The sequence below is a fragment of the Pseudacidovorax sp. RU35E genome, assembly GCF_900156165.1.
Classification (GTDB): Bacteria; Pseudomonadota; Gammaproteobacteria; order Burkholderiales; family Burkholderiaceae_C; genus Xenophilus.
Genome location: NZ_FTMY01000015.1, coordinates 1 through 56614 on the forward strand (window position 1 = coordinate 1; position 56614 = coordinate 56614).

Below are 56614 nucleotides of genomic sequence, written 5' to 3' on the forward strand. Positions count from 1 at the left end.
TGCTGGCGCGACTGCTCGCCATCGCCCACGATGTCGAGGCCCGCGTCTTCCTGGGCCTTGATCCAGAGGAGCGTCGCGTCGGCCTTGGCCTGTCGTAGTGCCTCACCCTCAGAGCGCCACTCGGGCCAGAGCTTCTGAGTCTCGGCAAGCCAGGCGGGCTTCGGCAGGCTGCCGGCGATGGAGGTTTCGAACATAGAGGGCTTTCCTTCCGAGCAATGGGTGAGACGTGGCTGCAACCTGCAGCACACGAACAAAAAAAAGCCGCAACCTTGCGGTTTGCGGCTTTGCATTAAGTGGGACTTTTTGTGGGACAAGCTTCCCAGTTCTCACCTAAGTTATTGTTTTTAAATAGATACTGGCGGAGAGGGTGGGATTCGAACCCACGGTACGGGGAAACCGTACGCCTGATTTCGAGTCAGGTACATTCGACCACTCTGCCACCTCTCCACAAGCTGTGCGCTTCAGTCGAAGCCTCGCATTATATGCAGGCTTTCAGCCCGCTGGGAAGCGGGTGACCCACGAATCGTTCAAGCGCGCAGCACGGCCTGGTTGCCCAGGTAGGGGCGCAGCGCCTTCGGGATGGCGATGCTGCCGTCGGCCTGCTGGTGGTTCTCCAGCACCGCGACCAGTGCACGGCCCACGGCCAGGCCGGAGCCGTTCAAGGTGTGCAGCAGTTCGTTCTTGCCCTGCGCGTTCTTGAAGCGGGCCTGCAACCGGCGCGCCTGGAAGGACTCGCAATTGGAGACGGAGCTGATCTCGCGGTAGGTGTCCTGCGCCGGAATCCACACTTCCAGGTCGTAGGTCTTGGACGAGCCGAAGCCCATGTCGCCGGTGCACAGCAGCACCACGCGGTAGGGCAGCTCCAGCGCCTGCAGCACCGCCTCGGCATGGCGGGTCATTTCTTCCAGGGCCTCGTAGCTCTTCTCCGGGTGCACGATCTGCACCATCTCGACCTTGTCGAACTGGTGCTGGCGGATCATGCCGCGCGTGTCGCGGCCGGCGCTGCCCGCCTCGGAGCGGAAGCACGGCGTGTGGGCCGTCAGGCAGATGGGCAACTGCGATTCGGGCACGACGGTGTCGCGCACGAAGTTGGTCAGCGGCACTTCGCTGGTGGGAATGAGGTAGAGCGCCGACAGGTCGGGCACCGGCTCGCCGTCCTGGCCGCCCTTCTTGGCGGCGAACAGGTCGCCCTCGAACTTGGGCAACTGGCCCGTGCCGCGCAGCGTCTCGCCGTTGACGATGTAGGGCACGTAGCACTCGGTGTAGCCGTGCTGCTGCGTCTGCAGGTCGATCATGAACTGCGCCAGCGCGCGGTGCAGGCGGGCGATGGCGCCCTTCATGACGGTGAAGCGCGAGCCGGCGAGCTTGACGCCCATCTCGAAGTCCAGGCCCAGCGGTTCGCCCAGTGCCACATGGTCACGGGCCGCAAAGCCGAGCTGGGGGGCGTTGCCGCCCTCCCCGCCCACGGGACTCCAGCGGCGCACTTCGACGTTGCCCGCTTCGTCGGCACCCTGCGGCACGCTTTCGTGCGGCAGGTTGGGCACGGCCAGCAGCAGGGCCTGCAGCTCGGGCTGCAGCGCATCGAGGCGCACGGCGGACGATTCCTGCTCGGCCTTGAGCGCGTTGACCTCGGCCATCAGCGCATCGACCGACTCGCCCTTGGCCTTGAGCGGGCCGATCTGCTTGTTCAGCGCGTTGCGGCGGGCCTGGATCTCCTCGGTGCGCGTCTGCAGTTGCTTGCGCTCGGCTTCCAGGGCGGAAAAGCGCGCGACGTCGAGGTAGGGCTGGTTCTTCTTGCGGGATTCGAGGCGCGCGACGACCGAAGGCAGGTCCTTGCGCAGGAGAGTGATGTCGAGCATCGGCTCATTGTAGGAAACGGCCCTGCGTGGCCTGCGTGAGCGCATCGCGGTCGGCGTCACTGGCGAAGGCCGCGCTGGCGCGGTCGAAAGCCTGGCGGGCCATGGCGTCAATGACCTCGGCGTGGGCCGGCGCGGACTCGGCCAGCGCGGCCAGCGTCTTCTGCAGGCGGATCGACACCTCGATGGCGCCGGTGCCGTCGCGTGCCAGGGGACGGAAGGCGTCTTCCAGGAGGTCGGCCATGGTGGGCAGCGGCACGAAGACGCGGTCGCACTCGGTCGCGTCCGATGCATCGTCAAGGCGCTCGAGCACCGCGCGGAAGACGCGGTGCTGCGCGTCGATCACCTCGATGGCGGTGCCGGCGTCGTTGACGGCCGCCGACAGCGCGCGGCTGCCGATCTCGGCCAGCGTGACCAGGCCCAGGCGCGGATCGTGGTCGAAGCTGCGGTGGCGCTCGACCGTGAAGGCGCGGGCCAGCGCGGCGCGGCAGTCATCGTCGGCCAGGCCCTCAGCCCGCAGCAACGGCCGCTGCGGATGCACCAGCGTGCCGGGCAGCACGGCCACGTGCAGGCGCAGGTCGGCCTGCGCGGCGATGCGCTGCAGCGCGCCGACGTCCACATGCGTGACGTAACCGGTGCGCTCGCCGAAGACCGGCCAGGCGCCCGCCGGCACCGGCACGGCCGGCCGCCCGCCCAGGTGCGGCGCTTCGCGCCAGTCGCGGATGGCGTCGATGGCCGCGCGCTCCACCCGGTCGATCACGTCCGACATGCGGCCGAAGGCCGTGAGATGCGCGATCCAGCGCAGCAGCGTGAACACGATCAGCGCCACCACGGCCAGCGTGCCGACGAACAGGATCACCCGCCCCCGGTCGCCATAGAAGCCGGTCGACAGGGCAATGATGCCGACGATGGAGAACAGGAAGGCGCCCAGGAAGGTCGAGAGCGCGTTCTGCGAGGTCGGGTCCTGGATCAGCAGCTGCGTGGCGCGCGGCGTGGCCAGCGTGGTGGCCGACGAATAGGCCGACACCATGGCGGTGAGGGAGAAGGTGGTCACCGCCAGCATCGACGAGGCCAGGATCTGCAGGATGCCGCCCACCGAGTCCTGGCCGATGTTGCCCTCGAAGTGCTCGGGCAGCCAGGGCGCCAGGTAGCGTGCCGCCACTGCCAGCAGCACGGCCACCAGGCTGAAGACGACCGAGCGGAACCAGATGCGCCGCGCCGTGCGGCGCAGAAGCAGTCGCCAGGCGGGCATGCTCATGGTGCGCGTGCCGGGTTCAGACGACCGTCGCCGGATCGACGTTGGCGCCGCAGACGATCAGGCAGACGCGCTGGCCCGGCTGCAGGCGCACGGCGCCGCTGTGCAGCGCGGCCAGCGGCAGCGCGGCGGCGGCCTCGACGGCCAGCTTCATCTCCTTCCACAGCCACTGTTGGGCGTCGCGGATGGCGGACTCGGTCAGCAGCAGCGCCTCGGGCACGTGCTGTTGCGCGATCTGCCACGCGATGTCGCCGATGCGGCGCGCGCCCAGCGAATCGGCGGCCAGGCCGCCCACGGCCACATCGACCGGCTCGCCGGCCTCGCGGGCGCGGTAGAGCGTGGGCGAGCCCTCGGGCTCCAGCGCGATGACGCGCGTGCGGCTCTCGAACCAGCCGGCCAGGCCACCGATCAGGCCGCCGCCGCCCACGCTGACCAGCACCGCATCGGGCACGCCGCCGGCCTGGGCCTCGATCTCGCGGCCCAGCGTGCCGGCGCCGGCCACCACTTCGGGCTGGTCGTAGGCATGGGTCAGCAATGCGCCGGTGGCCTTCTGACGGGCCAGGCAGGCTTCGAGCGCATCCACATACAGCTCGCCGACCACGTTGACGGTGGCGCCCAGGTCGCGCAGCTTCTGGCGCTTGGCCTCGGGCGAGACGCCGGGCAGGAAGACCTCGCAGGGCACGCCCAGCGCCCGTGCAGCGCCTGCGGTCGCGATGCCGGCGTTGCCGCCGGAGGCGACCACGACGCCGGCCTCAGGAATGGGGTTGGCCAGCAGCCGGTTCATCATGCCGCGGGCCTTGAAGCTGCCACCCGACTGCAGATGCTCCAGCTTGAGCCAGACCTCGGCACCGGGCGCGTCCAGGCCCAGCGCCGAGGCGGGCAGGCGCCACAGCGGCGTCTCGCGCACGAAGCCGCGGCCGTCCTGCTGCAGGCGACGGGCGGCGGTTTCGATGTCGGGGCGCCAGCCCTGGGAATCGTGCGAACCGTGGGAAGAGAGAGTCAAAGACGTCATGGTGGCTCGAAAGTGGCGCCGGCCGCATCGTGCGGCCGGCTGACGGGAGGCATTGACCGGCGCGCCATGGCGCTCGTGCAGAAACGTCCCGGAAGGCTCAGGAGATGTGGTGCAACGGCGGCTGGTCGTCCAGCTTGAGGCCCTTGGGCAGCGGGAACTTGAGATGCTCCTCCACGCCCGGCAGGCTGCGCACCGACACCGCCCCCAGCGACTTGATGCGCTCGATGACCTCGGCCACGAGCACCTCAGGCGCCGAGGCGCCGGCCGTCAAGCCCACGCGCGCGCGGCCCTCGAACCATTCGGGTTGCAGCTCGGCGGCCGAGTCGACCATGTAGGCCGCCGTACCCAGCCGCTCGGCCAGCTCGCGCAGGCGGTTGCTGTTGGAGCTGGTGGGGCTGCCCACGACGATCACCACGTCGACCTGGGGCGACAGCAGCTTGACCGCGTCCTGCCGGTTCTGGGTGGCATAGCAGATGTCCTGCTGCTTGGGCTCGCGCACCTTGGGAAAGCGCGCCCGCACGGCCGCGGCGATCTCGGCGGCATCGTCCACACTCAGCGTGGTCTGCGTGACGACGGCCAGCTTGTCGGTCTGGCCCGGCTGCACATGGGCCACGTCTTCGACGTCCTCGACGAGGTGGATGCCGCTGGAGAGCTGGCCCATCGTGCCCTCGACTTCGGGATGCCCCTTGTGGCCGATCATGATGAACTCGTAGCCTTCTTTGGCCAGCTTGGCGACCTCGACATGCACCTTGGTCACGAGCGGGCAGGTGGCGTCGAAGATGGAGAAGCCCCGCGCACGCGCTTCGTTCTCCACCGCCTTGCTCACGCCATGGGCGCTGAAGACCAGCGTGGCGCCGGGCGGCACCTCGTCCAGCTCTTCGATGAAGATCGCGCCCTTGGCCTTGAGGTCGTTGACCACGTAGGTGTTGTGCACGATCTCGTGGCGTACGTAGATGGGCGCGCCGAACTTGGCCAGCGCCCGTTCCACGATCTCGATGGCCCGGTCCACGCCCGCGCAGAAGCCGCGTGGCTCGGCCAGGAGGATTTCGTTCAGCGCGGTGTCCGTGCTCATCACAGGACGCCGATCAGGCGCACCTCGAAGGTCACCGGCTGGCCCGCCAATGGATGATTGAAGTCGAACTGCACCGCGCTGTCCGACAGCGCGACGACGGCCCCGGCATAGCTGCCGGCGCCATCGGGCGTGGGGAACTGCACCACGTCGCCGACGGCGTACTGCTCGTCGGGGTCGCCCAGCTGCGCGAGCAGCGTGCGCGCCACCCACTGCTGCATCTCGGGGTTGCGCTCGCCGAAGGCCTCGCCGGCCGGCAGCGCGAACGTGGTGTGCGTGCCTTCCTCCAGGCCCAGCAGGCGCTGCTCGACGGCGGGCGAGAGTTCGCCAGCGCCCAGCGACAGCGTGGCGGGCTTGTCGTTGAAGGTGTTGATGATGTCGCCGGCCGGGCCGGCCAGGCGGTAGTGCAGCGTGAGGAAGGAGCCGGGCTGCACCACGGGGATTTGGGTGGACGAAGACAAGGGAGGCCCCCGATAAACTGGCTCGCGAGTTTAAAGGAGGGGGTTGGACCGCCGCGCCGTAGGGCCGTCGACGCCACAGCCCCCGGGGAGGATCCACATGGCATTCCACGACCTGCCGGCCGACGCGCGCCCGCGGGAGAAGCTGCTCGCGCGCGGCCCCGCCGCGCTGAGCGACACCGAACTGCTGGCGCTGCTGCTGCGCACCGGCCTCGCGGGCCGGCATGTGCTGCAGCTGGCGCAGGACGTGCTCGATGCCTGCGGCGGCATCGCCGGCCTGCTCCATGCCGACGGCGAGGCGCTGCGCCAGATCCGCGGCCTGGGCGGCACCGCCAAGCGGGCCGAGCTGCTAGCGGTGATGGAACTGGCCCGGCGCGCCATGGCCCAGCGCCTGGCCGAGCGCCCGGCCTTCGAGACGCCCGATGCCGTGGCCGAGTACCTGCAGCTGCACCTGGCCCACAAGCCGCACGAGGTGTTTGCGGTGCTCTTCCTCGACACGCGCCACCACCTGCTGGCCATGGAAGAGCTGTTCCGCGGCACGCTGTCGCAGACCAGCGTCTACCCGCGCGAGGTGGTGCAGCGCGCCCTGCACCATGGCGCCGCAGCCGTCGTGCTGGCCCACAACCATCCCAGCGGCGACGTGCAGCCCTCGCGGGCCGACCAGCAGCTCACCGACGCACTCAAGGCGGCGCTGGCCCTGCTCGACATCCGCGTGCTGGACCATGTGATCGTGGGGCCGGGGCGCTTCCATTCGATGGCCGCCCACGGCGAGCTGTGAGGGGCGGCGGCCCGGCCCTGAACCCGGGCTGACGGCCAACGCGCACCGGCGCGCCGGCTGCGGGTTTGTCCTGCCCCTCAGGTCCTGATTCGGCAAAGGACGTGGCCGTTCCAGGCAAGGCGTCGTCGCGGGCCGTTCCTAGACTGCCCCGGCACCCAGACGCCCCATGAACCGCAGTCCCTTCCACTTCGACGACCTGCCCGCCGTACCGCCCGCCGCGGCACCCGGCGACAGCTTCGCGCCCGGCCTGCTGGCCGGCCGCACGGCAGTGGTGACCGGGGCCGGCACCGGCATCGGCGGCGCGACCGCGCTGCTGCTCGCCCGGCTGGGCGCGCAGGTCACGGCCTTCGGCGACAGCCGCGGCGGCGGCGCGGTGCCGTGCCATGCGGGCATCGAGGTGCATGAAGTCGACCCGCGCGACGAAGACACCGTCGCCGCCCGGCTCGACGCCCTGCCCGCGCTGGACATGCTGGTGAACGCCGCCGGCCTGAGCCTGGAGCGCGACGAGTACGAGCGCGGCGCCTTCGGGCAGGTGATGGCGCACAACCTCGACAGCGCCATGTATGCCTGCACCCGCGCGCTGCCGGCGCTGGCCCAGCGCCACGGGGCCATCGTGAACGTGGCCTCGGTGCTGGGCCTGGCCGGCAGTGCCGACCGGCCCGCCTTCGCCGCCAGCCAGGGCGCGTTGATCCAGCTCACCCGCTCGCTGGCACAGAACTACGCCCGCGTCGGCGTGCGGGTCAACGCCGTGGCGCCGGGCTGGATCCGCACGGCGCAGGCCGACGCCATGCGCGGCGAGGACGCCGCCCGCCAGGCCATCGCGCAGCGCACGCCCCTGGGCCGCTGGGGCGAGGCCGGGGAGGTGGCCGCCGTCGCCGCCTTTCTCTGCAGCCCCGCCGCCCGCTACATGACCGGCGCCATCGTCCCCGTGGACGGCGGCTACCTGGCCGGCTGAGTCCGTCATTCCCTGTCACACAACAAGCCCCACAACCCCCGGAGACACGCCCCCATGACCACCATGCCCACTTCCCTTCGCCGCCGCCGCCTCGTGCAGGGCCTGGCCGCCAGCCCCGTGCTGGGCCTGCCGGCGCTCGCCCGCGCCCAACAGGGCAAGACCATCCGCATCGGCTACATCAGCCCGCTCACCGGCCCGCTGGCGCCCTTCGGCGAGACCGACAAGTACACGGTCGCGCGCATCCAGGCGCTGCTCAAGGACGGGCTGACCATCAACGGCACGCGCCATCCGGTGGAGATCCTGGTGCGCGACAGCCAGTCCAACCCCAACAAGGCGGCCGAGCTGGCGGGCAACCTGATCCTCAACGAGAAGGTGGCGCTGATGCTGCCGGCCTCCACCACCGATGCCATCAATCCGGTGGCCGACCAGTGCGAGCTCAACGGCGTGCCCTGCCTGTCCAGCCAGGCGCCGTGGCAGAGCTTCGTCTTCCCGCGTGGCGGCTCGGCCGACAAGCCCTTCAAGTGGACGTACCACTTCTTCTGGGGCCTGGAGGACGTGCTCGCCACCTTCACCAGCATGTGGGGCCAGGTGGAGACCAACCGCAAGGTGGGCATGCTGTTCCCGCGCAATGCCGACGGCGAGGCCTGGGGCAACAAGGAATGGGGCCTGCCCCCGGCGGTGAGCAAGGCCGGCTTCCAGACCGTCATTCCCAGCTCCTTCCAGCCGCTGACCAACGACTTCAGCGCGCAGATCGCCGAGTTCAAGAAGAACGGCGTGGAGATCGTCGGCGGCATCACCTACCCGGTGGACCTCAAGACCTTCATCACGCAGTCGCGCCAGCAGCAGTTCAAGCCCAAGGTGGTCACGGTGGCGGCGGCGCTGCTCTTCCCCTCGGGCGTGGAGTCGATGGGCGATCTGGGCAACGGCATGAGCACCGAGGTGTGGTGGACGCCGGCCTTCCCCTTCAAGTCCTCGCTCACCGGCGAGACCGGCCAGAAGCTGGCCGCCGACTGGGAGGCCGAGATGAAGAAGCAGTGGACGCAGCCGCTGGGCTATGCCCACGCGCTGTGGGAAGTGGCGCTGGACGCCCTCAAGCGCGCCAAGGACCCGACCAGCCGCGAGGCCATCCGCCAGGCCATCACCGAGACCGACCTGACCACCATGGCCGGCCCCATCAAGTTCAAGGGCGGCCCCACGCCCAACATCTGCAAGACGCCCATCGTGGGCGGCCAGTGGGTGCGCGGCCAGAAGTACCGCTACGACCTCAAGATCGTGGACAACGTCAGCGGCAAGCTGGTGCCGGTGCAGGGCAATCTGCAGCCCATCCAGGGTTGAGCAGGGCCATGCAAGACGGTGCGGTGCTCTTCCAGGCCCGGGGCCTGGCCAAGTCCTTCGGCGCGGTGCGCGTCGTGCAGGGGCTGGACTTCGACGTGCGGGCCGGCGAGGTGCTGGGCGTGCTCGGCCCCAACGGCGCGGGCAAGACCACGCTGTTCAACCTCATCAGCGGCGACATCGCGCCCGACGCCGGGCAGATGCGCTTCGACGGCCGGCCGCTGGGCAAGGAGCCGCCCTTCCAGCGTTGCCGCCTGGGCATCGGCCGCACCTACCAGGTGCCGCGCCCCTACGGCGGCATGACGGTGTTCGAGAACCTGCTGGTGGCCGCCCTCTTCGGCGGCCGCCAGCCCGAGGCCGCGGCGCAGGCGCGCTGCGCCCGCATCCTGGACGAATGCGGCCTGGCCGCGCGCGCCAACCAGCTGGCCGGCGGCCTGCCGCTGCTGGACCGCAAGCGCCTGGAGCTGGCCCGCGCCCTGGCCAGCGGCCCGCGCCTGCTGCTGCTCGACGAGATCGCCGGCGGCCTGACCGACGAGGAGTCGAAACAGCTGGTGGCGCTGGTGCGCCAGATCCGCGACAGCGGCGTCACCGTGGTCTGGATCGAGCACGTGCTCAACGCCCTGATGGCGGTGGCCGGCCGGCTGATGGTGCTGAACTTCGGTCAGAAGATCGCCGAGGGCGCGCCGGCCGAGGTGATGGCCAGCGCCGAGGTGCAGCGCGTGTACATGGGGCTGGAGGCGCATGCGTGACTGATTCACTGCTCTCCACCCACGGCCTGCAGGCCCGCTACGGCGACTTCCAGGCCCTGTTCGGCATCGACTTCGAGCTGGCGGCCGGCGAGGTGGTGGCCCTGATCGGCGCCAACGGCGCCGGAAAGTCCACCCTGCTACGCAGCCTGACCGGCCTGCTGCCCGTGGCCCGCCCCATGGTGCAGCTGGGCGGCGAGGCCATCGGCGGCCTGCCGGCCCACGAGATCGTGCGCCGCGGCCTGGCCATGGTGCCGGAAGGCCGGCGCCTGTTCACCGGCATGTCGGTGGAAGACAACCTGCGCGTGGCCATCGATCAGGCCCGGGCCCTCGCCCTGCGCGCCGCGGCCGATGCCTGGACGCTGGAGCGGCTGTACGCGCTCTTCCCCATCCTGCGCGACAAGCGCCGCACGCCGGTGGAGTCGCTCTCCGGCGGCCAGCAGCAGATGGTGGCCATCGGCCGCGCCCTGCTGCTGCAGCCGCGCGTGCTGCTGTGCGACGAACTGTCGCTGGGCCTGGCGCCGAAGGTGGTGCGCGAGATCCATGCCGCGCTGCCGCAGATCACCGCCGCCGGCACCGCCATCGTGCTGGTCGAGCAGGACGTGGGCCTGGCCCAGCACAGCTCGCAGCGCCTGTATTGCATGCTCGAAGGCCGCATCACGCTGCAGGGCGATTCGGCCGCCGTCACGCGCGAAGCCATCGCACAGGCCTATTTCGGAGGAAGCCACCATGCCATGGCTTGATGCACTGGTGCAGGGCCTGCTGCTGGGCGGCATGTATGCCCAATACGCCCTGGGAATGGCGCTGATGTTCGGCGTCATGCGCATCGTCAACACCGCCCATGGCGACCTGGTGGTGCTGCTGGCGCTGCTGGGCGTCAGCGCGGCCGGCGCGCTGGCCCTCGGCCCGTCGATGGTGCTCGCGCTGCTGGTGCCCATCGCCCTGGCGCTGGGCTGGCTGCTGCAGCGGCTGGTGCTCAACAAGGTGCTGGGCAACGACCCGCTGCCCTCGCTCATCGCCACCTATGGCCTGTCGATCGCGCTGCAGAACCTGATGCTGGCCGTGTGGTCCGCCGACAACCGCAGCCTGCCCGGCGGCGGGCTGGAGGCCGAGAGCCTGGCCATCGGCCCGCTCTACGTGGGCCTGCTGCCGGTGCTGATCTTCCTGGCCGCCCTGGCCATGAGCGCGGGGCTGGACCTGACGCTGCGTCGCACCGCCTTCGGCCGCGCGCTGCGCGCCGCCTCGGCCGACCCGGAAGCGGCCTCCATCAGCGGTGTGAACCCCCGGCGCGTCTATGCCCTGGCCACCGCGCTGGCGGTGGGCATGCTGGGCGTGGCGGCGTTGTGCCAGTCGCTGCGGGCCACGGTGTCGCCCACCGACGGGCCGGCGCAGCTGATCTATGCCTTCGAGGCCGTGATCATCGGCGGCATGGGCTCCATCTGGGGCGCCTTCGCCGGGGCCATGGTGCTGGGCATCGCCCAGGCCATCGGCTTTCGCATCGACGCCGGCTGGGGCGTGCTGGCCGGGCACCTGGTCTTCCTCGGCATGCTGGCCTTCCGGCCGCAGGGGCTGACTGCGCGGCGGGCCTGAGGCCGGCTTCGGAACGCCCCATGTCCTCGCACACCCCCACTGAAGTTGCCATGAGCGCCACCTTCCCGACCTCTCTCGCCGCAACTGCGGGCCGCCCGGCCGCCGCGCCGCCCCCCGTGACCGTGCAGCGCCACAGCCGCTCCAGTCGCATCGCCACGACGCTCGCGCTGGCGGCGGTGGTGGCGGTGTACGCCATGCCCTGGTGGGCCGACAGCGGCCTGATCCGCTCGGTGGTGGAGCTGGCCTGCTACATCGCCCTGGCCCAGATGTGGAACCTGCTGGCCGGCTACGCCGGGCTGGTGTCGGTGGGCCAGCAGGCCTTCGTCGGCGTGGCGGGCTATGCCATGTTCGTGCTGGCCAACAAGTTCGGCGTGGACCCCTTCCTGGCCGCCGGCCTGTGCGTGGTCGCGCCCATGCTGCTGGCCGTGCCCGCCTACGGCCTGCTGCACCGGCTGGACGGGCCCTACTTCGCCATCGGCACCTGGGTGGTAGCCGAGGCCTGCCGGCTCTTCGTCTCCACGCAGGACTACGTGGGCTCCGGCTCGGGCATGACCTTGCGCGCCATGGCGGCCTACAGCCCCGAGGCCCGCGAGCTGGGCGCCGCCTGGCTGGCCGCCACGCTGCTGCTGCTGACCGTGGGCGGCAGCGTGCTGCTGATGCGTTCGCGCTTCGGCCTGGCCCTCACCGCCATGCGCGACAACCCGGTGGCCGCGGCCAGCCAGGGCGTGAACGTGGTGCGGCTGCGCTTTCTGGTCTACGTGGCGGCGGCCGCCGGCACCGGGCTCGCGGGCGCCGTGTACTACCTGAGCGCGCTGCGCATCTCGCCGGCCGCGGGCTTCGACCCCAACTGGTCGTCGATCTGCATCTTCATCGTCATGGTGGGCGGCATCGGCACCATCGAAGGGCCGCTGGTCGGCGCCCTGCTGTACTTCGCGGCCGACCGGCTGTTCGGCCAGTACGGCACGCCCTACATGGTGGTGCTGGGCCTGCTCACGCTGCTGGTGGCGCTGTATGCCCGCCAGGGGCTGTGGGGCCTGTGGAGCCAGCGCGTGGACGCGCCCTGGTTCGCCCTGCGCCGCCGGCTGGCGGGGCCGCGCTGAGCCCCGCCCTTTTCTGTTCTTCCCTCGCCTTTCCGCACCCACGACACGGAGACATCCCATGAGCACCGTCATCACCCCCCGCCCCGGCCTCATCGCCCTGCCGCCCGAGCCGCACCAGCCCATCGTCGACGAGTTCGGCCTGGAGGGCGGCTTCGTCGGCCCGAGCGAGCAGGACTCGCCCTGGGTGCCCTTCGGCGAGAGCGCCGCCATCCGCCACCTGTCCTTCGACGTGCGCAGCGGCGCCGTGGCCAACATCCTGTGGGTCAAGGGCGGCGGGCGCATCGGCACCCACCGCCACCGCGGCGCGGTGTCGGCCATCACGCTGGAAGGCAGCTGGGGCTACTACGAATACGACTGGGTGGCCACGCCCGGCAGCTTCGTCTACGAGACGCCCGGCACCGCCCACACCCTCTACTCCGACGATCCCAAGGGCATGAAGGCCATGTTCTGGATCAACGGCGCCATCGAGTTCTTCGACGATGCCGGTCAGCTCACCGACACCTTCGACGTGTTCTGGTTCATCAACCACTACGTGTCGCACTGCCGGGCCCATGGCCTGCCGATCAACAAGAGCCTGTTCCTCTGACGCCATGGCCCGCAGCCTGCAAGAGATGTTCGACGTGCGCGGGCGTGCCTGCGTCGTCACCGGCGCCGCCAGCGGCATCGGCCTGGCCTATGCCGAGGCCATGGCCGAGCAGGGCGCGCGCGTCAGCCTGTTCGACCTGAACCGCGAGCGGCTGGACGCCGCCGTGGCGCGCCTGCGCGAGCAGGGCGCCGACGTGCGCGCCGAGGTGGTCGACGTGACCGACCGGCCCGCGATGTACGCCGCCTTCGACCGCAGCGCCCAGGCCCACGGCGGGCTGGACGTGCTGTTCGCCAACGCCGGCATCGACGCCGGCCCCGGCTTCCTCACGCCCGAGCACGAACGCAACCCCGAAGGCGCGCTGGAGGGCCTGGACGAGCGGCACTGGGACGCGGTGATCGCCACCAACCTGGGCTCGGTGTTCACCAGCCTGCGCGCCGCCGCCCGGCTGATGAAGCCGCGCGGCAAGGGCAGCATCGTCGTGACCACGTCCAATGTGGCCATCATCAACGAGGCCATCGTCGGCACGCCCTACATGCCGGCCAAGGCCGGCGCGGCCTCGCTGGTGCGACAGGCCGCGATGGAGCTGGCGCGCTACGGCATCCGCGTGAACGCCATCGCGCCCGGCCCCTTCGCCACCAACATCGCCGGCGGCCGGCTGCGCAACCCGGCCGACCGCGCCGCCTTCGAGTTGCGCGTGCCCATGCACCGCGTGGCCGACACCGAGGAGATCAAGCCGCTGGCGCTGTACCTGGCCTCGGACGCCTCGTCCTTCGTCACGGGTGCGCAGATCGTGATCGACGGCGGGCAGATGCTCGGCCGGACCGACTGACCATGAAGGCGGCGATCTTCGAGGCGCTGAACCGCCCGCTGCGCGTCACCGACGTGGACGACCCGGTGCCCGAGCGCAACCAGCTTGTGCTCAAGGTCTGCCGCTGCGGCATCTGCGGCAGCGACCTGCACATCACGCAGGACGCGGTGTTCGGCGCCCGCGCCGGCGACGTGCTGGGGCACGAGATCTCGGGCGAGGTGCTCGAGGTGGGCCCCGAGGTGCAGGGCCTGCGCGTGGGCGACCTGGTGAGCGTGGCGCCGCTGGCCGGCTGCGGCCGCTGCGAGTCCTGCCTGCGCGGCGAGCCGGCCTGGTGCAGCCAGTTCCGCCTGACCATGGGCGGCTATGCGCAATACGCCGCGCTGCTGCCGCAGCAATGCCGCAGGCTGCCGGCGGACGTGTCGCTGGCCGATGCGGCGCTGGCCGAGCCGCTGGCCGTGGCCCTGCACGGCGTCATGCGCGCCGGCCTGCAGCCGGGGCAGCGCGTGGCCGTGGTGGGCGCGGGGGCCATCGGCCTGGCGGTGGCCTACTGGGCACGGCGCCTGGGCGCCACGCATGTCGCGGTGCTGGACCTGCTGGCCCATCAGCAGGACCGCGCGCTGGCCCTGGACGCGACCGCCTTCCTGGCCACGGCCGACATGGACGCCGCCGAACAGTCCGCGCGCCTGGACGCGGCCCTCGGCGGCCCGCCCGACATCGTCTTCGAATGCGTGGGCCGGCCGGGGCTCATCGACCACTGCATCGGCCTGGTGCGCCCGCGCGGCACCGTGGCCGTGCTGGGCCTGTGCACGGCGACGGACCATTTCGATGCCTTCCGTGCCATCTCGAAGGAAGTGCAGATCGCCATGTCGGTCTTCTTCGGCATGCCCGAGTTCGAACGCACGCTGGACGCGCTGGACGCCGGCCAGGCCGCACCGCTGGCCCTGGTGTCCGGCACCGTGGGCCTGGACGCCATGCCCGAGGCCTTCGAGGCCCTGCGCGTGCGCAGCGGGCAGTGCAAGGTGCTGGTCGATCCCTTCGGCTGAGCGCCGGGCCGTCGGCGCCGCGCCCAGCCGCTCAGTGCGCGGCGCGGGCCGCCAGCTCGCTCGGCGTCAGGCCGTAGCGCTGCTTGAACACGCGCGAGAAATGCGCGTGGTTGCTGAAGCCGCAGCGGTAGGCCGTCTCAGCGATGGTGAGCCGCCGCGCCTGCCGCTCCTGCAGCAGGCGGTGGGCGCGCTCCAGCCGGCGCTGCAGGATGTGGTCGGCCACCGAGGTGTCCTGCGCGGCGAACAGCCGGCGCAGGTGGCGCTCGGAGATGCCCACGTGCGCCGCCACGTCGTGCGCCGCCAGGCCTTCCTCGTCCAGGTGGGCCTCGATGTATTCGCGCGCCGCCAGCAGGTGGCCCGCGCTCATGGCCGACAGCGGCAGCGGCCCCTGGGCCTGGCCCATCACCGCGCCCAGCAGTTCGCACACCGCCTCGTCGATGGCCACGGCGCCGTCGGCGCGGGCGGGCGCGTCGCCCATCGCATCGAGCAGCAGGCGCTGCAGGGCCTGGCGGTAGAGGCGGCTCGCGCCATCGGCCTCGTCCAGCTGCAGCGGGTGGCTCATGTCCTCGCGGCCGAAGCGGGCACGAAACAGCTCGGCCGGAATGTCGAGGTGGATGATGTCGAAGCCCGGCGCCCCGCCCAGCAGGTAGGGGTAGCGCGCGTCGTAGACCATCAGTCCGCCCGCCGTCAGCTTGGCCGCATGGCCGCGCTGGTAGGCGAACACGCCGCCGGCCAGCACCAGGTTCATGAAGATGGATTCGCGCGGAAAGGCGCGGATCGACTCCGGCGTGCGCTCGATCACATGCGCATTGGCGCGGGTGCGGCCGATGCGCAGCGAGCCGGCCTCCACACAGATCTGCTGGGCCAGCAGGCCCTCGTCGGCATGCGGCGAACAGCGGAAGCTGACCAGCTGCTCGCGGCAGCGCTCTTCCCAATAGCGCACGCGCTCCTCGGGCGGCACGGGCACGGTGTCGATGAAGCACCGATGTTCGGGGAAGGCATGCATCCGGGCGATTGAAGCAGATCACCCCTGGCGCGCGGTCGGGACTTCCCCCGAGGCCGGCGCCACGGCCAGACCCCATGCGACACTGCCCCGATGCCCCCCAAGCCCCCGGCCCTCAAGAGCCTTGCCGACCTCAAGCAGGTGCAGCGCCAGCTGGCCGAGGACCGCGCGCGCGAGGCGGCCGAGGCCCTGCGCCAGCAGCAGCTGGAAGAGCAGAGCCAGGCGCGCCAGAACCTCTTTGCCCGCGCCATCGGCGCGGACACGGGCGCCACCAAGCCGCTCAAGCACAAACCCATGGTCGTGCTGACCAAGGAGCGGCCGGCGCCGGTGGCCACGCAGTTCCACCTCGATGAGGCCCGCGCCCTGCGCGAGGCGATCAGCGACGAGTTCGACGTCACCACGCTGCTGGACGCCGACGACCAGATGAGCTTCCGCCGCCCCGGCGTGGGCCTGGACGTGACGCGCCGGCTGCGCTCGGGCGACTGGTCCATCCAGCGCCAGCTGGACCTGCACGGCATGCGCAGCGACGAGGCGCGCGAAGCCCTGGGTGGCTTCATCCGCGAGGCCCACCGCCACGGCGTGCGCTGCGTGCGCGTGGTGCACGGCAAGGGCCTGGGCTCGCCCGGCAAGCAGCCCGTGCTCAAGACCAAGGCGCAGCGCTGGCTGATCCAGAAGAAGGAAGTGCTGGCCTTCGTGCAGGCCAAGCCGGCCGAAGGCGGCGCCGGCGCACTGGTGGTGCTGCTGGCGCCTGCGGGACGCTGAAGGAAGGCAGGGGCGCTCAGACGCCCTTGTTGCGCATCCAGTCCGCGGTCTGGAAGAAGGAATCGCGCAGGCGAGCCCGCAGCCCTTCGGGGACGCCCGTCTCGCCCATGGCCTGGTCCATGCAGGCCAGCCACTGGTCGCGTTCCTTGATACCGATGGGAAAGGGCATGTGCCGCGCCCGCAGCCGAGGATGGCCGAAGCGCTCGGTGTAGTGCTGCGGCCCGCCCATCCATCCGGTGAGGAACCACGTCAGCCGCTGTCGCGCGTTGTCCAGGCTGGGGCCGTGCGCGGCGCGCAGGTCCGCGTACTTCGGCTCCAGCTCCATCAAGTCGTAGAAGCGCTCGACCATGGCGCGGATCTTGTCTTCGCCGCCGATCCACTCGAAGGGCGTGTCGAAGGGCGGCTTTTCCTGAATCTGCATGCGGCGATTGTCCGCGCCGCCTGCCGCATGCCCGGAATCGGTGCGATGCCACCCCCTTCCCGGCCCGGGACACTGGCATGTGTCTTGCTCGAGTTTGTTCTACATATTGAAATCAGTTCAATATATTGAACAAGGAGTGATGAGCATGACCATGAGCGACGCCTTCTCCCGACGCCATTTCCTCGGCGCCGCCTCCTCGCTGACGGTGGGACTCGCCCTGCCGGCCCGCGCCGCAGGGGGCCTCACCTCCACCGTCTTCGGGGGCGTCTGGGAAAAGAACTACCGCGCCGCCATCGTCGACAGCTTCGAGAAGAAGCTGGGCGTGAAGGTCGCGCTCAAGCTGGGCACGGCCAGCGAGTGGCTGACCAACGGCATGGTCAACCGGGCCAAGCCCGAGATCGACATGCTGCTGCTGCCCTACCCGGACAGCATCAAGGCGGTGCGCGCCGGCATCGGCATGCCGCTGTCGCCCGAGAAGATCCCCAACATCCGCAACGTGCATCCGATGTGGTTCGACCAGTTCCGCAAGGAGGCGGTCGGCCTGGACTATGTGGCCTACGGCATCGCCTACCGCACCGACCTGGTGAAGAAGCCGCCGCAGGCCTGGAGCGACCTGTGGGACCCGGCCCTCAAGGGCCGCGTCACCGTGCCCAACATCGGCGTCTGGGGCAGCTGGGAGATGCTGGTCGCCGCCGCCCGCACGCGCGGTGGCGACGAGGGCAACCTCGACCCCGGCTTCAAGGCCCTGCGCGAGCTTCGGCCCAACATCCGCCGCTTCTTCAGCGGCTCCACCGATGCGATGCAGATGCTTGACACCGGCGAGGTCTCGGTGGTGGCGATGACCACCAACATCCCGGCCTACGCGCTCATCGACAGCGGCAAGCCCGTGAAGTTCGTCTTCCCCAAGGACGGCTCGATGGTGGGCATGGTCTCCTACCACGTGGCGCGCAACACGCCCAACGCGGAGCTGTGCATGCAGTTCATCGACCATGCGCTCGGCAAGGAAGTGCAGGAGGCCTTCTGCAACGCCGTGATCGCCGGCCCCACCAACCGCCTGGCCCGCCTGAGCGGCAAGGCGGCCGAGCGCGTGCCGGCCCTCGAACAGCTCAAGCTCTTCGACTGGGGCAAGGTCATCCCGCAGATGTCCGAGATCACCGACCGCTGGAACCAGGAGATCGCAGGTTGATCGCCGAGCAGCCCCTGGATGAAGCGGCGCAGGACGCCGCGCCTTTCGCGACCGCGCTGGTGATTCCTGCCTGCGCCGCCTTGCGTGACGCGCCGCCCGCCGCGCTGGAGGATCTGGCCGCGCTGCTGCAGGCCGCGCGTGCGGCCCGCGTGTTCACTGTCTTCATCGCGCCGGTCGAAGCCGCCTTCCCCTGGCCGGAAGCCCTGGCCCCGCGGCCGGGCCCGCACGAGTTCGTGGTCCGCGCGCCGGACACCGGCGTCTTCGGCGCCAGCACGCTCAACCTGCTGCTGCGTGCCAACGCCATCGAGCAGCTGGTGGTGGCCGGCGTGCAGCTGGACCTGGCTCTCGCCAGCCTGCTGCGCGATGCGCGCGCCCGCGGCATGCAGGCGCAGGCGGCCGTCGGTGCCGACACCCACGCCGCCATCGCGCGGCAATGGCCCGCCACGCCGGAAGCGCCGCGCAGCTGGCAGCCCGAGGTCAAGCATTCGCGCTGGCTGCGCACGCTGGAGCAACGCGTCGCACCGTCGCACACTGCGCTGCTGCTGATCGACGTGCAAAACGACTTCGTCAGCCCCGACGGCGCCACCGGCCGGCGCGAAGCCATGCCGCTGGTGCAGGCCGCCGTGGCCCAGGTACCGGCGCTGCTGGACGCGGCCCGCACGGCAGGCTGCACCGTGGTGCATGTGCATGCCGAGTACGGCCAGCATGTGCGCAATGTGGGCTCGCCCTACCGCTTTCCGAGCACACGCACGCGCGAAGGCGCCGTCTGGAGCCTGTCGGCCACCGAGGTGGACGACGCCCACCAGTTCGCGCCCGGCGAGGTGGAGGTCTGCCTGCCCGGCAGCTGGGGCGGTCAGCCGCTGGCGGCCGCCGCGCCGCGCGAGGGCGAGCTGCAGATCACCAAGCACCGCTTCAGCGCTTTCGTCGATACCCCGCTGGAAGTGATGCTGCGCGCCCGTGGCATCCGCACCCTGATCGTGGCGGGCGTGACCACCAACTGCTGCGTCGAATCGACGGTGCGCGACGCCTCCATGCTGGACTTCCACGTCGTGGTCGCCGAAGACGCCGTGGGCGTGAAGAACTCGGTGGTGGCGCTGCACGAGGCGTCTCTCGAACAGATGCGCACCTACTTCGCGCTGGTCGAGCCCGTGGCCCGTATCGCGCAGGCGCTGCAGAGCCACACTGCGCCGCAGGACGCCGGCCCATGACCGCGCACGCCGCCATCCTGGCGCCCGACTCTCTCACCGTCGTCGCCCCGGCGCGGCGCCGGCCGCCCGTGGGCCTGCTGGTGCTGCCCGGCCTGGCCTTGCTGGTGCTCGGCCTGTTCCTGCCGCTGGGCCAGGTGCTGTGGATGAGCCTGAACCCGCCCGAGCCCGGCGTCATCGCGCCGGTCGCCGAACTCACGCTGGCCAACTACGCGCGCCTGATGCGCAGCGACTTCTACCTGGGAATCGTCGGCCGCACGCTGGGGCTGTCGGCGCTGACCACCCTTCTCACCGCGGTGTTCGGCATGGTGCTGGGCCTGTCGGTATGGCGGGCGCGGCCCTCGGTGCGGGGCATGCTGCTGGTGATGATCCTCGCGCCGCTGCTGGTGAGCATCGTCGCGCGCACCTATGGCTGGGTGGTGCTGCTCGGCGACAAGGGCGCGCTCAACAGCGTGCTCATGGCGCTGGGCCTGACGGACGAGCCCCTGCGCATCATGTACACCCAACCGGCCGTGCTCATCGGGCTGGTGCATGTGTTCCTGCCCTTCATGGTGCTATCGCTGCTGGGCGCGCTGGACCGCATCGACCCCCTGCTCACCGAGGCCGCGGCCACGCTCGGTGCCTCGCGCTGGCATGTGTTCCGCCACGTGATCCTGCCGCTCGCGGTGCCTGGCCTGGCCAGCGGCACCATCATCGTCTTCAGCCTGTCGATGTCCTCGTACGTCACGCCGGCGCTCATGGGCGGCAGCCGCTCGGGGCTGATGACCACCTTCATCTACCAGCAGTTCTCGGTCACGATGAACTGGCACTTCGGCGCCACCATGGTGGCCGTGCTGCTGGCCGCCACGCTGGCCCTGCTGCTGGCCGTGGTGGGCTGGAGCCGCTGGTACACGCGCCAATGGAGCCTGGCCTGATGAACCGACTTCTCTCTCTGGGCATCCGCGTGCTGACGGTGCTGCTCTACGTCTTCCTGCTCGCGCCGCTGGTCATGGTCGTGATCGTCTCGTTCAACGGCGGGCCGGTGCCCAGCTTTCCGCCGACCGACCTGTCGCTGCACTGGTACGGCGAGGCCCTGGCCTCGGACAACTTCATGGGCGGGCTGGTGACCAGCCTCTGGCTGGCCGCGGCGGCCACGCTGGTGGTGCTGCCGGTGGGCGTGGCCGCGGCCTTCGCCATCGCACGTGGACGCTGGCCGGGGCGCACGCTGGTCGAGTCGCTGTTCCTGTCGCCGCTGATCGTGCCGGGCATCGTGATCGGCATCGCGGTGCTGGTGGCCATGGCGGGCCTGGGCATCGGCAACGCGCCGCTGCGCCTGCTGCTGGGCCATGCGCTGATCGTGCTGCCCTACACGCTGCGCACCGTGCTGGCCGCCCTGACGCGGATGGACCCGACGCTGGAAGAAGCCGGCATGGTGTTCGGCGCCTCGCGCTGGCAGGTGCTGCGCCACATCCTGCTGCCGCAGTTGAGCGGCGCCATCGCCGCTGGCGCCATCCTGAGCTTCATCCTCTCCTTCGACGACGTGTCCGTCTCGCTCTTCCTCGGCAGCGCCCAGCACACCACGCTGCCCATCGCCATCATGTCCTACATGCAATACAACTTCGACCCGTCCATCGCGGCCATCTCCGCGATGCTGATCCTGGCCACGCTGGCCATCGCGCTGGTGGTCGAACGCATGTTCGGCCTCAAGAAGATCCTGGGGAGCTGAGCATGGCCCATGTCCGCGCCGAACGCCTGCGCAAGAGCCACGGCAGCCAGCTGGTGCTCGACGACATCTCGCTGGACATCCCCAGCGGGCACTTCCTCACGCTGCTGGGGCCCAGCGGCTGCGGCAAGAGCTCGACGCTGCGCATCGTGGCCGGGCTCTCCTCGCCCGACGCCGGCCGCATCCTGATCGACGAGCGCGACGTCACCGGGCTGGAGGTGCAGAAGCGCAACATCGGCATGGTGTTCCAGAGCCATGCGCTGTTCCCGCACATGTCGGTGGCCGAGAACGTGGCCTTCGGCCTGCGCATGCGCAAGATCGCCGGGGCGGAGCAGCAGCGCCGCGTGCGCCGGGCGCTGGCCCAGGTGCGGCTGGAGGACTTCGGCGACCGCTTCCCGCAGCAGCTTTCGGGCGGCCAGCAGCAGCGCGTGGCCATCGCCCGCGCGCTCGTGGTGGAGCCGAGCATCCTGATCCTCGACGAGCCCTTCGGCGCCCTCGACCGCAAGCTGCGCGAGGCGATGCAGACCGAGCTCTACACCATCACCCGCGAGCTGGGCATCACCGCCCTTTTCGTCACCCACGACCAGGAAGAGGCGCTGATGCTCAGCGACAGCGTGGCGGTGATGAACCGCGGCCGCATCGAGCAGGTGGGCCCGCCCGCCGCGCTGTACGAAAGTCCGCGCAACCGCTTCGTCGCCGAGTTCATGGGCCTGGACAACTTCGTGCGCGCGCGGCTGGAGCAGGCCGGCCCGCAGGGGAGTGTGCTCAGCGCCTTCGGCCAGCGCTTCGAGGCCCCGGCCAGCGCGCTGCCCGCCGGTACCGAGGTGGAGATCGCCGTGCGGCCGGAGCGCATCCGGCTGGCGCCCGAGGCGCAGGACGACTCCGCGCGCGTCGCCGGCCGCCTCACGCAGGCCATCTATCACGGCCATGCGTCCGACTACACCGTCCAGTTGCCCGACGGGCAGCAACTGCTGGTGCGCCAGGAAAGCGCGGGCGAGACCCCACTCGCGGTCGGCACCCAGGTGTGGGCGCACTGGCCCGCGCGGGCGGTCAACATCCTCGAAGCGGCGTGAGTGCTCTCCCAGCCGCACGAAGGGCGCGTGCACTGAAGACGCCATCGGCGGTGCGCCGATGAGCGCCCGCCCGGCCACGGGCACGGGGCCTGTACCGACGACGCGCCCCGCAACGGCCCGCCCGGCCGTCCGCGACCGGTTGGCGCAGGCCGGCCTGGCCACCGCGGCGCTCTGCACCGTGCTGCGGCTCATGCTCGGCGGCGGCGCGGGATGGCTGACGGCCGCCGCACTGGGCCTGGCGGTGTTCGCCGCCGCCGCCTGGCCGCGGGTCAGTCCGCAGGCGCGATTCTTCGGCGCGCTGGCCGTGCCCGCGGCGGCGCTGGTATGGCTGGTGGCGTCCGCGCCGGGCCCGATCCTCGAAGGGGCGGTGGCGCAGAGCACGCAGTTCGCCGCACTGCTGGCGGCGCTGGCCACCCTGCGCCTGCCGATGCGCCGCTCGCCGCTCATGGGCCGGGCGGCGGCCTCGCTGCTGGCCGCGCGCCCAGGCCTGCGCCACGGCGCGGTGCTGTTCGGCAGCCACTGGCTGAGCCTCATGTTCAGCTTCGGCGTGGTGCCGATGATGGGCGAGCTCCTGGAGCGCGCCGGTCTTCATGTGCGCAGCAGCCCCGTGGCCCGCGGCATGCTGGCGGCCGTCATTCGCGGGCTGGCGATGACCACCGCCTGGTCGCCCATGGCGATCAGCTTCGCCATCGTGAGTTCGGCCCTGCCGACGCTGGGCGTGCTGCCCTTCGTCGCCACCGGAATGCTGGCGGCGGCGCTGATCCTGGGCGTCGAGCTCTTCGCGGACCATCGCGGCAGGCCGCCCACGGAGTCCGCCGATCCGGCGGCTTGCGTCCCGTCCGACGGGCGCGCGCTGGCACTCATCCTGGGCATGAGCGTGCTGCTCTTCCTGGCCACGCTGCTGCTGCACGAAGCGACCGGCTGGAGCTTCATGGCCTGCGCCACGCTGACCATTCCCGCGCTGAGCCTGGCCTGGGCCCTGGGCCAGTCCACGCCGCCTTCGGCCACGCCGGGCCGCGGGGGCATCCGCTCGGCGCTGTCGCACTTCTTCGAGGTGCTGACCGAGACGCGCAGCGAGATCTTCGTCTTCTCCTCGGCCCTCTTCATCGGGCAGGCCGTGCTGGCCGTCGCCCGCGCGTCGGGGCTGGGCGATGGCACCGGTCTGCCCGGCTGGCTGCTGCCGCTGCTGTGCCTGGTCTCCATTCCGCTGGTGGCCGCCCTGTCGGTGGCGCCCACCATCGCCGTGCTGATCTGGGCGCAGGTGTTCGCGGGCGCCGCCTCCGCGCTGGCCGCACCAGTGACGCATGCGCTGGCGCTGACGCTGGGCTGGTCGCTGGCCATCACGGTCTCGCCCGTGAGCGCCACGCTGCTGCTGGCGGGTGCCATGACCGGCGTGCCGCCGCGCGAGATCGCCCTGGGCTGGAACCTCGGCTTCGTGCTGCGCAGCGCCGTGGTGGCCGGCCTGCTGCTCGCCGGCCTCTACAGGCTGGGCTGCTGAGGCCCGAGGGCGCGGGCCTGGCCCGCGATGTCGGCCTGCGCGATGCGCAGTGCCGCCTCCACCCGTTCGCGCAGCGGCGCATCCAGCCGGTGCGCCGGCACCGCCACCGACACCGCCGCCAGCGGCACGCCCATGGAATTGACGATGGGCAGCGCCAGCGAGGCGACTTCCGGAACACGGCCGGGCGCACGGAAGGCCACGGCGCCATCGGCCACCTCGCGCAGATGCGCGATCAGCGCATCGGCTTCCGCGCCCGGTGCCACGCCGCAGCGCGCCAGCGTGGGCGCCCATTGCGCCATGCCGCGCATCGCCAGCATGGCCAGGCCGCCGGCCGTGTCGGTGATCGAGGCGCGCTCACCAAGCGAGAACATGTAGGTCAGCCGCCGGCGGCAGACCTCGCGCCACATCACCAGCACCTCGTCGCCTTCGGCCTGCACCAGGAAGCTGCTCTCGTCGATGTCCAGCACCAGGCGGCTGAGCACCGGCTGGCTGATCTGCACGATGTCGGCTTCGGACAGGTAGCGCCCGGCGATGCCCAGGATGCGCGAGCCCAGCGAGTAGGCGCGGCTGAAGGCGTCACGGCGCAGGTAGCCCGATCGCACCAGCGTGTCGAGGATGAGCGTGGTCGTGCTCTTGGGAATGCCCAGCCGCGCGGCGATGTCCGAATGCTTGAGCAGCCGGGCCTCGGCCACCAGTTCGATGATGTCGAGGGCGCGCCGCGCGGCGCGCACCTGCTTGGAATCTTCGGAAGGCGAGTCGGGCGGGAGAGAGGAAGCGGTCACGATGGGCGAGCGGAGGGGCCATCGCAAGTGCAGCCCGGCCAACGGCGCGAGGACTTTAGCACCCAGCGTGCCAGCTTCCTTGCGCTCACTCGGCCGCTTGCCGCAGCGTGGCCGCCACGGGCCGGCGCAGCACTTCGCGCAAGCTCCACCAGCCGGCGCCCAGGGCCAGCAGCGCGCCGACGATGGCGCCGAACAGCGGCACCAGCGGCGACGCGGTCCAGCGGAAGTCGAACACCCAGCGCGCCAGCGCCCAGGCGATGGCCGAGGCCACGATGCTCGCCAGCAGTCCGGCAAGCAGGCCGGTGCCCGCCAGTTCCGCGCGCTGCACCTGCCGCAGCAGCGCAGCGCGGGCGCCCAGGGCGCGCATGACGGCGAACTCGCGCGCCCGCTCCTCGCGCGTGGCGCTCACGGCCGCGAACAGCACCACCAGCCCAGCCGCGAGCGTGAAGCCGAACAGGAACTCCACCGCACGGATCACCTGGTCCAGCACGCGCTGAACCTGGGCGATGGTGCTGCTCATGTCGACGTTGGTCACGTTGGGAAACTGGCGCACCAGCGCGTTGTCGAAACCCCGTTGCTCTGGTGCGCGGAAGGCGGCCAGATACGTCACGGGCACCTCGGCCGGCATCGCCGCCAGCGGGTACATCACGAAGAAGTTCGCATGCAGCGAGCCCCAGTCCACCTTGCGGGTGGAGGTGATGCGGCCCTCGCTCGTCACGCCGCCGATGTCGAAGCGCAGCCGGTCGCCGAGCTTGAGGCCCAGCGTCTCCATCAGGCCCTCCTCCACACTCACGGCATCGGCCTCGCCCGAGGTCCAGGCACCCTGCACGATGCTGTTGTGGCCGGGCCGGTCGGCCGCGTTGCTGAGGTTGAACTCACGGTCCACCAGGCGCTTGGCGCGGTCCTCGCTGTAGTCGTCGGGCGTGACCGGCTTGTCGTTGATGGCCACGAGCCGGCCGCGGAACATGGGGTACCAGTCGTACTGCGCCACGCCGCCCTGGCGCAGCGCGTCCTGGAAGGCCTGCGCCTGGTCGGGCATGACGTTGATGACGAAGCGGTTGGGCGCATCGGGCGGGGTGGCCTTGCGCCAGCTGTCGACCAGGTCGGTGCGCAGCAGCACCAGCAGCATCAGCGCCAGCAGGCCCACGGCCAGGCTGCTGACCTGCAGCACCGCATACACCGGCCGCGCGGACACCTGCCGCGTGGCCAGCACCAGCCAGCGCGGCGCACTGCCCTCGCGCACCACGCGCCGCAGCACCAGCACGGCCAGCCAGGCCAGCACGGCGAACACGGCCACCGCACCGGCAAAGCCGCCGACCGCGATCAGGCCGAGCTTGAGGTCGCTGCTGGCGGCCAGCAGCAGGGCCGCGAAGCCGGCCACGCCCAGGCCCAGCACCGCGGCCGAGGCAGGCCGCAGCGCGCCCAGCTCGCGTCGGATGACGCGCAGCGGCGGCACCTGCGCCAGCTGCAGCACCGGCGGCAGGCCGAAGGCGAAGAGCAGCGTCAGGCCCATGCCCACGCCGAAGAGCGCCGGCCATGCCGTGGCAGCAGGCAGGTCGCCATCGACCAGCCCTGCCAGCAGGCGCACGAACACATGGTGCACCGCATAGCCGATGGCCACGCCCGCCAGACTGGCGCCCAGCCCGATGACGCCGAACTCGACCGCATAGGCGCCTGCGATGGTGCGCTGGCGCTGACCCAGCACGCGCAGCATGGCGGCGCCGTCCAGGTGCCGGGCCGCGAAGCCGCGCGCCGCAAGGGCGACGGCCACGGCCGAAAGCAGTGCGGCGAGCAAGGCCACCAGGTTCAGGAATTTCTCGGCCCGGTCCAGCGTCTGGCGCATCTCGGGGCGGCCACTGTCCAGCGACTCCAGCCGGGCGCCGCGCAGCTCGCCGGCATCCAGGCGCTGCTGCACCTGGTCCGAGAAGCGCTTGACGGCCGGCGCCTCACCCGCCACTGCGAGCCGGTAGCGCACGCGGCTGGCCGGCTGCACGAGCGCCGTCCGGGCCACGTCGGCCTGGTTCATCATGACTCGCGGCGCGAAGTTGAGGAAGCCGGCGCCGCGGTCGGGCTCGATCACCAGCACGCGGCGGATCACGAGCGAGGAATCGCCCAGCAGCAGGGTGTCGCCCACCTTCAGGTCCAGCGCTTCGAGCAGGCTGGCATCGACCCACACATCGCCCGGGGCGGGCACGTCGCGCGTCACGGCATCTGGGGCACCGGGCGCTTCGGCCACCCGCAGGCTGCCGCGCAACGGATAACCCGCGGCCACCGCCTTCAGCGCCACCAGGCGACTGGCGCCCCCCCGGGCGTCGGGCGCCCGGGCCATGGTCGGGAAGTCATAGGTCATGGCCGACTGCAGGCCCTGCCCGTGCGCCGCGTCCACCTGTGCCTGCGGCGGCGGGTTGTCCGTGACCAGCACCGCGTCGCCGCCGAGCAATTGCCGGGCATCGCGGGCCAGCCCGCCCTTGAGCCTGTCGGCGAAGAAGCCCACGGCCGTGAGCGCGGCCACGGCCAGCAGCACGGCCACGATCAGGAGGCGCAGTTCGCCCGCACGCAGGTCGCGGCGCAGCGTGCGCCAGCCAAGGAAGAAAGCGTCTTTCATAGGAGTGGCGCACGATAGCCCAGCGCCTCCGGCCGCGCGGGAATGCGGGGCAATCGCAAAGGGATTTCCCGCATGCGCGCCGAGGCAGCCGGCAGCCATCATGGGCTGGCGGACGCGGCGTCCTCCGACGCTGCCATGCGGCGGGCGCTGCAACCATGGCGGCCCAACCGATACCACGTCCAAGGAAGCCCATGACCGCCCTCGCCCGATCCGCACTCGTCACCGCCACGCTTGCCGCAGCCGTGGGCCTGCTGGCCGGCTGCGACCCCAAACCCAAGGCCGAAGCCCCGACGGCCGCATCAACCTCCGGTGCCACTGGGACACCCCAGGGCATCAACCCCGCGCCTTCCGGTGCGGGCGTAGACTCCGGCGCCCACAAGGGCCCGGCCGAAGGCAGTTCGGCCATCGGCGGGGTGGCGGCAGGCCAGGCGGCCGGCGGCCACAACGTCGATGGCCCCACGCCGGCACCGTCGAGCGGCGACGGCGCGGCACCCAAGAACTGACGACCCTCCGGCGGCGGCCCCACGAATTCCCACGACAGACGCACCACAGCGCAACCCACGATGAAGCCCACGACACCCGTGTCATTGCAGGAGGTTCGGTCATGGACATGAACCGCCGCCATTTCTTCCGCGTCAGCGGTGCCGGCCTGGTCGGCTCCAGCCTGGTGGCCCTGGGCTTCTCGCCCACCGCCGCACTGGCCGAGACCCGCCAGTTCAAGCTGGCCCGTACCACCGAGACGCGCCAGACCTGCACCTACTGCTCCGTGGGCTGCGGCCTGCTGATGTACAGCCTGGGTGACAAGGCCAAAAACGTGAAGGCCTCCATCCTTCACATCGAAGGCGACCCGGACCATCCCGTCAACCGCGGCACGCTGTGCCCCAAGGGTGCCGGCCTGCTCGACTTCGTGCACAGCCCCAACCGGCTGAAGTACCCCGAGGTGCGCGAGCCCGGCAGCACCGAGTGGAAGCGCGTGAGCTGGGAAGAAGCCTTCAGCCGCATCACGCAACTGCTCAAGGCCGACCGCGACGCCAACTTCCAGGCCACCAATGCCGCAGGGCAGGTGGTCAACCGCTGGACCTCGTCGGGCATGCTGTGTGCCTCGGCCTCCTCCAACGAAACCGGCTATCTCACGCACAAGGCATTCCGCTCGCTCGGAATGCTCGTCTTCGACAACCAGGCCCGCGTTTGACACGGACCGACGGTGGCCAGTCTGGCCCCGACGTTCGGCCGCGGTGCGATGACCAACCATTGGCAGGACATCCAGAACGCTGATCTGGTCCTGATCATGGGCGGCAATGCCGCAGAAGCGCATCCGTGCGGCTTCAAGTGGGTCATCGAGGCCAAGAAGCACAACAAGGCACGCCTCGTCGTGGTGGACCCGCGCTTCACGCGCTCGGCTGCCGTGGCGGACTATTACGCGCCCATCCGCGCCGGCTCCGACATCGCCTTCCTGGGCGGCGTCGTGCACTACCTGCTGAGCCAGGACAAGATCCAGACCGAGTACGTCCGCAACTACACCAACGCCCCCTTCATCGTGGGCCCGGACTACAAGTTCGAGGATGGGCTGTTCAGCGGCTACAACGCCGAGAAGCGCAGCTACGACAACAAGAGCTGGGGCTACGCGCTCGACGAGCAGGGCCATGCGAAGGTCGACATGACCATGCAGGACCCGAACTGCGTGCTGCAGGTCATGAAGCGCCATTACGCGCGCTACACGCCCGAGATGGTCAGCCGCATCACGGGCACGCCCCAGGACAAGTTCCTGAAGGTCTGCGAGTACATCGCCAGCACCAGCGTGCCCGGTCGCACCATGACCATCATGTATGCGCTGGGCTGGACGCAGCACAGCCAGGGCTCGCAGATCATCCGCACCGGCGCCATCGTCCAGCTGCTGCTGGGCAACATCGGCGCACCCGGCGGCGGCATGAACGCGCTGCGCGGCCACAGCAATATCCAGGGCCTGACGGACCTGGGCCTGCTGTCGAACTCGCTGCCCGGCTACCTCTCGCTCGCACGCGACACCGAGCAGACGCTGGACGACTACTACAAGCCCCGCGCCCTCAAGCCGCTGCGTCCCAACCAGATGAGCTACTGGCAGAACTACCCCAAGTTCTTCGTCAGCATGCAGAAGGCCTGGTTCGGCAAGGCGGCGACGGCCGAGAACGACTGGGCCTTCCACTACCTGCCCAAGATCGACAAGCTCTACGACGTGCTCCAGGCCTTCGAACTGATGGACCAGGGCAAGCTCAACGGCTACATCTGCCAGGGCTTCAACCCTGTCGGCTCGTTCCCGGACAAGCACAAGATCGTGCGCAGCCTGTCCAAGCTCAAGTTCCTGGTCACCATCGACCCGTTGATGACCGAGACCAGCGAGTTCTGGCGCAATTTCGGCGAGCACAACGACGTCGATCCCAAGCAGATCCAGACCACGGTGTTCCGCCTGCCCTCCACCTGCTTCGCGGAGGAGAACGGCTCGGTCACCAACTCCAGCCGCTGGTTGCAGTGGCACTGGAAGGGCGCCGAGCCGCCGGGCGAGGCGCTGGCCGACACCGAGATCGTGGGCCAGCTGTTCACGCGGCTGCGCGCGGCCTACGCCAAGGACGGCGGCGCCTTCCCCGACCCGATCGTCAACCTGGCCTGGAACTACAAGATTCCGACCTCGCCCGCTCCCGAGGAGCTGGCGATGGAATACAACGGCAAGGCGCTGAGCGACCTGACGGATCCGAAGGACCCGACCAAGGTGCTGGCCAAGGCCGGCGAGCAGCTGGCCGGCTTCGGTCTGCTGCGCGACGACGGCTCCACCGCCAGCGGCTGCTGGATCTATGCCGGCGCCTGGACCCAGGCTGGCAACCAGATGGCGCGCCGCGGCAATGCCGACCCCTACGGCATCGGCATGGTGCAGGACTGGGCCTGGGCCTGGCCGGCCAACCGGCGCATCCTGTACAACGCCGCCTCCACCGACCCCAAGACCGGCAAGCCCTGGATCTCCAGGCGCCCGCTGGTGTTCTGGGACGGCGCCAAGTGGACGGGCCCGGACGTGCCGGACATCCGCCCCGACGCCAACCCGGCCGACCCGGACGCGGTGCGTCCCTTCATCATGACCGCCGAGGGCGTGGCGCGCCTGTTCGCGCCCACGGGCATGGCCGAAGGGCCGCTGCCCGAGCACTACGAGCCCTTCGAGTCGCCGCTGGAGAACAACCCGCTGCACCCCAACAACAAGGTGGCGCGGGCCAACCCGGCAGCGCGCATCTTCAAGGGCGACCTGGAGCGCCTGGGCGTGCCCAAGGACTTCCCGTATGTGGCGACCAGCTACCGCTTGACGGAGCACTTCCACTACTGGACGAAGAACGTGATGACCTCGGCCATCATCCAGCCGCAGCAGTTCGTGGAGATCAGCGATGTGCTGGCGAAGGAAAAGGGCATCGCCAATGGCGACTGGGTCAAGGTGTCGAGCAAGCGCGGCTACATCAAGGCCGTCGCGCTGGTCTCCAAGCGCATCTCGGTGCTGCAGGTGGACGGCAAGACGGTGCACACCGTCGGGCTGCCGAACCACTGGGGATTCGTGGGCGTGGCCAAGCCGGGTTACCTGGTGAACACGCTCACGCCGTTCGTGGGGGATGCGAACACGCAGACGCCCGAATACAAGTCCTTCACCGTGAACATCGAGAAAGCCTAGCCATGTCCTCCCTGCAATCTCTGGACATCGCCAAGCGCTCGGCCACCACGGTGCAGCCGCCGGTGGTGCGCCACCAGCCGCAGGTGCAGCCCGTTGCCAAGCTGATCGACGTGTCGGCCTGCATCGGCTGCAAGGCCTGCCAGGTGGCCTGCATGCAGTGGAACGACCTGCGTGACGAGGTCGGCACCACTCATGGCACCTACGACAACCCGATGGACCTCTCGCCGGCCTCCTGGACGGTGATGCGCTTCTCGGAAGTCGAGCCCGAAGAGGGCAAGCTCGAGTGGCTGATCCGCAAGGACGGCTGCATGCACTGCGAGGACCCGGGCTGCCTCAAGGCCTGCCCGGCGCCCGGCGCCATCGTCAAGTACACCAACGGCATCGTCGACTTCATCAGCGAGCATTGCGTGGGCTGCGGCAACTGCGTCACGGGCTGCCCCTTCAATGTGCCGCGCATCAACAAGGCGGACAACCGGGCCTACAAGTGCTCGCTGTGCTCCGACCGCGTGGGCGTGGGCCTGGAGCCGGCCTGCGCCAAGGTCTGTCCCACCGGAGCCATCCAGTTCGGCACCAAGGAGGACATGCACGAGTACGCCGCCGAGCGCCTCGTCGACCTCAAGGAGCGCGGCTATGCCAACGCCGGCGTCTACGACCCGCAGGGCGTGGGCGGCACGCACGTCATGTACGTGCTGCAGCATGCCGACCGGCCCGAGCTCTACCATGGCCTGCCCAAGAACCCGACGATCAGCCCGCTGGTCTCGCTCTGGAAGGGCATCGCCAAGCCGCTGGGCCTGCTGGCCATGGCGGGCGCGGTGATCGGTGGCTTCTTCCACTACATGAAGGTCGGGCCCGTCGAGGCCAAGGACGACAAGGACGCCGATGGCGTCGCCGATGACCACGAGGTGGTCGTCATCGAGAAGCCCGCCGCAGACCGTCGCGAAGGAGCCCCGTCATGAGCCGTGTCTACCTGCGCCGCTACAAGGACGGCACGCGGATGAACCACTGGTTCATCGTCCTCATGTTCTTCTGCGCCGCCCTCTCGGGCCTGGCCTTCTTCCACCCGGCGCTGTTTCCGCTGACCAACCTCTTCGGCGGCGGTCAGTGGACGCGCATCCTGCATCCCTTCATGGGCCTGTTGATGGTGCTGGGCTTCGTCTTCATGTTCTTCGGCCTCTGGCGCGAGAACCTGATCGACCGCAACGACGTCGAATGGATGAAGCGCTCGGGTCAGATGCTGGCCGGCCACAAGGAGCACATGCCGCCGGTGGGCAAGTACAACGCCGGCCAGAAGCTGGTGTTCTGGGTGATGGCGGTGTCGCTGCTGGTGCTGCTGGCGACGGGCTTCCTGTTCTGGAGCCCGTGGTTCGTGCACTACTTCCCGATCACGCTGCGCCGTATCGCCGTGGTGCTGCATGCGGCCTCGGCCGTGTTCCTGGTGCTGTCGGTGATCATGCATGTGTACGCCGCCATCTGGGTCAAGGGCACCATGCGCGCCATGACGCGCGGCACTGTCACCGAAGGCTGGGCACGGCTCAACCATCCGGTGTGGCACCGCGAGATGACGGGACGCGACTGAGCACGGTCGCAGCCCTCGCGCGCCGGTCCGGCGCGCACCCTCCGCCCCACGGCGCCGCATCCGGGCCGTGGGGTTCGTTCTTTTGCAACGCCCGCCCCGGGATACCCCTGGCATGCGCCCTGACACGGCCATGCTCTAGCATTCGCCCCCGATGACCGAACCCAGCAACCCCGCCGCCTTCTTCGCTAGCACGCGGGTGCTCGAGCCCGAGCAGATCGCGATGCAGGCCGGCCAGCGGGTGCCCTTCCTGCGGCTGCCGCAGCGCGCCACCGTGTTCGCCGACCGCGGCCTGCGCCTTCGCCAACTGGCCGCCGGCCATCCGATGCGCGACTACCTGCTCTTCGTGGCCGACATCGCGCAGGCCCAGCACGAGGCGCTGCAGCACCATCCCGACGTGAAGCTGCCCGACCTGGCCGCCATCGAGGCCGCCTCGCAGGCACTCAGGCCGCCGCTGCCCGCCGACCTGTGGCCGCGCGACCCGGCCTGGCGCGCCGTGCTGCGGCAGGTGCTGGGGCCGCTGCGGGATCGACTGCCCGAAGGCCCCGCGCGCGAGACCGTGCAGCGCGTGCTCGACGCCGACAGCGACTGGCTGGAACGCCAGGCCGGCCTGATCACGCAGGGCATCATGTTCGGCCTGGACCTGGGCACCGCGCCGCTGGTGGCGGCCGGCCTGCAGGCCTACTTCACGCACATGGCCATCGCCACGGCCGAGGAGCACGGCGCGTTGCGCGCCTTCGGCGTGACCGAGCCGCTGACCCGCTGCCCCTGCTGCGGCAGCGCACCCACCGCCGGCGTCATCCGCATCGGCGCCGACGATGCCGGCGTGCGCTACCTGCATTGCGCGCTGTGCAGCACCCAGTGGCACTACGTGCGCATCAAGTGCGCCCACTGCGAGAGCACCAAGGGCATCCACTACCAGTCGCTGGAGCCCGAGGGCGAGGCCGCGCCCGAGCGGCCGGTGGGCCTCAAGCCCGGCGCCGTACGCGCCGAATGCTGCGACGAATGCGGCCACTACCTCAAGCTCGTGGCCATGGACCGCGACCCCGAGGTCGAGGCCGTGGCCGACGACCTTGCCAGCCTGCCGCTGGACCTGCTGGTGTCCGAGGCCGGCCACCAGCGCACAGGCCACAACCTGATGCTGCTCTTCGGCGACCCCGAGCCCGAGGCCGCATCGGCCAATCACCCACCCGACGACGGCGGAGGCGGCTGATGGCCATGCCCGACGAGTCCGTGGTCCACGGCTCCAAGGCAAGTCCCCAGGATCTGCCCGCCGTCGACCGGCTGCTGCGTGCCCCGGACACGCAATCCCTGATCGCCGCCCACGGCCACACGCTGGTGGCCGGCGAGGCGCGCGCCCTGCTCGATGCGTTGCGCCCGCGCGCCGTCGCCGGCCATTTGCCCCTCACCGACGTGCAGCCTGCGGCACTGCAGGCCGCACTGCTGAAGCGCCTGCAGGCCCGCCTGTCGCCGCGCATGCAGCGGGTCCTTAACCTCACCGGCACGGTGATCCACACCAACCTGGGCCGCGCGCTGCTGGCCGACGAGGCGCTGGCCCATCTGCTGCGGCTGATGGCCGGCCCCAACAACCTCGAATACGACCTGGCCACCGGCGGCCGCGGCGACCGCGACACGGTGGTCGAGGAACTGCTGACCACCCTGACCGGCGCCGAGGCCGCCACGGTGGTCAACAACAACGCCGCCGCCGTGCTGCTGACGCTGGGCGCCCTGGCCCGCGACCGCGAGGTGATCGTCTCGCGTGGCGAGCTGGTGGAGATCGGCGGCGCCTTCCGCATGCCCGACGTCATGGCCTCGGCCGGCGCGCACATGGTGGAGGTGGGCACCACCAACCGCACCCATCCGCGCGACTACGAGCAGGCCATCACCGAACGCACCGCACTGCTCCTCAAGGTGCACACCAGCAACTACGCGGTGCAGGGCTTCACCTCCGCCGTGGACGAATCGGTGCTGGCCGGCATCGCCCATGCGCGCGGCCTGCCCGTGGCCACCGACCTGGGCAGCGGCTCGCTGGTGGACCTGGCCGCCTACGGCCTGCCGCGCGAGCCGCTGCCGCAGGAGAAGCTGGCGGCCGGCTGCGACGTGGTCACCTTCTCCGGCGACAAGCTGTTGGGCGGTCCGCAGGCCGGCCTGATCGTCGGCAGCAAGGAGGCCGTGGGCCGCATCCGCAAGTTCCCGATGAAGCGCGCCCTGCGCATGAGCAAGCTGCCGCTGGCCGCGCTGGAGGCCACGCTGATGCTCTACCTGCGCCCCGAGCGCCTGGCGCAGGACCTGCCCACGCTGCGGCTGCTGACGCGCCCGCTGGAAGCCATCCAGGCCACCGCCCGCGCCGTGCACGGCCCGCTGGCCGAAGCCGTGGCGCCGCGCTTCACGGTGGAAACCGTGGCGCTGCAGGGCCAGATCGGCAGCGGCTCGCTGCCGGTGGAGCGCCTGCCCTCCGCGGGCCTCGCACTCGCGCCAGCAGGCATCGCCAAGAAGGGCACCGGCCGCGCCCTCGACCAGCTCGCCCAAGCCCTGCGCCAGTTGCCCCTGCCCGTCATCGGCCGCATCGCCGACGACCGCCTGCTGCTGGACCTGCGCTGCCTGGAAGACGCCACCGACCTGCTCGGCCAGCTGCCGAGCCTGCGCGAGCGCCTCGCATGATCATCGGCACAGCGGGCCACATCGACCACGGCAAGACCACGCTGGTGCGTGCCTTGACCGGGGTGGACACCGACCGCCTGCCGGAGGAAAAGCGCCGCGGCATCTCCATCGAGCTGGGCTATGCCTACCTGCAGGCCGGTGACATCTCCCTGGGCTTCGTCGACGTGCCCGGCCACGAGCGCCTGCTGCACACCATGCTGGCCGGCGCCACCGGCATCGACCATGCGCTGCTGGTGGTGGCCGCCGACGACGGCGTGATGCCGCAGACGCGCGAGCACCTGGCCGTGGTCGCGCTGCTGGGCCTGGACCGCGGCAGCGTGGCCCTGACCAAGATCGACCGCATCGATACCGCCGAGCGCACGGCCCGCATCGCCCAGCTGCGCACCGAGATCGCCGACCTGCTGGCGGGCACGCCGCTGGCGGCTTCACCGCTGTTCCCGGTCTCGGCCCAGACCGGCGAAGGGCTGGAGCCGCTGCGCCAGCACCTGCTGCAAGCCGCGGGTGAAGTGCGCGGCCACGACGACGCGCTGGCCTTCCGCCTGGCGACCGACCGCGCCTTCACGCTGGCCGGCGTCGGCACCGTGGCCACCGGCACCGTGCATGCCGGCACCGCCCGCATCGGCGACGAACTGCGGCTGGTGCCCGGCGAGCGCAGCGCGCGCCTGCGCGGCATCCATGCGCAGAACCTGCCGGCTGACGAGGCCCGCGCCGGCCAGCGCTGCGCCCTGGCCCTGGCCGGCCTGGCGAAAGAGGAGGTTCGCCGCGGCGACTGGCTGTGCGACCCAGCCATCGCGCTCGCCACGACGCGCCTGGACGTGCAGCTCACGCTGTGGCCCGGCGAGGCCCACACGCTGCGCTCGGGCACACCCGTGCATGTGCACCTGGGCGCCAGCGACGTGATGGCCTCCATCGCGCTGCTCGACCGCGACGGCCTGGCGCCCGGCGACACCGCCCTGGCCCAGCTGGTGCTGCGCGAGCCCGTCGCCGCCTGGCACGGCGACCGCGGCGTGCTGCGCGATGCCAGCGCCACACGCACCGTGGCCGGCGTGCGCGTGCTCGACCCCTTCGCGCCCGTGCGCTACCGCCGTACGCCGCAACGCCTGGCCGAACTGGCGGCCTGGGCCCTGCCCGAGCGCGCCGCCTTGATCGACGGCCTGCTGCAGGCGGCCCCGCTGGGCATGGACGCCGCCCGGCTGGCCCGCGCCCTGGCCCTGCCCGGCCCCGACGCGCTGGCGCCCTTGCCCGCCGATGCGCTGCGCATCGACGGCATGCTGATCGCCCGCCGCCACCTGGAAGCGCTTCAGGCCCAGGTCATCGAGCGCCTGCGCGCCTTCCACGAGGCCCAGCCGGCGGAGATCGGCCCCGACGCGCGGCGCCTGCGCCGCCTGGCCGGCCCGCGCACCGACGACGGGCTTTGGCGCGCGCTGGTGGAGGCACTGGTGGCCGATGGCCGCCTGGTCCGCAGCGCCCACTGGCTGCACCTGCCCGACTATGCCGCCCGCCTCAATGCGGCCGAGGAGAAGCTCGCGCAGCAGCTGCTGCCCAAGCTGGCGGATGGTGGCTTCGACCCGCCCTGGGTGCGCGACCTCGCCAAGGACCTGGCCGCCAGCGAGGCCATGGTGCGCCAGACGCTGGCCAGCCTGGCCCGTCGTGGCGCGGCCTTCCAGGTGGTCAAAGACCTGTACTATCCGCTCCCCACCGTCGAGCGGCTGGCCGCACTGGCCCGCGACTGCGTCGACGGCCCGGACGGCCTGCAGGCCGCCAGCTTCCGCGACGCCACCGGCCTGGGCCGCAAGCGCGCGATCCAGATCCTGGAGTTCTTCGACCGCGTGGGCTACACGCGGCGGGTCAAGGACACGCACCTGCTGCGGCCGGACACGGCGATGTTCGGGGGGCGGGGCGCATGAGGGGCCTCGCGCTGGTGCAGATCAACTGGAGGGGAAACGTCCCTGGTGGGGCGGCCGGGCTTCAAACCCGGTGGGTGGCGCCACGCGTCGCTGGGAGGGTTCGACTCCCTCTCCCCTCCGCCCTTTTGGGGCGCATTGGCCTACTGCGCGACCCGATCTCGCACCTGCGATGCTCGCCGTACCCGAGTACGGCTGCGCTTCTCGGCGCGACCTCGGGCCGCTCGCTACGGCCACTGCACCCCAAAAGCTTGAAGGAATTCCAGGCAGAGGAAGCGCAACCCCGGCCCGCTCGCGACGGCGGCTGCTCCCCGAAAGGCGTAGCGGAAGAACGGCCACGACATGCCTCGCGGCGCTGGCCCCTCACCCAGCCTCTCCCCAGCGGGGAGAGGAGCCAAACAGCCGCCGCACCCCAAAGCCGCGCCCATCGGGCAATCCCGAAGGGGAGCCCACCGATCACCAGCCCCGGAGCCTGGTGCGGGGTGCCCGCGAGTGGCGCCCTCAGGATGCGCCGAGGCGCGCAGCCGGATGAGCGAGGCCCGCGGTCTCCGCGGGCCGTTCCTTCTGACTCGCGGCATCTGTCTGAGCGGAGCGCGTCAGCGCGCAGCGAGTTATGCCGCGCGCTCATCCGGCGAGCACCGCAGGTTCCGCGAGCGTTCAGCGAGCGGCGCAGCCTGTGGGCGACGCCCGGGGGTGCCCCGCACCAGGCGGACCTCATCGAACGCGCAGGCCTGACTGACGCCACACCCGCCCGTCAGCACACACGAGCCAGCTCGTCAGCCTTCGACCACCAACTCCGCGGCTCCAGCCTCACAGCGTCCGACGACCGCAGCAGACTCAAAGCCTTCGTCACGGAACACGCCCAGCACCGCATCGACGGCCTCCGGCGCGCAGCTCACCAGCAGCCCGCCCGCCGTCTGCGGATCGGTCATCAGGGCCTGCGTCACGTCAGGCAGCCCGGCAGACAAGGACACCGAGGCCCCATAACCCGCCCAGTTGCGCCCCGACGCCCCGGTCACGAAGCCATCGGCCGCCATCGCCGCCACGCCCTCCAGCAGCGGCACGCGCGGCCACTCGATCACCACCCGCAGCCCCGCACCGCGCGCCAGCTCCAGCCCATGCCCGGCCAGGCCGAAGCCCGTCACGTCGGTGATCGCATGCACGCCGTCCAATGCCGCCAGCTTCGGCCCCGGCGTGTTGAGCTTCGTCGTGTTGGCGATCAGCTGCCGGTAGCCCGACTCGGGCAGCTTCTCCTTCTTGAGCGCCGCCGACAGCACGCCCACGCCCAGCGGCTTGCCCAGCACCAGCACATCGCCGGGCCGCGCATCGGCATTGCGCCGCACGCGGTCCGGGTGCACCAGCCCCAGCGCCACCAGCCCATAGATCGGCTCCACCGAATCGATGGTGTGGCCGCCCGCGATCGGGATGCCCGCCGCACGGCACACGTCCTGCCCGCCGCGCACGATGTCGCCGATCACCGCCACCGGCAGCTGATTGACCGGCATCGCCACCAACGCAAGCGCGAGGATGGGCTTGCCACCCATCGCGTACACGTCGCTGATCGCATTGGTCGCGGCGATGCGGCCGAACTCGTAAGGGTCGTCCACGATCGGCATGAAAAAATCGGTGGTCGCCACCAGCGCCTGTTCGTCGTTCAGCCGATACACGGCCGCATCGTCGGCCGTCTCGATGCCCACCATCAGTTCCGGCGGAATCAGCCCCGCACCGCTGCTGCGCAGGATCTCGCTGAGCACACCGGGCGCGATCTTGCAGCCGCAGCCGCCGCCGTGCGAGAAGCTGGTCAGGCGCATCGGCGCCAGCGGGTTCATCGGTCGCTGCTGCTGCATCGCAGTGTTCTCCTGAGGGCGTTGTAGGGACAAGCGCCGGATTATCGAAGCGCCCCCATTCCTGCCCTTGCCATCCTGTCTTTTCAACGAGGCCAACAACCATGACCTTCTCCCGCCGCGCCACCCTGGCCGCCCTGCTCGCCACCGCCGCCTTCGGCACGCTTTCGGCCCATGCCCAGACCGGCACCCTGCGCGTGTCCGCCATTCCCGACGAGGCGCCCACCGAGCTGCAGCGCAAGTTCGCCCCGCTGGGCGAATACCTCAAGCAGCAGACCGGCATGAACGTGCAGTTCACGCCCGTCACCGACTATGCCGCCGTGGTCGAGGGCCTGGCCACCAACAAGATCGACCTGGCCTGGCTGGGCGGCTTCACCTACGTGCAGGCCAAGATCCGCACCAACGGCGGCGCCAAGCCCATCGTGCAGCGCGCCGAGGACGAGGTGTTCACCAGCAAGTTCATCGTGCCGGCCGACAGCACCGCCAAGACCCTGGCCGACCTCAAGGGCAAGACCTTCGCCTTCGGCGCGCCCTCCTCCACCTCTGGCAGCCTGATGCCGCGCTTCTTCCTGCTCAAGGACGGCATCAACCCCGAGAAGGACTTCAAGACCGTCGCCTACTCAGGCGCGCATGACGCCACCGTGGCCTTCGTGGCCGCAGGCCGCGCCGAGGCCGGCGTGCTCAACGCCTCGGTGTGGGACAAGCTGGTCGAGGCCAAGAACCCCAACGCCGCCAAGGTGCGCGTGCTGGCCACCACGCCGACGTACTACGACTACAACTGGACGGTGCGTCCCGGCCTGGACCCGGCGCTGACCAAGAAGCTCACCGACGCCTTCCTGCAGCTGGACTCGGCCAAGCCCGAGCAGAAGGAAATCATGCAGCTGCAGCGCGCCAGCAAGTTCGTGCCCACGCAGTCGTCCAACTACGACGGCATCGAGGCCGCCGGCAAGTCGGCCGGACTGATCAAGTAAGCCACTTCCCTGTTGCAAGAAAGGCACGGCGTGAGCTTTGCACTGGAAGGCGTGGGCCTGGTCCATCCCAACGGCCAGCGGGCGCTCGAGGGCGTGACGCTGGCCGCGCGGCCCGGCGAGCGCATCGCCTTCATCGGCCCCTCGGGCGCCGGCAAGACCACGCTGCTGCGCATCCTGGGCGCGGCGCTGCGGCCGAGCGAGGGCCGGGTCACGCTGCTGGATCAGGCGCCCTGGCAGGCCGACGCGCGGCGCCTGCGTGCCTTGCGTGCGCGCATCGGCACCGTGCACCAGCAGCCGCCCATCGCGCCGCGTCTGCGGGCGGTGACCGCCGTGCTCTCGGGCCGACTGGGGCAATGGTCCACGCTGCGGGCGCTGGGCTCGCTGCTGCGGCCTGGCGACCTGCAGGGCGCGCATGCCGCGCTGGCGCAGGTGGGCATAGAAGACCGGCTCTTCGAACGCTGCGACCGGCTCTCCGGTGGGCAGTTCCAGCGCGTGGCCGTGGCGCGCGTGCTCTACCAGCGGCCCGACCTGCTGCTGGCCGACGAGCCCGTCTCCGCGCTCGATCCCACGCTGGCCGACACCACGCTGCGCGCACTGGCGGCCCAGAGCGAGGCCACCGGCGCCACGCTCTGCGCCTCGCTGCATGCGGTGGACCTGGCGCTGCGCTGGTTTCCGCGCGTGGTCGGGCTGCAGGGCGGGCGTGTGCTGTTCGACCTGCCGGCCGCCGAGGTCACGCCGGAGCGGCTTTCCGGGCTGTACGCGGCGGAAGGCGGCCTGCGGGCCGCCGACGAGGACACGGCCGTGATGCCGATGGCCACGGCCTTCATTCCCTCGGGCTGCCGATGACGGCTCGCATGGGGACTGTCGCGCGGGCCGCGCCCGATGCACCTCGCCTGCGCGACCCGGCTGCGCGCCGCCGCCTGATCGGCGCGCTGGCGGCGCTGGCCATCGCCTGGCCGGTGCTGCAGCTGTCCGAGTTCCAGCCCTGGCAACTGCTGACCAGCGGCAACCTGGCCGTCATCGGCGGCTTCCTCGCCGCCTTCTGGCCGCCCGCGCTGTCGCCCGACTTCCTGGCTCTGCTGGGCCGCGCCACGCTCGAGACGCTGGCCATGGCCACGGCCGGCACCACGCTGGCCTTCGGGATCGCGGTGCCGCTGGCCTTCGCCGCCACGCGGGCGCTGTCGGTGTCGCGCCTCGGCCCCGGCCCGGGCCGCTTTCGTGGCGGCCTCGTGCGCCGAGCGGCGCGGCTGCTGCTGATGGGCCTGCGCGCCATTCCCGAGATCGTGTGGGCGCTGCTCTTCGTGCGGGCCATGGGCCTGGGCCCGGCGGCCGGCGTGCTGGCCCTGGCCGTCACCTACGGCGGCATGCTGGGCAAGGTGTACGCGGAGATCCTGGAGTCGGTGGACAACCGCCCGGCGCAGGCGCTGCTCGAGTCGGGCAGCAGCCGCATCGCCGCCCTCGCCTACGGCCTGCTGCCCAACGCGGCGCCGGAGCTGGCCTCGTACACCGTCTACCGCTGGGAATGCGCCGTGCGCGCCTCGGTGGTCATGGGCTTCGTCGGCGCCGGCGGTCTGGGACAGCTCATGGACCAGTCGATGAAGATGCTCAACGGCGGCGAGGCCTGCAGCATCCTGCTGGTCTTCCTGGCGCTGGTGCTGCTCGCGGATGCGCTGTCGAATGGGCTTCGGAGGCTGCTGGCATGAACGGCAACGTCGCCAAGGCCCTGCCCCCGCGGCCCGCCGCCTGCTGGCGCTGCCGCGCCGTGCTCGTGGCCGTGCTGGCCGCCATCGTCGCCAGCTTCGCGTGGCTGGGGCTGGACCTGTCGGCGCTGGTCTCGGCCGAGTCGATGGGCCACATGGGCCGCTTCGTGGCCGAGTTCTTCCCGCCCGACCTGTCGCCCGACTTCCTGGCGCGCACGGCCCAGGGTGCGCTGCAGACCCTGGCCGTGTCGGCCCTGGGCACCGTGCTGGCCATGGCCGCGGGCGCGGTGCTGGCGCTGCCCGCTTCGGGCCGCGCGGGCTGGCCGGCGCAGCAGGCCGCGCGCTTCGTGCTCAACCTGCTGCGCAGCGTGCCCGAGCTGGTGTGGGCCGCGCTGATGGTGCTGGCCGCCGGCATCGGCCCCTTCGCCGGGGCGCTGGCGCTGTCGCTGCACACCACCGGCGTGCTGGGCCGGCTCTTCGCCGAGGCGCTGGAGAACGCGCCGCCCGCGCCGGAGCGCGCCCTGCGCGAGGCGGGCGCCGGCCGCATCGCCGCCTTCGGCTATGCCAGCTTGCCGCTGGTGGCGCCGCAGTGGCTGGCCTACAGCCTCTACCGCTGGGAGATGAACATCCGCATGGCCGCCGTGCTCGGCTTCGTGGGCGGCGGCGGGCTGGGGCAGATGCTGTACTTCCATCTGTCGATCTTCCAGCAGGCGCAGTCGATGACGGTGCTGCTGGGCATGTTCGCGCTGGTGGCGCTGGTGGACGGCGCCAGCGGCTGGGTGCGGCGGCGCTGGGGCGCCTGAGGCCGCCCGCCCTCGGGCTGCGCAGACGGCGCAGGCCTGCGCGGCCGGCAAGCGGTCCGTTCAGCAGGGCCGTGCGCTGGCCAGCACGGTATGCAGCAGCACGTTGGCGCCTGCCTCGACATGGTGCGGGGCGGCGTCCTCGATCTCGTTGTGGCTGATCCCGTCCTTGCAGGGAATGAAGATCATGCCGGTGGGTGCACGCCGGGCGGTGTACACCGCATCGTGTCCCGCGCCCGATGTCATCCGCTGGCAAGGCAGCCCGAGCGTGCGGGCGGACCGTTCGATCAACGCGATGCACGCCCGGTCGAAGGGCTGGGCCGGATAGCTGGACACGGGCGTGAGCGCCACCTGCAGTCCACTGGCCCGGGCCAACCGATCGGCCGCCTCCTGCAGTGCACGCGCCATGTCGTCGAGCACCGCATCGTCGTCGTTGCGCAGGTCCACCGAGAAGGTGACGCGGCCCGGGATCACGTTGCGACTGTTGGGAAAGACCTGGACCATGCCCACCGTGCCCCGCCCCTGCGGCGGATGGCGATGCGCGATGGCGATCACTTCCTGCATGAGCGCTGAAGCGCCCTGCATCGCGTCGCGCCGCAGGGCCATGGGTGTCGGACCGGCATGGGCCTCCATGCCGGTCACGGTGCAGTCGAACCAGCGCACGCCCAGCGTGCCGGTGACCACGCCGATGGGCAGGCCGGCCGCTTCGAGCAGGGGGCCCTGCTCGATGTGCACCTCGAAGTAGGCGCCGATGGGGTGGGCGCGTGGCGGACGCTGCCCCAGGTAGCCGATGCGGGCGAGTTCCTCGCGCACCGTCCGCCCCTCCAGATCACGGGCCGCCCACGCGTCCTCCAGCGCGATGGCGCCGGCGAACACGCCCGAGCCCATCATCACCGGCACGAAACGGGAGCCCTCCTCGTTGGTCCAGAACACCACCTCGATCGGCGCCTCGGTCTGCACGCCGGCGTCGTTCAGCGTCCGCACGACTTCCAGGGCCGCCAGTACACCGTAGTTGCCGTCGAACTTGCCGCCGGTGGGCTGCGTGTCGATGTGGCTGCCCGCGACCACCGGTGGCAGTGCGGACGCCCGGCCTTGACGCCGCATGAAGACATTGCCGATCTGGTCGACGGTGATGGCCAGCCCTGCCTCGCGGCCCCACTGCACCACGAGGTCGCGGCCCTGCCGGTCCAGGTCGGTCAGTGCCAGTCGCGCCACGCCGCCGCGGGGCGTGGCACCGACACGCGCGAGCGTCATGAGGCTGTCCCACAGACGGGCGCCGTCGACGTGCAGGTCGCGGGCATCGGAAGAAGATGCAGTCATGGGCCCAGTGTGGCCGCCGGCCCGACGCGGCGAAATGGGCCGGATGGTCCATTGGCAGGGGCTGTTCTGCCCGGCCAGACTCCACCGCGCCAAGGCCGTCGTCGATGGCCAGCGACAAGAGAAGGAGTGCGGACCGATGCGGGTGATCGTGGTGGGCGGCGGCATTGCCGGCCTGGGTGCAGCCTGGCGGCTGCGGGAGGCGGGCCACGAGGTGGTGCTGCTGGAGAAGGACGCCGAACCCGGCGGCCGGTGCCGGTCGGTCCAGTGGAACGGCCTCTGGGCCGTGACCGGGGCCTTTGCCTTCCTGGGGTCCGAAGACAACCTGATCGAGCAGGCCCGCAAGCTGGGCATCCACACCCCCCAGGAAGTGGTCGACCTGACCGCCGCGCATCGATGGGAGGTGCTGGTGCGCCGCAGCAGAACGGTGGACTTCGGCGCCTTCGACCTCAAGTCCGCCGCACTGCACAGATTCATTCCGATGGCCGAGAAGCTGCGCCTGCTCGCCGCCCTTCCCGCGCTGGCGGCGCGGATGCGCGGCGCGGACCCTCGCGACCTCACGAGCCTGTCCGCCCTGGACGACGTGGGCGCGTGCGACTATTTCCGGCGGCTCTCGCCCACGCTGGCGGACTACTTCCTGGAACCGAGCATGGGCATGTTCTGCGGCTACGGAGAAGACGACTTCTCGCTTGCCTGGACCGCCTGGAGTTCAGCGGGACGACTGTCATGGGCGACGCGGTCGATGTGGAGCTTCAAGACCCGAGGCGCCGGCCAGTTGACCTGGGCGCTTGGGCGAAATTTCGAACAGGACCCCGGCACCGACTACCGGCTCGACCGCGCCGTACAGGCGGTGCATGTGGACCGCGACGGCGTGCGGGTCGAGGCCACCGGCCCCGAAGGCGACGAAGTGCATGCAGGTGACGCCGTGATCATGGCCGTACCCGGCCATCGTGTCGCGCCGCTGATGCCAGGGCTGGACGCAGCGCGCCGCAGCTTCTTCGGCGGCATCGACTACGCAGGCCACCACATCTTCTACTACCTGCTCGACCGACCGAAGGGCGCGTTGCCGGACACACGCGTCCTGCCCGCCGCCGATGGCTTCCACCGCACCGGCAACGTGAGATTCACCGACCTGGGCGACGGCCGGACCTTCGCCCACTCGCAGTGGAAGGACGCAGGCTGCCGCCGCCACGCGGACGCCAGCGATGAGGAATTGATCGCGCTGGCCTGGGGCGACGTGACCGAGGTGGTGCCCGAGCTGGCTGGCAGTCAACCCTCGGACAGCTTCGTCTCGCGCCAACCCGCGGCCATCTGCAAGCGGCCGGTGGGCTTCGTCCGCCGGCTCAAGGCCTTCCGGGCTCTAAGGCCCCTGCCCCGCGTTGCATTCTGTGGTGACTACCTGTCGAACAGCACCGTCGGTCAGTCGCACTGGTCGGGCCTGATGGCCGCGCAGGCGCTGATCGCGGGCGTCCGCTGAGCACCCACGCGCGCCCCCAGTTGGGCGCGCGTGCGGACGTCGAGCTTGCGGAAGACCGCCGCCAGCTGCTTCTTGACCGTCGACGGGCTGGTGCCCAGCGTCCGGGCGATCTGCTTGGTGCTGTGACCGGCGACCGCCAACTGCGCGACCTCGCGTTCGCGCGAACTCAGTCCTGCGAGTGGCGCATCGGCCACCAGCGTCACATCGGCCCGGCCCGCCTGTCCCAGGCGCCAGGCCAGGCCGAGGGCGGGCGCGAGCAGGGCCGCCGCTTCGCGTTCGCGCGGGCTGAAGTCCTGCGCGGCCATCGGCCGCACGAAGCTGAAGGCGCCCGCCAGTTGCCCTTGATGCCGGACCGCGACGGTGAGCACCGCGCCCGCTTCGTTGGGAACCAACATGGCCCTGAAGAATGGCGCATTGCGCAGATGAGGCAAGGGCACCAGATCGGTCAAGCGCACGGCCGCCCCCGCATCGGGACGGTCCAGCCAGGTGCGAATCGGGTCGGTCTGCCTGAAGCGACCGCAGTACTGCGCTTTGCTCCCGCCGCGCCAGCCGACGAAATGGACTGCGTCGGCAGAGGGATCGACGCGCCCGCCGGGGCGCTCGACGAACACGGCCTTGGTGGCGCCAAAGCCACGCCCGAACACATGCATGCCGAAGTGCACGAAGTCCTCCGGCGTGCCCACCCGGGCGATCGGATCGAGCAGCGTGCTCAGGTAGGCAAAGGGCAGGTCCATGGCGCGTCGGTGAGGCAGGCGGGTGGATGGCCAGTCGGCGGACAATCTTAGCCATGAGCCAGCCCCGCCCCGTCCGCCCGGAAGACCGCCACGCCTTCGACACCTTCATCGACGCGCGCTCGCCCTCCGAATTCGCGCTGGACCACATTCCCGGCGCCATCAACTGCCCGGTGCTCGACGACGAGGAGCGCCGCATCGTCGGCACGCTCTACCACCAGCAGGGCGCCTTCGAGGCCCGCCGCGTGGGTGGTGCGATGGTGGCAGCCAACCTGGCGCGGCACCTGCAAAGCCCCGTGATGGCCGAGCGGCCGATCAAGTGGCGGCCACTGGTCTACTGCTGGCGCGGCGGCCTGCGAAGCGGCTCGATGGTGCAGTGGATGCGCCTGGTGGGCTGGGACGCGCAGCAGCTGGCCGGCGGCTACAAGTCCTTCCGCAAGCACGTGGTCACGCAGATCGACCAGCTGGTGCCCGCGATCCAGTTGCGCGTGATCGTCGGCGCCACCGGCAGCGCCAAGACCCGCGTGCTGGAGGCCCTGGCCAGACGCGGCGCCCAGGTGCTGGACCTGGAGGCCGCCGCCTGCCACAAGGGCTCGCTGCTGGGCGCCTGGCCCGGCGTGCCGCAGCCATCGCAGAAGCACTTCGAGACCCGCATCGCCGCCGCGCTGGAGGCCTGCGATCCGGCGCGCCCGCTGTACGTGGAGGGCGAAAGCCCGCGCATCGGCCGCCTGTCGGTGCCGCAGCCGCTGGTCGAGCGCATGCGTGCCGCCGACTGCATCGAGATCCGCGCCACGCCCGAGGCGCGCCTGGCCTACCTGCTCACCGACTACGCCTACCTGGGCGACGACCGCGAGGCCCTGGCCGAGCGGCTGGGCGCGCTCAAGGAGATGCAGGGCAAGGAGACGGTGCAGCGCTGGCAGCAATGGGCCCGCGAGGGCTCGCTGCCGCTGCTGTTCGGCGAGCTGATGGCGCTGCACTACGACCCGCACTACGAGCGCTCGCAGGCGCGGCATTTCCATGCGTGGGCGACGCGGCGGCCGGTGGAGGTGTCGGCGCTGGGGCCGCAGGACATCGACGCCGCAGCCGAGGCAGTGCTGGCCCTGGGCTGAAGCACGGAGTGCGGCAACGCCGCACGCGGCGCGGACCCGGTGACTCGCAGGGCACCGACGGACGGGCCCGTTCAGTCAATAGGCGGCGCCGTGCGCAGCCAGCAGCGGATCTCCCGACACCGCGGTCGACGGCTGCCCATCCACGCCCACCGGCACCTCGCCCACCAGCGTGATGCGGTAGAGCTGCCGGTCGAAGTCCAGGTCGAAGATGTCGAAGGGTGCCACGTGGGCGGTGGCGCGGTTGTCCCAGAAGGCGATGGAACCCGGCTCCCACTTGAAGCGCACGGTGAACTCGGGTCGCACGATGTGTTCCCACAGCAGTTCCAGCAGAACGCGGCTCTCGCGCGAAGTGAGACCGACCACGCTCTTGAGGAAGCCCGGGCTCACGAAGAGCGCACGCTCGCCAGTCTCGGGATGCACACGCACCAGCGGATGCTCGCTGACCAATGTCTTGCTCTGCACCAGCGCCTGGTACTCGGGCGAGGCATTGGCACCGGCGGGCGGGCTGAAGCGATGCAGCCCGCGAAGGCCATCGACGAAGCGCTGCATCGGCGCCGACAGTGCGCGGTACGCCGCCACCAGGTTGGTCCACTGCGTGTCGCCGCCATAGGGCGGAATCGTCACGCCGCGCAGGATGGATGCGGCCGGCGGGTTGTGCGCCGCCGTCACGTCGGTGTGCCAACCCGTCCAGGGGCGCAGTTCGGCCTGACCCTCATGACTGTTGGCGCGCCGGTACTTGGCGATCGAGTACAGCTCGGGAAAGCCGTCCACATGGCCGAACACGGGGTGGCCAACGGTCGGGTCGCCGAACTGCTTTGCCAGCGCGATGTGCTGTTCGTGGCTGAGCGACTGGTCGCGGAAGAACACCACCTTCCATTGGTGGAGTGCGGCGCGGATGGCCGCCACGTCATGCGGCGCGAGCGGCGCACGCAGATCCACACCGCTGACCTGCGCGCCGGTATGGGCGGACAGTGGCTGCACGCGCACGGCGCTGTCGGGGTGAAGGGGGGGTCGGTTGCTCATGGCTTGTCTCCGGTGAACGAGGGGTGGGGCGTGGCGTGCGAGCGCGTGGTCAGGCCTGGACGAGGCGCAGTTCCGCCAGCAGGGCGCGCACCTCCCGGTATTCCGCCGCCAGTTGGGTGGCGGTGTCCTGCGGGCCCTGGAAGTTGTCCTGCCATTGGTTCAGCACCAGGAAGTCCTTCCAGTCAGGCGTCTGCGTGACCTCCCTCAACGCGCGCGTCCAGTAGGCCTGCTGCGTCGCGGAGATGCCCTTCGGGGCCATGACGCCCTGCACTGACTGGCCGACGGCATTGACGCCCTGCTCCCTCCAGGTCGGTGCGTCGGCGAAGACGCCACCCAGTCGCTGCGGCGCGGCCACGGCCAGCAGCCGGATCGCACCGGCCTTCAGTTGGCCGACCACGTTCGGCGTGGTGGCGGAGATCACGTCCAGATGCCCGCCCAGCAATGCGGTGAGCGACTCTGCCGAGGATTTGTACGGAATGACGCGAAGCCGGGTGACATCCACCTGCCCCGCCTTGAGCGGTCGGGCGATGCCGAGGTGGATGTGGTTGCCCAGCGTGGTGGCGATGCCGATGCTGAGCGCCGTCGGGTCCTGGCGCAGCCGGGCGATGAGGTCGCTGCCCGTGCGCAGCGGCGAATCGGCACGCACCGCCACCACCACGTACTCTGTCAGCAGCGTGGCCAGCGGCGTGAACTCGGTGTAGGGCACCGGGAGCGCGCCCTGCGCCTCGCTGTAGACCAGCGAGCTGCTCAGCGTGGCCAGCACGTTGGGATTGCGCTCGGCCTGCTGCAGCGCCTGCAGCACCACCACGCCATGGGCGCTGGATCGGTTGGACACGACGACCGCCGGACTCAGGCGCTGTTGCTCCAGCAGACGCGCCAGCTTGCGGGCAGAGGCGTCGAGCGCGGCGCCCGGGCCCGACGGGACCAGGAACTCGACCCGCGGCCCGGGCGACCAGGATTCGGCTGCGGCGACGCGCCCGGCGGCGCTGCCAGCGGCCAGTGCGGCGATGCCTGCAAGAAAGGTTCGACGTGTCGGAGATTGCGGTTGCATCGTGCGGGGATCCGTGGGCATGGGCCGCGGGACATCCCAGGGCCAGACCGACGAATCTAGGCAGCACGCGCCCGACGCACAAAGAAGCTTTGCGCGCGAGCTTCTGCAAAAAACGCGTTAGCCGCGTCCGCCCCCGTCTCGCTCCGGGCAGCGGCGACCCAGGGCCTCAGCCTGCATACAGCACCCCCCGCGGCGCCCGGCAAAGCCCCCACAGCCGCACGCCGCTCGCCTTCGCCATCTGCACGCCCATCGCCGTCGGCGCAGAGATGGTGGCCATCGCCGCGATGCCTACCCGCGCGCACTTGCGCACCAGCTCGTGGCTGCCGCGGCTGGACAGCAGCACGAAGCCCTGCGCGTCCGTGCCCAGCCGTCCTTCGCGGGCCAGGCGGCCGACCAGCTTGTCGAGCGCGTTGTGGCGGCCCACGTCTTCCAGCACATCGGTCACCGCACCATCGAGCGTGGCCCAGGCGGCAGCATGGATGGCGCCGGCCTCGGCATTGAGGCGCTGGCGCGGCGGCATCTGCGCGAAGCCGCGCAGCACGGTGGGCAGGTCCACCTGCGCCAGCCAGTCGGGCGCTGGCAGCGGCACGGGCGTGAGGTCGAGCGCGGCGAAGCTCTCGACGCCGCACACGCCGCAGCCCGTGCGGCCCGCCAGGCTGCGGCGCCGGCCCTTGAGGCGCTCGAAGGCGCGCGTGGAGATCTCCAGCCGCACCTCGATGCCGGGCATGCCCTCGGGCAGACCGGCCGCGGCCGCGTCGACGGCCGCCGCCTCGATGCCGCGGCAGTCGGCGGCGGCATCAAGGATGCCTTCGCTCAGCGCGAAGCCCAGCGCGAAGTCCTCGATGTCCTGCGGCGTGGCCATCATCACGGCATGCGAGATGCCGTTGAAGACCAGTGCCACCGGCACCTCCGCGGCCAGCACGTCCTCGCGCTGCGTGCCCTCGGGCGGCAGCCCGGCCTCGCCCTGCACGCGTACAGGCAGGCGCACGAGCGAAGGCAGGAGCGGATCGACAGCTGCGTCGGTGGTCATGGCGAAGAAGGTCTGCGGCAGGCGGCGCGGGCAACATGCCGCAGCCAAAGAAAAAAGGCCGTGGCGCTGCAAGCACCACGGCCTCGGGATTGTGCCCAGCCCCCGCCGGCGACGCACCGGCCGGGGCCACCCGCCGCACATCGTGCGGGGGCTTGGCGCCGATCAGGCGCGCGCCGCCTGGGCCAGCGCCTCGTCGCGCAGGCGCAGGTATTCGCCTTCGGGCACGGGCGCCGCATCGGGCTTGCCCAAGTCGTTCATCGCCAGGCGGTAGGTTTCGCGCGCGGTGAAGCACGCCGCGGCCGAGATCACGGTGATGCCGAAGGCCAGCGCCCCCACCGTCATCCAGATGTTGGTCGATCCCGGAGGCGCCACGGTCGCGAAGATGGCCGGCAGCATGGCAGTGATGGCCGTGCCCACGTTCTGCGAGATGGCCATGGCCGACACGCGGGTGCGGGTGGGGAACAGCTCCGGATAGAAGCTGGGGAAGACCGCGTTGTAGCCCTGGTAGACGATGCCCCACATCAGCAGCGACATCACGATGGCCAGCGCCACGCTGCCGATGCTGATGGCATACAGGTAGCCGAAGGCGAGCAGGCCGGACAGCAGCGCACCCACGATCATCGGCGGGCGGCGGCCGATCTTGTCCGAGAGGTTCCCCACCATCGGGATCACCAGCACGGCCAGGATGTTGCCCAGCACGGGGATCCACAGGTACACGTCTTTGTGGAAGCCGATGCCGTAGGCGGGCTGCACCGCATAGGCGGCGCCGAAGATGGTGGCCACCACCGGGATCACGTTCATCAGCGACATCAGCACCACGCGCAGCATGTCGGGGCCGTGATGCCTGAAGGCCTCGGTCACGGGCGAGCGCGGCTTGGCAGTGCCTTCCTGGGTGAAGGCGGGCGTCTCGTCCACTTCGCGGCGGATGATCCAGCCGACGATGATGACGACGAAGCTCAGGATGAAGGGCACGCGCCAGCCCCAGCTGTTGAACTGCTCGGTGGGCATGTAGTGCGCCAGCGGCAGGAAGACGGCAGCAGCCAGGATCTGGCCGGCCTGCACGCCCTGCAGCGTGAAGCTGGCGAAGAAGCCGCGGCGGCCGAAGGGCGCGTGCTCAAGGATCATGGAGCTGGCCCCCGAGATCTCGCCGGCGACGGCGAAGCCCTGCACCAGACGGCACAGCACCAGCAGCGCGGGCGCCCACAGGCCGATCTGGTCGTAGGTGGGCAGCAGGCCCACGGCGATGGTCGAAAAGCCCATCAGGAACATGCACAGCACCAGAACCTGCTTGCGGCCACGGGTGTCGCCCATGTGGCCCAGCACGAAGGCGCCGATGGGGCGGGCCACGTAGCCCACGCCATAGGTGGCCAGCGAGGCAATGATGGCGATGGCCGGGTCGCCCTTGGGGAAGAAGATCTGCGGAAAGATCAGCGAAGCGGCCGTGGCATAGATGAAGAAGTCGTAGTACTCCAGCGCCGAGCCGATCCAGCCGCTGGCCGCGGCCTTCTTGGACTGGCGCCGGCCTTCCGGCTCGTGCACGTGGGAAGAGGTGGACATGGTGCGAGGTCTCCGCTTTGGTGTGTGACGTGTGGTTGTGGAACGGGGAAAAAAGCAAGCGGCCGCGCCTGGCTCAGGCCTGCGCCTGGGCGGCCATGCGCGCCGGGCTGTTGGCCGCGCCGTAGCCGTCGTAGAAATCGATGCGCTGCACCACCTCGAAGAACAGGCCTTCGTCCGCGGCACGGGTGTAGATGTGCAGGAAGTCGCCATCGGCCGAGCGGTCGAACAGCACGCCCGCCTCGCGCATGCGCGCCAGCAGCGCCGGCTCGATGTCGAAGCGCGTGGGCAGGTCGTCGTAGTAGTTGGGCGAGATCGGCAGGAAGTCCACGCCCTGCGCGCGCAGCTGCGCCACCGAGGCGAAGATGTCGTCGCTCGCGAAGGCGATGTGGTGCACGCCGCCGTCGCCGCGCCGGCCCACGGTGCGCGCCGTGAGGGTGCGGCTGCTGAGCGAGGCGTTGAGCACCAGCCGCACGCTGCGCGTCCGGTCGGCCGCGGCGCGGCTGCGCACCAGGCCGAAGGGATCGGCCAGCTCCAGGCTCTCGGCCAACGACAGGCCCAGCACGGCGCGGGTGAACAGCGTCCAGGTGTCGTACTGCTCCAGGCTCAGGCCCAGCGCCACATGGTCCACGCGGCGCAGGCCGGCGTCGACCGGCGCCGCATCGTCCACCTCGGGCAGGAAGTCGGCGGCGAAGAGGCCATCCGGGCCCAGGCGCTCGTCGACGAAATGCATCAGGTTGCCGCCCGGCGAGACGATGGCCGGGACCTCAAGCTCGCCCGGGCCCAGCGGGCTGCGGTGGCGCTGTGAGCGCAGGGCGATGGCGCGGTCCTGCGCGGCCTGCGGCTGCGCGGTGCGCAGACCCAGTGCGCAGACCGAGGGGCCGTGCAGCTCGAAGCGGCTGCGGGCGAAGGACGCCGGTTCGGCATTGACGATCAGCGCGATGTCGCCCTGGCGGTACAGCGTGGCGGCCTTGGAGCGGTGGCGACCGGCACGGCGGAAGCCCAACTGATGCAGCTGCGCGTCCAGCTGCGGGGCGGTGGCCTCGTCGGCGGCGAATTCGATGAAGGCGACCCCGGCGAACTCGGGCGCGGCCGGCGGCTCGGCCAGCTCGCGCACCGCCAGCACTGCGGCTGCGCGCGGATCGGGGCGCGCCGCAGCGGCACGGGCGGCCAGGCGCGGACGCACCTGGCTCTCGAGGTACTGCAGCGAGCGCATCGCGTCCACCGCCGTGCGGCGGTTGGGCGTCTCGCGGAACATGTCGTTGAAGATCTCCAGCGACAGCGGGCCGCTGTAGCCGGCCAGCAGCACCTGCTCGTAGAAGCCGACGACGTCGAAGTCGCCCTGTCCCGGGAACACGCGGTGATGGCGTGCCCACTGCAGCACGTCCATGGACAGCAGCGGCGCATCGGCCATCTGCAGGAAGAAGATCTTGTCGCCCGGGATCTCGGCGATGCCGGCCGGGTCGTCTTGCAACGAGAGGGTGTGGAAGCTGTCCAGGATCAGGCCCAGGGCCGGATGATCGGCACGGCGCACGATGTCCCAGGCCTGCCCGTAGCGCGAGGTGTGCCGGCCCCAGGCCAGCGCCTCGAAGCCGACGCGCAGGCCGCGGCGGGCGGCGCGCTCGGCCAGCGCGTGCAATTGCTCGGCGGCGAGGTCGGGCTCGTCCACCGACAACGGCGAGGTGTTGGAGCAGCACAGCATCAGCGGCGCGCCCATGGCCTGCATGAGGTCGAACTTGCGCTCGGCGCGGTCCAGGCTGCGGGCGAACAGGCCGGGCGGCATGGCCTCGAAATCGCGGAAGGGCTGGAACAGGTCGATCGTCAGGCCCAGGTCGGCGGCCATGCGGCCCAGGGCGGCGGCCATGCCCGGGAAGTGCGTGAAGTCGGGCTCGAACAGCTCCACCCCGTCGAAGCCCGCGGCCGCCACGGCCTCGAGCTTCTGGCGCAGCGTGCCGCTGAGGGAGACGGTGGCGATGGAACGGCGCATGGCGGGGCGAAGGGTTGCAGCGGGAGTGCGATTGGACATCAGGCAACCCGTGGGACCGGGCCGCGATGGCCGCGACTGTAGGAAGACCCCCACCCCTGCGACAACGCCGCACCCGCCCATCCCGAGCGATCAGCGAACCGGCGCGTTCGATGATCGAACGCGAGCGGGGTTAACCCTAGCGAACCGCGGCTGGCGCGAGCAGGGTCCGGTGCAGCGTCACGGCCTCACGCACCAGCGGATGCAGGGCGGGCGCGCCCGCATCCACAGCCGCCAGGAAGTCGGCCCGCATGCGCGGCGCCCAGAACTTCCTCAGGTGCTCGGCGATTCCCGCCAGCGCTTCCTCGTGGTCGGGCTGGGCGGCGAAGAAGTCGCCGATGCGGTTGGCCATGCGCACGAGGTTGTCGTCAGCGTCCATCGGTGGCGGCCTCCAGGTGGGCGATCTGCTCGGCGTTGAAGCGGGCGTAGTCGCGCTGCCAGGCCGAGCGCTGCTGCGGCTGCGTGACGGGCGCCACCTGCACCGCCGTCACCTTGTACTCGGGGCAGTTGGTGGCCCAGTCGGAGCTGTCGGTGGTGATGACGTTGGCGCCCGACTCCGGAAAGTGGAAGGTGGTGTAGACCACGCCGGGCTGGATGCGCTCGGTGACGGTGGCGCGCAGCACGGTCTCGCCGGCGCGGCTGCGGATGCCGACCCAGTCGCCGTCGTGGATGCCGCGCTCCTCGGCATCGTGCGGATGGATCTCCAGCCGGTCTTCGCTGTGCCACTGGTTGTTGGGCGTGCGCCGCGTCTGCGCGCCCACGTTGTACTGCGACAGGATGCGGCCGGTGGTCAGCAGCAGCGGGAAGCGCGGCGTGACCTTCTCGTCCGTGGCCACGTACTGCGTGACGATGAAGCGGCCCTTGCCGCGCACGAAACGGTCGATGTGCATGATCGGCGTGCCGATCTCGGGCGTGCTGTCGTTGCAGGGCCACTGCAGGCTGCCGTGCTGGTCCAGCTTGTCGTAGCTGACGCCCGCGAAGGAGGGCGTGAGCGCCGCGATCTCGGCCATGATCTCGCGCGGATGCGTGTAGTGCATCGGGTAGCCCAGCGCATTGGCCAGCAGCTGCGTCACCTCCCAGTCGGCGTACTGGGCCAGCGGCGGCATGACCTTGCGCACGCGCGAGATGCGGCGCTCGGCGTTGGTGAAGGTGCCGTCCTTCTCCAGGAAGGAAGAGCCGGGCAGGAACACGTGGGCGTACTTGGCCGTCTCGTTCAAAAAGATGTCCTGCACCACGATGCATTCCATGGCCGAGAGCGCCGCGGCCACGTGCTGCGTGTTGGGGTCGGACTGCACGATGTCCTCGCCCTCGCAGTACAGGCCCATGAAGCTGCCGCCCAGCGCGGCGTCGAACATGTTGGGAATGCGCAGGCCCGGCTCGGGGCTCAGTTCCACGCCCCAGGCGGCCTCGAACTGGCTGCGGGTGGTGGTGTCGCTGATGTGGCGGTAGCCCGGCAGCTCGTGCGGAAAGCTGCCCATGTCGCAGCTGCCCTGCACGTTGTTCTGGCCACGCAGCGGGTTCACGCCCACGCCCTCGCGCCCGACCATGCCGCAGGCCATGGCCAGGTTGGCGATGCCCATCACCATGGTGGAGCCCTGCGCATGCTCGGTCACGCCCAGGCCGTAGTAGATGGCGCTGTTGACGGGCCGGCCCGTCTTCACGCCCTCGGCATTGCCGGTGGCGTACAGGCGCGCCGCACCGCGCACCACGGCCGCGTGCACGCCGGTGACGGCCTCCATGGCCTCGGGCGAGTTGTCCGGGCGGGCGACGAAGTCCTTCCAGGCGTTGAAGGACTTCTCGTCACAGCGCTCGGCGATGTAGTCGTCGGCCAGCAGGCCTTCGGTGACGACCACATGCGCCAGCGCGCTGATCAGGGCCACGTTGGTGCCGGGCTTGAGCGCCAGGTGGAAGTCGGCCTGCAGGTGCGGGCCTTTGACCATCTCGGTCTCGCGCGGATCGACCACGATCAGGCGCGCGCCCTGGCGGATGCGCTTCTTCATGCGCGAGGCGAACACCGGATGCGCCGCCGCCGGGTTGGCGCCGATCACCAGGATGACGTCGCTCTTCTCGACCGACTTGAAGGTCTGCGTGCCGGCCGAGGTGCCGAAGGTCTGGCCCAGGCCATAGCCGGTGGGCGAATGGCAGACGCGCGCGCAGGTGTCGACGTTGTTGTTGCCGAAGGCCGCGCGGATGAGCTTCTGCACCAGGTAGGTCTCTTCGTTGGTGCAACGGCTGGAGGTGATGCCGCCGATGGAATCCTGCCCGTGCTTGGCCTGGATGCGGCGGAACTCCGAGGCTGCGTGGGCGATGGCCTCTTCCCAGCTGACCTCGCGCCACGGGTCGGTGATCTTGGCGCGAATCATGGGCGTGGTGATGCGGTCCTGGTGCGTGGCATAACCCCACGCGAAGCGGCCCTTGACGCAGCTGTGGCCCTCGTTGGCCTTGCCGTCCTTCCACGGGACCATGCGCACGACCTGCGTGCCTTTCATCTCGGCTTTAAAGGCGCAGCCCACGCCGCAGTAGGCGCAGGTGGTGATCACGCTGTGCTCGGGCTGGCCCAGCTCGATGACCGACTTCTCCTGCAGCGTGGCGGTGGGGCAGGCTTCGACGCAGGCGCCGCAGCTCACGCATTCGCTCTCCATGAAGGGCTGGTCCTGCCCCGGCGAGACGCGCGACTCGAAGCCGCGGCCGCTGATGGTGAGCGCGAAGGTGCCCTGCGTCTCCTCGCACGCCCGCACGCAGCGGTTGCAGACGATGCACTTGGACGGGTCGTAGCTGAAGTAGGGGTTGGACTCGTCCTTGGCCGACGCCAGGTGATTGGCCCCGTCAAAACCATAGCGCACATTGCGCAGGCCGGTGACGCCGGCCATGTCCTGCAGCTCGCAGTTGCCGTTGGCCGAGCAGGTGAGGCAGTCCAGCGGATGGTCGGAGATGTAGAGCTCCATCACGCCCTTGCGCAGCTTCTGCAACTTGGGGCTCTGGGTGCGGACCTTCATGCCCGCCTCGGCCGGCGTGGTGCACGAGGCCGGGAAGCCCTTGCGCCCCTCGATCTCGACCAGGCACAGCCGGCAGGAGCCGAAGGGCTCCAGGCTGTCGGTGGCGCAGAGCTTGGGCACCTGCACGCCGGCATCGACGGCGGCGCGCATCAGCGAGGTGCCCTGCGGCACGGTGACGGACTGGCCGTCGATCTCCAGCGTGACTTCCTGCGTGGACTCGCGCAGCGGCGTGCCGTAGTCGGTGGTCTTGAGGTGGTCGAGCATCGGGGGCTCCTTGCGGGTCTCGTTCGTTCTTAGGTGCAGGGCGCGTCAGGCGACGGCGCCGGCCGGAGCCTGGGCGGCGGCG

At 70.8% G+C, this 56614-nt stretch carries 50 protein-coding genes, 2 tRNA genes and 1 pseudogene (1 of these 53 cut by a window edge); 31 read left to right on the top strand and 22 right to left on the bottom strand.

Translation table 11 applies throughout. The features are described 5' to 3' along the window. The 7 genes and pseudogenes from BXA03_RS22440 to BXA03_RS22470 all read right to left on the bottom strand — a co-directional run. A pseudogene (locus tag BXA03_RS22440) lies at positions 1–194 on the bottom strand (methionine synthase); the annotation flags it as partial. 162 nt (positions 195–356) lie between these two features. Continuing rightward, positions 357–447: transfer RNA gene (locus tag BXA03_RS22445), tRNA-Ser, on the bottom strand. Between the two features lie 80 nt (positions 448–527). Then, entirely contained in the window at positions 528–1859 is a 1332-nt protein-coding gene (gene serS / locus BXA03_RS22450; RefSeq protein ID WP_076511420.1) for a serine--tRNA ligase, read from the bottom strand. Positions 1860–1863: 4 nt separating this feature from the next. Beyond that, complete coding sequence (locus BXA03_RS22455) at positions 1864–3114, bottom strand: DUF2254 domain-containing protein (RefSeq protein WP_143476418.1); 1251 nt, start codon at positions 3112–3114, stop codon at positions 1864–1866. 16 nt (positions 3115–3130) lie between these two features. Next, on the bottom strand, positions 3131–4123 hold the full coding sequence (locus BXA03_RS22460) for a threonine/serine dehydratase (protein ID WP_076511421.1): 993 nt from the start codon (positions 4121–4123) through the stop codon (positions 3131–3133). A gap of 97 nt (positions 4124–4220) precedes the next feature. Beyond that, the gene (gene ispH / locus BXA03_RS22465; RefSeq protein WP_076511422.1) at positions 4221–5195 is read right to left on the bottom strand and encodes a 4-hydroxy-3-methylbut-2-enyl diphosphate reductase; all 975 of its coding nucleotides are present in this window, start codon (positions 5193–5195) and stop codon (positions 4221–4223) included. After that, positions 5195–5653, bottom strand: a complete 459-nt coding sequence (locus tag BXA03_RS22470) for an FKBP-type peptidyl-prolyl cis-trans isomerase (RefSeq protein ID WP_076511423.1) — start codon at positions 5651–5653, stop codon at positions 5195–5197. The genes ispH and BXA03_RS22470 overlap by 1 nt, the downstream gene beginning before the upstream one ends. A 97-nt stretch (positions 5654–5750) precedes the next feature. On the opposite strand from BXA03_RS22470, the gene radC reads away from it, so the two are divergent. The 10 genes from radC (at position 5751) to BXA03_RS22520 (ending at position 14588) form a co-directional block, all read left to right on the top strand. Beyond that, entirely contained in the window at positions 5751–6428 is a 678-nt protein-coding gene (gene radC / locus BXA03_RS22475) for a RadC family protein (RefSeq protein ID WP_076511424.1), read from the top strand. A 166-nt stretch (positions 6429–6594) separates the two neighbouring features. Beyond that, the gene (locus BXA03_RS22480; protein WP_083716275.1) at positions 6595–7383 is read left to right on the top strand and encodes an SDR family NAD(P)-dependent oxidoreductase; all 789 of its coding nucleotides are present in this window, start codon (positions 6595–6597) and stop codon (positions 7381–7383) included. Positions 7384–7437: 54 nt separating this feature from the next. Beyond that, positions 7438–8718 carry an ABC transporter substrate-binding protein gene (locus tag BXA03_RS22485; RefSeq protein WP_076511425.1) on the top strand — a complete coding sequence of 427 codons (1281 nt, stop codon included), beginning with the start codon at positions 7438–7440 and terminating at the stop codon, positions 8716–8718. Positions 8719–8726: 8 nt separating this feature from the next. Next, on the top strand, positions 8727–9464 hold the full coding sequence (locus BXA03_RS22490; protein ID WP_076511426.1) for an ABC transporter ATP-binding protein: 738 nt from the start codon (positions 8727–8729) through the stop codon (positions 9462–9464). Beyond that, on the top strand, positions 9461–10204 hold the full coding sequence (locus BXA03_RS22495; RefSeq protein ID WP_076511427.1) for an ABC transporter ATP-binding protein: 744 nt from the start codon (positions 9461–9463) through the stop codon (positions 10202–10204). Before BXA03_RS22490 ends, BXA03_RS22495 begins: the two co-directional genes overlap by 4 nt. Further along, a complete protein-coding gene (locus tag BXA03_RS22500) occupies positions 10191–11051 on the top strand; it encodes a branched-chain amino acid ABC transporter permease (protein WP_076511428.1) in 861 nt (286 codons plus the stop codon). The genes BXA03_RS22495 and BXA03_RS22500 overlap by 14 nt, the downstream gene beginning before the upstream one ends. A 50-nt stretch (positions 11052–11101) precedes the next feature. Next, complete coding sequence (locus tag BXA03_RS22505; protein ID WP_076511429.1) at positions 11102–12151, top strand: branched-chain amino acid ABC transporter permease; 1050 nt, start codon at positions 11102–11104, stop codon at positions 12149–12151. Positions 12152–12209: 58 nt separating this feature from the next. Beyond that, positions 12210–12737 carry a 2,4'-dihydroxyacetophenone dioxygenase family protein gene (locus tag BXA03_RS22510; RefSeq protein ID WP_083716277.1) on the top strand — a complete coding sequence of 176 codons (528 nt, stop codon included), beginning with the start codon at positions 12210–12212 and terminating at the stop codon, positions 12735–12737. A 4-nt stretch (positions 12738–12741) separates the two neighbouring features. Continuing rightward, positions 12742–13566 (top strand): SDR family NAD(P)-dependent oxidoreductase, encoded by an 825-nt coding sequence (locus BXA03_RS22515; RefSeq protein ID WP_076511430.1) that lies wholly within the window; start codon positions 12742–12744, stop codon positions 13564–13566. A 2-nt stretch (positions 13567–13568) separates the two neighbouring features. Next, positions 13569–14588, top strand: a complete 1020-nt coding sequence (locus BXA03_RS22520; RefSeq protein WP_076511431.1) for a zinc-dependent alcohol dehydrogenase — start codon at positions 13569–13571, stop codon at positions 14586–14588. Positions 14589–14619: 31 nt separating this feature from the next. On the opposite strand, the gene BXA03_RS22525 is transcribed toward BXA03_RS22520, so the two are convergent. Further along, the gene (locus BXA03_RS22525; protein ID WP_076511432.1) at positions 14620–15594 is read right to left on the bottom strand and encodes a helix-turn-helix domain-containing protein; all 975 of its coding nucleotides are present in this window, start codon (positions 15592–15594) and stop codon (positions 14620–14622) included. Positions 15595–15684: 90 nt separating this feature from the next. Between BXA03_RS22525 and BXA03_RS22530 the strand changes: the two genes are divergently transcribed. Continuing rightward, positions 15685–16353, top strand: coding sequence for a Smr/MutS family protein (locus tag BXA03_RS22530; RefSeq protein ID WP_076511433.1), 669 nt, complete (start codon positions 15685–15687; stop codon positions 16351–16353). A gap of 16 nt (positions 16354–16369) precedes the next feature. Here BXA03_RS22530 and BXA03_RS22535 read toward each other — a convergent pair whose 3' ends face one another. Continuing rightward, complete coding sequence (locus tag BXA03_RS22535) at positions 16370–16774, bottom strand: group II truncated hemoglobin (RefSeq protein ID WP_076511434.1); 405 nt, start codon at positions 16772–16774, stop codon at positions 16370–16372. Positions 16775–16919: 145 nt separating this feature from the next. Between BXA03_RS22535 and BXA03_RS22540 the strand changes: the two genes are divergently transcribed. From BXA03_RS22540 to BXA03_RS22565, 6 genes are read left to right on the top strand one after another with little or no spacing between them, the layout of a single operon-like run. After that, positions 16920–17960: an ABC transporter substrate-binding protein gene (locus tag BXA03_RS22540; protein WP_159444745.1), complete on the top strand. Its 1041-nt coding sequence runs from the start codon at positions 16920–16922 to the stop codon at positions 17958–17960. Then, positions 17957–19168: an isochorismatase family protein gene (locus BXA03_RS22545; RefSeq protein WP_076511436.1), complete on the top strand. Its 1212-nt coding sequence runs from the start codon at positions 17957–17959 to the stop codon at positions 19166–19168. Before BXA03_RS22540 ends, BXA03_RS22545 begins: the two co-directional genes overlap by 4 nt. After that, positions 19165–20079 (top strand): ABC transporter permease, encoded by a 915-nt coding sequence (locus BXA03_RS22550; RefSeq protein WP_083716284.1) that lies wholly within the window; start codon positions 19165–19167, stop codon positions 20077–20079. Before BXA03_RS22545 ends, BXA03_RS22550 begins: the two co-directional genes overlap by 4 nt. Then, positions 20079–20870: an ABC transporter permease gene (locus BXA03_RS22555; protein WP_159444746.1), complete on the top strand. Its 792-nt coding sequence runs from the start codon at positions 20079–20081 to the stop codon at positions 20868–20870. The genes BXA03_RS22550 and BXA03_RS22555 overlap by 1 nt, the downstream gene beginning before the upstream one ends. 2 nt (positions 20871–20872) lie before the next feature. Continuing rightward, a complete protein-coding gene (locus BXA03_RS22560; RefSeq protein WP_076511437.1) occupies positions 20873–21940 on the top strand; it encodes an ABC transporter ATP-binding protein in 1068 nt (355 codons plus the stop codon). Positions 21941–21998: 58 nt separating this feature from the next. Further along, positions 21999–23438 carry a hypothetical protein gene (locus BXA03_RS22565; RefSeq protein ID WP_143476419.1) on the top strand — a complete coding sequence of 480 codons (1440 nt, stop codon included), beginning with the start codon at positions 21999–22001 and terminating at the stop codon, positions 23436–23438. On the opposite strand, the gene BXA03_RS22570 is transcribed toward BXA03_RS22565, so the two are convergent. Next, the gene (locus BXA03_RS22570; RefSeq protein ID WP_159444747.1) at positions 23420–24220 is read right to left on the bottom strand and encodes an IclR family transcriptional regulator; all 801 of its coding nucleotides are present in this window, start codon (positions 24218–24220) and stop codon (positions 23420–23422) included. The two genes, BXA03_RS22565 and BXA03_RS22570, sit on opposite strands and share 19 nt — an antisense overlap. Before the next feature lie 85 nt (positions 24221–24305). Beyond that, positions 24306–26825: an ABC transporter permease gene (locus tag BXA03_RS22575; RefSeq protein WP_076511440.1), complete on the bottom strand. Its 2520-nt coding sequence runs from the start codon at positions 26823–26825 to the stop codon at positions 24306–24308. Positions 26826–27016: 191 nt separating this feature from the next. Between BXA03_RS22575 and BXA03_RS22580 the strand changes: the two genes are divergently transcribed. From BXA03_RS22580 to BXA03_RS22620, 8 genes are all read left to right on the top strand, one after another. After that, positions 27017–27328, top strand: coding sequence for a hypothetical protein (locus BXA03_RS22580; RefSeq protein WP_076511441.1), 312 nt, complete (start codon positions 27017–27019; stop codon positions 27326–27328). Between the two features lie 101 nt (positions 27329–27429). Then, positions 27430–30504 carry a formate dehydrogenase-N subunit alpha gene (fdnG, locus tag BXA03_RS22590; RefSeq protein ID WP_143476420.1) on the top strand — a complete coding sequence of 1025 codons (3075 nt, stop codon included), beginning with the start codon at positions 27430–27432 and terminating at the stop codon, positions 30502–30504. A 2-nt stretch (positions 30505–30506) separates the two neighbouring features. Next, entirely contained in the window at positions 30507–31460 is a 954-nt protein-coding gene (gene fdxH / locus BXA03_RS22595; protein ID WP_076511444.1) for a formate dehydrogenase subunit beta, read from the top strand. Beyond that, complete coding sequence (locus BXA03_RS22600) at positions 31457–32080, top strand: formate dehydrogenase subunit gamma (RefSeq protein ID WP_076511445.1); 624 nt, start codon at positions 31457–31459, stop codon at positions 32078–32080. The genes fdxH and BXA03_RS22600 overlap by 4 nt, the downstream gene beginning before the upstream one ends. A gap of 151 nt (positions 32081–32231) precedes the next feature. Further along, entirely contained in the window at positions 32232–33290 is a 1059-nt protein-coding gene (gene fdhE / locus BXA03_RS22605) for a formate dehydrogenase accessory protein FdhE (protein WP_076511446.1), read from the top strand. Continuing rightward, positions 33290–34738, top strand: a complete 1449-nt coding sequence (gene selA / locus BXA03_RS22610) for an L-seryl-tRNA(Sec) selenium transferase (RefSeq protein ID WP_076511447.1) — start codon at positions 33290–33292, stop codon at positions 34736–34738. Before fdhE ends, selA begins: the two co-directional genes overlap by 1 nt. Further along, complete coding sequence (selB, locus tag BXA03_RS22615; protein WP_076511448.1) at positions 34735–36645, top strand: selenocysteine-specific translation elongation factor; 1911 nt, start codon at positions 34735–34737, stop codon at positions 36643–36645. The genes selA and selB overlap by 4 nt, the downstream gene beginning before the upstream one ends. Before the next feature lie 27 nt (positions 36646–36672). Continuing rightward, positions 36673–36765 (top strand) — tRNA-Sec (locus BXA03_RS22620). A 653-nt stretch (positions 36766–37418) separates the two neighbouring features. Here the strand turns inward: BXA03_RS22620 and selD are convergent. Beyond that, complete coding sequence (gene selD / locus BXA03_RS22625; RefSeq protein ID WP_369822461.1) at positions 37419–38489, bottom strand: selenide, water dikinase SelD; 1071 nt, start codon at positions 38487–38489, stop codon at positions 37419–37421. A 101-nt stretch (positions 38490–38590) separates the two neighbouring features. Between selD and BXA03_RS22630 the strand changes: the two genes are divergently transcribed. Genes BXA03_RS22630 through phnE form a run of 4 tightly spaced genes read left to right on the top strand, consistent with a single transcriptional unit; the run spans position 38591 to position 41960 of the window. Beyond that, positions 38591–39457 carry a putative selenate ABC transporter substrate-binding protein gene (locus BXA03_RS22630; protein ID WP_083716295.1) on the top strand — a complete coding sequence of 289 codons (867 nt, stop codon included), beginning with the start codon at positions 38591–38593 and terminating at the stop codon, positions 39455–39457. A gap of 30 nt (positions 39458–39487) precedes the next feature. Further along, positions 39488–40303, top strand: a complete 816-nt coding sequence (locus BXA03_RS22635) for a phosphonate ABC transporter ATP-binding protein (protein ID WP_083716298.1) — start codon at positions 39488–39490, stop codon at positions 40301–40303. Next, positions 40300–41160, top strand: a complete 861-nt coding sequence (locus BXA03_RS22640) for a PhnE/PtxC family ABC transporter permease (protein WP_234983801.1) — start codon at positions 40300–40302, stop codon at positions 41158–41160. The genes BXA03_RS22635 and BXA03_RS22640 overlap by 4 nt, the downstream gene beginning before the upstream one ends. After that, complete coding sequence (gene phnE / locus BXA03_RS22645) at positions 41157–41960, top strand: phosphonate ABC transporter, permease protein PhnE (protein WP_083716300.1); 804 nt, start codon at positions 41157–41159, stop codon at positions 41958–41960. The genes BXA03_RS22640 and phnE overlap by 4 nt, the downstream gene beginning before the upstream one ends. A 60-nt stretch (positions 41961–42020) precedes the next feature. Here the strand turns inward: phnE and BXA03_RS22650 are convergent, their stop codons facing one another. Further along, positions 42021–43277: a Zn-dependent hydrolase gene (locus BXA03_RS22650; protein WP_076511450.1), complete on the bottom strand. Its 1257-nt coding sequence runs from the start codon at positions 43275–43277 to the stop codon at positions 42021–42023. Between BXA03_RS22650 and BXA03_RS22655 the strand changes: the two genes are divergently transcribed. After that, on the top strand, positions 43276–44751 hold the full coding sequence (locus BXA03_RS22655; RefSeq protein WP_200803422.1) for an FAD-dependent oxidoreductase: 1476 nt from the start codon (positions 43276–43278) through the stop codon (positions 44749–44751). The genes BXA03_RS22650 and BXA03_RS22655 overlap by 2 nt on opposite strands. Here BXA03_RS22655 and BXA03_RS27070 read toward each other — a convergent pair. Continuing rightward, a complete protein-coding gene (locus BXA03_RS27070) occupies positions 44694–45485 on the bottom strand; it encodes a helix-turn-helix transcriptional regulator (RefSeq protein ID WP_076511452.1) in 792 nt (263 codons plus the stop codon). The two genes, BXA03_RS22655 and BXA03_RS27070, sit on opposite strands and share 58 nt — an antisense overlap. Positions 45486–45538: 53 nt before the next feature. On the opposite strand from BXA03_RS27070, the gene mnmH reads away from it, so the two are divergent. Continuing rightward, a complete protein-coding gene (mnmH, locus tag BXA03_RS22665; RefSeq protein WP_076511453.1) occupies positions 45539–46591 on the top strand; it encodes a tRNA 2-selenouridine(34) synthase MnmH in 1053 nt (350 codons plus the stop codon). Between the two features lie 75 nt (positions 46592–46666). On the opposite strand, the gene BXA03_RS22670 is transcribed toward mnmH, so the two are convergent. The 8 genes from BXA03_RS22670 to BXA03_RS22705 all read right to left on the bottom strand — a co-directional run. Beyond that, a complete protein-coding gene (locus BXA03_RS22670) occupies positions 46667–47614 on the bottom strand; it encodes a TauD/TfdA dioxygenase family protein (RefSeq protein WP_076511454.1) in 948 nt (315 codons plus the stop codon). A 49-nt stretch (positions 47615–47663) separates the two neighbouring features. Beyond that, positions 47664–48665, bottom strand: coding sequence for a tripartite tricarboxylate transporter substrate binding protein (locus BXA03_RS22675; protein WP_076511455.1), 1002 nt, complete (start codon positions 48663–48665; stop codon positions 47664–47666). Between the two features lie 166 nt (positions 48666–48831). Next, positions 48832–49695, bottom strand: coding sequence for a formate dehydrogenase accessory sulfurtransferase FdhD (fdhD, locus tag BXA03_RS22680; RefSeq protein WP_083716314.1), 864 nt, complete (start codon positions 49693–49695; stop codon positions 48832–48834). 162 nt (positions 49696–49857) lie between these two features. After that, a complete protein-coding gene (locus BXA03_RS22685) occupies positions 49858–51252 on the bottom strand; it encodes an MFS transporter (protein WP_076511456.1) in 1395 nt (464 codons plus the stop codon). 73 nt (positions 51253–51325) lie between these two features. Further along, positions 51326–53236, bottom strand: a complete 1911-nt coding sequence (locus tag BXA03_RS22690; RefSeq protein WP_076511457.1) for a bifunctional sugar phosphate isomerase/epimerase/4-hydroxyphenylpyruvate dioxygenase family protein — start codon at positions 53234–53236, stop codon at positions 51326–51328. A gap of 175 nt (positions 53237–53411) precedes the next feature. Next, positions 53412–53651 carry a formate dehydrogenase subunit delta gene (locus tag BXA03_RS22695; RefSeq protein ID WP_076511458.1) on the bottom strand — a complete coding sequence of 80 codons (240 nt, stop codon included), beginning with the start codon at positions 53649–53651 and terminating at the stop codon, positions 53412–53414. Further along, positions 53641–56532, bottom strand: coding sequence for a formate dehydrogenase subunit alpha (fdhF, locus tag BXA03_RS22700; protein ID WP_076511459.1), 2892 nt, complete (start codon positions 56530–56532; stop codon positions 53641–53643). The genes BXA03_RS22695 and fdhF overlap by 11 nt, the downstream gene beginning before the upstream one ends. Positions 56533–56577: 45 nt before the next feature. Beyond that, positions 56578–56614, bottom strand: the final stretch of a protein-coding gene (locus BXA03_RS22705; protein WP_076511460.1) for a formate dehydrogenase beta subunit. Its footprint extends 1547 nt past the window's final position; the window shows 37 of its 1584 coding nt (coding positions 1548–1584); its start codon lies off the right edge, out of view; it ends in the stop codon at positions 56578–56580.

Excerpts from the sequence above, each read along its gene's own strand:
- serS (WP_076511420.1), bottom strand. The coding sequence starts at position 1,859 with ATGCTCGACATCACTCTCCTGCGCAAGGACCTGCCTTCGGTCGTCGCG.
- BXA03_RS22455 (WP_143476418.1), bottom strand. The coding sequence starts at position 3,114 with ATGAGCATGCCCGCCTGGCGACTGCTTCTGCGCCGCACGGCGCGGCGC.
- BXA03_RS22460 (WP_076511421.1), bottom strand. The coding sequence starts at position 4,123 with ATGACGTCTTTGACTCTCTCTTCCCACGGTTCGCACGATTCCCAGGGC.
- ispH (WP_076511422.1), bottom strand. The coding sequence starts at position 5,195 with ATGAGCACGGACACCGCGCTGAACGAAATCCTCCTGGCCGAGCCACGC.
- radC (WP_076511424.1), top strand. The coding sequence starts at position 5,751 with ATGGCATTCCACGACCTGCCGGCCGACGCGCGCCCGCGGGAGAAGCTG.
- BXA03_RS22480 (WP_083716275.1), top strand. The coding sequence starts at position 6,595 with ATGAACCGCAGTCCCTTCCACTTCGACGACCTGCCCGCCGTACCGCCC.
- BXA03_RS22485 (WP_076511425.1), top strand. The coding sequence starts at position 7,438 with ATGACCACCATGCCCACTTCCCTTCGCCGCCGCCGCCTCGTGCAGGGC.
- BXA03_RS22490 (WP_076511426.1), top strand. The coding sequence starts at position 8,727 with ATGCAAGACGGTGCGGTGCTCTTCCAGGCCCGGGGCCTGGCCAAGTCC.
- BXA03_RS22500 (WP_076511428.1), top strand. The coding sequence starts at position 10,191 with ATGCCATGGCTTGATGCACTGGTGCAGGGCCTGCTGCTGGGCGGCATG.
- BXA03_RS22505 (WP_076511429.1), top strand. The coding sequence starts at position 11,102 with ATGAGCGCCACCTTCCCGACCTCTCTCGCCGCAACTGCGGGCCGCCCG.
- BXA03_RS22510 (WP_083716277.1), top strand. The coding sequence starts at position 12,210 with ATGAGCACCGTCATCACCCCCCGCCCCGGCCTCATCGCCCTGCCGCCC.
- BXA03_RS22515 (WP_076511430.1), top strand. The coding sequence starts at position 12,742 with ATGGCCCGCAGCCTGCAAGAGATGTTCGACGTGCGCGGGCGTGCCTGC.
- BXA03_RS22520 (WP_076511431.1), top strand. The coding sequence starts at position 13,569 with ATGAAGGCGGCGATCTTCGAGGCGCTGAACCGCCCGCTGCGCGTCACC.
- BXA03_RS22525 (WP_076511432.1), bottom strand. The coding sequence starts at position 15,594 with ATGCATGCCTTCCCCGAACATCGGTGCTTCATCGACACCGTGCCCGTG.
- BXA03_RS22530 (WP_076511433.1), top strand. The coding sequence starts at position 15,685 with ATGCCCCCCAAGCCCCCGGCCCTCAAGAGCCTTGCCGACCTCAAGCAG.
- BXA03_RS22535 (WP_076511434.1), bottom strand. The coding sequence starts at position 16,774 with ATGCAGATTCAGGAAAAGCCGCCCTTCGACACGCCCTTCGAGTGGATC.
- BXA03_RS22540 (WP_159444745.1), top strand. The coding sequence starts at position 16,920 with ATGACCATGAGCGACGCCTTCTCCCGACGCCATTTCCTCGGCGCCGCC.
- BXA03_RS22550 (WP_083716284.1), top strand. The coding sequence starts at position 19,165 with ATGACCGCGCACGCCGCCATCCTGGCGCCCGACTCTCTCACCGTCGTC.
- BXA03_RS22555 (WP_159444746.1), top strand. The coding sequence starts at position 20,079 with ATGAACCGACTTCTCTCTCTGGGCATCCGCGTGCTGACGGTGCTGCTC.
- BXA03_RS22560 (WP_076511437.1), top strand. The coding sequence starts at position 20,873 with ATGGCCCATGTCCGCGCCGAACGCCTGCGCAAGAGCCACGGCAGCCAG.
- BXA03_RS22565 (WP_143476419.1), top strand. The coding sequence starts at position 21,999 with ATGAGCGCCCGCCCGGCCACGGGCACGGGGCCTGTACCGACGACGCGC.
- BXA03_RS22575 (WP_076511440.1), bottom strand. The coding sequence starts at position 26,825 with ATGAAAGACGCTTTCTTCCTTGGCTGGCGCACGCTGCGCCGCGACCTG.
- BXA03_RS22580 (WP_076511441.1), top strand. The coding sequence starts at position 27,017 with ATGACCGCCCTCGCCCGATCCGCACTCGTCACCGCCACGCTTGCCGCA.
- fdxH (WP_076511444.1), top strand. The coding sequence starts at position 30,507 with ATGTCCTCCCTGCAATCTCTGGACATCGCCAAGCGCTCGGCCACCACG.
- BXA03_RS22600 (WP_076511445.1), top strand. The coding sequence starts at position 31,457 with ATGAGCCGTGTCTACCTGCGCCGCTACAAGGACGGCACGCGGATGAAC.
- fdhE (WP_076511446.1), top strand. The coding sequence starts at position 32,232 with ATGACCGAACCCAGCAACCCCGCCGCCTTCTTCGCTAGCACGCGGGTG.
- selA (WP_076511447.1), top strand. The coding sequence starts at position 33,290 with ATGGCCATGCCCGACGAGTCCGTGGTCCACGGCTCCAAGGCAAGTCCC.
- selB (WP_076511448.1), top strand. The coding sequence starts at position 34,735 with ATGATCATCGGCACAGCGGGCCACATCGACCACGGCAAGACCACGCTG.
- selD (WP_369822461.1), bottom strand. The coding sequence starts at position 38,489 with ATGCAGCAGCAGCGACCGATGAACCCGCTGGCGCCGATGCGCCTGACC.
- BXA03_RS22630 (WP_083716295.1), top strand. The coding sequence starts at position 38,591 with ATGACCTTCTCCCGCCGCGCCACCCTGGCCGCCCTGCTCGCCACCGCC.
- BXA03_RS22640 (WP_234983801.1), top strand. The coding sequence starts at position 40,300 with ATGACGGCTCGCATGGGGACTGTCGCGCGGGCCGCGCCCGATGCACCT.
- phnE (WP_083716300.1), top strand. The coding sequence starts at position 41,157 with ATGAACGGCAACGTCGCCAAGGCCCTGCCCCCGCGGCCCGCCGCCTGC.
- BXA03_RS22655 (WP_200803422.1), top strand. The coding sequence starts at position 43,276 with ATGGGCCCAGTGTGGCCGCCGGCCCGACGCGGCGAAATGGGCCGGATG.
- BXA03_RS22650 (WP_076511450.1), bottom strand. The coding sequence starts at position 43,277 with ATGACTGCATCTTCTTCCGATGCCCGCGACCTGCACGTCGACGGCGCC.
- BXA03_RS27070 (WP_076511452.1), bottom strand. The coding sequence starts at position 45,485 with ATGGACCTGCCCTTTGCCTACCTGAGCACGCTGCTCGATCCGATCGCC.
- mnmH (WP_076511453.1), top strand. The coding sequence starts at position 45,539 with ATGAGCCAGCCCCGCCCCGTCCGCCCGGAAGACCGCCACGCCTTCGAC.
- BXA03_RS22670 (WP_076511454.1), bottom strand. The coding sequence starts at position 47,614 with ATGAGCAACCGACCCCCCCTTCACCCCGACAGCGCCGTGCGCGTGCAG.
- BXA03_RS22675 (WP_076511455.1), bottom strand. The coding sequence starts at position 48,665 with ATGCAACCGCAATCTCCGACACGTCGAACCTTTCTTGCAGGCATCGCC.
- fdhD (WP_083716314.1), bottom strand. The coding sequence starts at position 49,695 with ATGACCACCGACGCAGCTGTCGATCCGCTCCTGCCTTCGCTCGTGCGC.
- BXA03_RS22685 (WP_076511456.1), bottom strand. The coding sequence starts at position 51,252 with ATGTCCACCTCTTCCCACGTGCACGAGCCGGAAGGCCGGCGCCAGTCC.
- BXA03_RS22690 (WP_076511457.1), bottom strand. The coding sequence starts at position 53,236 with ATGCGCCGTTCCATCGCCACCGTCTCCCTCAGCGGCACGCTGCGCCAG.
- BXA03_RS22695 (WP_076511458.1), bottom strand. The coding sequence starts at position 53,651 with ATGGACGCTGACGACAACCTCGTGCGCATGGCCAACCGCATCGGCGAC.
- fdhF (WP_076511459.1), bottom strand. The coding sequence starts at position 56,532 with ATGCTCGACCACCTCAAGACCACCGACTACGGCACGCCGCTGCGCGAG.